Source organism: uncultured Cocleimonas sp., assembly GCF_947495625.1.
In the GTDB taxonomy this organism is placed as follows: Bacteria; Pseudomonadota; Gammaproteobacteria; order Thiotrichales; family Thiotrichaceae; genus Cocleimonas.
On sequence record NZ_CANLZW010000006.1, the window covers coordinates 57,672 to 115,342 of the forward strand.

The window sequence follows — 57,671 nt, forward strand, 5'->3', positions numbered from 1 at the left end:
CCGACGCATTCTTTGCATCTCCAGTTCTATTTGCTCTGGTGCTATCCACTAAACAAGACTGTTGGTGGTTTTCTTTTTTCCAGCGTGTCGTAATAATGTCTACTTTTCTTAACAAAGCGTTGTAAATCATGATCGCTGGAATGGCCACTAACAAACCGCCAGCAGTCGCTTTTAGCGCGAGTGATAAGCCAAGCATAATTGCGCTGGTATCGATCTCTCCACCTTTCCCCAAGTCGTTAAATGTGATCAAAATGCCGAGTACTGTTCCTAACAAGCCGATATAAGGAGCATTTACGCCAATAGAGGAGATGGTGGTAAGACCGCGCGTTAAGGATATCTGTAGATCTTCTTCGATATCGAAGGTATGTGTTTTAACACGGATGTAGTAAATCCAGCGTTCGAGTGCAAACCACACAATGATGACACTCATCAGACCTAGTATTCCAAAAATACCATAATCCAGATTAACTTTAAGAAACTCGATCATTTTCGTAAACCGTAACAAGAAAAACTTGTATTCTAGAAGAGAATGATTATCATTTGCAATACTTTAAAGTAATTTAATTAAATTTTAGCGAAAGTGTGTTGATGAATTCACACGAGTCGATCTGATGAAAAGGTAAGGGGAGTAGTATGCGCGTTTTGTTGATTTTGTTTTTAGTGTTGGGAGCAGGGCACGTTTCTGCGAATAATGAAAATGTCGTGAATATCTACTCATCTAGACAGTCACAACTAATACAACCGGTTTTAAAAGCGTTTACTAAAGATACCGGGATTAAGGTTAATCTGGTTACTGGTAAAGATGATGCTTTGATTGAAAGAATAAGGCGTGAAGGGCCAAATACGCCGGCAGATGTTTTATTAACGGCAGATGCAGGAAGACTGTCACGAGCTAAACAAGCAAAGATTCTTCAGCCTATTAAGTCTTCTATTTTATTTCGTAGTATTCCGGCTAATTTACGCGATCCTGAAAATACCTGGTTTGGTTTGACGTATAGATCACGGGTGATTTTTTATAAAAAAAGTACGATTAATCCCAATCAATTATCAAGCTATGAAGATTTAGCAGATCCTAAATGGAAAGGGCGTATTTGTGTGCGTTCATCAGACAGTATTTACAATCAATCTTTAGTGGCTTCAATGATTGCGGCTAAAGGAATGCCTTTTGCAGAAAAATGGGTGAAGGGACTTGTGAGTAACTTCTCTAGAAAACCACAAGGTGGAGATCGAGATCAGATTAAAGCAGTAGCATCAGGAGTATGTGATATAGCGATTGCGAATACCTATTATTATGCGCAGATGTTATTCGGTGGTGATAAACGTTTAAAAGGTGCAGCAGAACAAGTTGGTATCTTTTGGCCGAACCAGAAAGATCGAGGAGCGCATATCAATATCAGCGGCGCTGCGGTAACGGCAGCCACTAAACATAAAGCCAATGCCATTAAGCTTTTAGAATATATGCTTGAAGATGTGGTTCAAGGTTGGTATTCAACGGTTAATGGAGAATATCCTGTAAAACCTGGCGTCCCGGCAGATTCTCGTTTACAGAAATGGGGAAAATTTAAAACAGACGCTTTGAATTTATCTAGCTTGGGTAGATTTAATGCACAGGCTGTTAAAGCTATGGATATCGGCGGTTGGCGTTGATTCTATATCTGTCACATTTAATTTTTTGAGAATGTTTTTCACTATTTATCATTTTTTTAAAGATCTAAAGTTGACTTGAACCAGAAGTTAAATGATAATCATTATCATTCCCATTCCCATGTACACCCAACGTTTCTAGATATTTTTCATATCAGGCAAGAAATTATTAGGCACACATTTTTACTAATATTTTTAGAGCCTAGTACTTATGAAAAAAACTATGAAAAATGATATCAAAAAACAGACTGCTTTAAGTCTGAGAAACCCTATCATTACTCCGTCAACTAACACCATTATGCTTACTGCAACAGCTGCCGCTGTTTTGATGAGCGCAACTGCGGTAACAGCTGCTGAGAGTATCGACGAATTAGAAGTGATTCAGGTTGAAGAAAAAGATCAGCGTGAAAATCCTTATGAAGAAGTTGGCGCACCTTATAAAGCAAGAATTTCTGGTGATGACCGTCATGTAAAAGACTTGGCTGATACACCACAAAATATTACGGTACTTACGCAAACACAAATCGAAGATTCTGGACTTTCTGACTTAAGAGATATTTTAGAAGCTCAGCCTGGTATCACGCTAGGTACGGGTGAAAACGGTAATGCATTCGGTGACAGATATATTATTCGTGGTCATGAAGCACGTAGTGATGTGTTTGTTGATGGTGTACGTGATCCTGGCATGACAACTCGTGAAAGCTTTGCCACAGAGCAAATTGAAATCACCAAAGGCCCAAGCTCTACGTTTGCGGGTCGTGGTTCAACCGGTGGCGCTATCAACAGCGTAACCAAGCAGGCAAGCACAGAATATAACTTCAATGAGCTTCAGGTAGGTCTTGGTACAGATGCTTATAAACGTATCACCTTAGACAGTAATAAAAAGGTGAATGATGATGTTGCCGTTCGCGCTAATTTATTATATTCAGGTAAAGATATCCCAGATCGTTCGCCTGCAGATAAAGAGCGAACAGGTGTTGCTTTATCTGGTGCTTTCCGTGCGACTAAAAAGCTTAATTTCACCACAGATTTCTATTACCTCAAGGCAGAAGATACGCCTGATATGGGTAGCTATTTAGATTCTGTGACTGGCAAGCCTAATGATGATATCCCCGTTTATGTTCAAGACAGTGATTTCTTAAATTCTGAAGTAAAGACACTGACGTTTGGAACAAGCTATGACTTTAACGCTGATGTACGCCTTAAGAATACCCTGCGTTACGGTGAGACAGACAATGGTTATGTCACAACCAGTGCCCGAGGAACAAGCCGTGCCGATTCTGATCCAGCGGCACCTGGCGCAGACACAATTACACTAAGTTCACATCAGGGTTGGCAGGATGTTGACTATTTAGTGAATCAAACCAATTTGTATATTGATAAAGAGCTAGGCAACACAAAACATCAGTTTGTCGTCGGTTTTGAATATTCAGACATGAATGTAAAAAATGGTACTTATAATCTGACTAACAATGGCGTCAGCAATTGTGTAACCAATGGCAGAGGCGGAGCTTCTGACAGTTATTGTTTAACCAACGCAGATGGTAGTGTTGTTGATAATATTGGTGGATTTTTAGATAGAGACGTTACAAAAGGCTCATACGACACTGATTATTCGGTAGAAACATTGTCACTGTCATTGATGGACACCATTACCTTTAATGACAAATGGTCAATATTCTTAGGCGCTCGTGTTGATGACTTTGATTATCGAAATGATTTGCTAGGTCGTGGCGCAACAGATCCAGATCGCTATTCGTATTCAGATACATTATTCAATGGACACATTGGTGCGGTCTATAATTTTAACGATAAGGGCAATGCTTACTTAACCTTTAGTACCTCTAGTAACATCAATGGTGGTGAGTCAGATACATCAGGTTGTGGTTATGGCGGTGTGTGTAGCTCAATCAACTCTATCAAAAACAGTGAGCCAGAAAACACCCGCAACATAGAGCTGGGCACTAAATGGAATGTGATGGATGACAAATTGTTACTCACAGCCTCAGCATTTGAAATAGCCAAAACGAATGTTATGGAAAGTGCGAGTGAATCTGACTATGACGCAGGTGAGAGCTTATTCAATGATGGTGAAAACCGTGTGACAGGTATTGAGGTATCAGCAGTAGGAAACATCACTGAAAAATTAAGTACGCAATTTGGTGCGGCAGTGATGTATTCAGAAGTGCTGAAATCTGGCGTTAACCCAGACAGTGAAGGCTTGGCATTAGCTAACTTTGCTGAAAAAAGCTTATTTTTACAAGTGGCGCACAAGACAACACCAAAGCTAACCTTGGGTGGTGGCGTTAAATACACAGGTAAAATGATAGCTGGTCAGCCGGATACAGGAACTGACTCATCATACGTAATACCTAGTTCAACAGTTGTTAATGCCTTTGCTCGATACAACATCAACAAGAACATGGGTCTGCGTTTAAATGTGAACAACCTATTTGATGAAGATTACTACACTGCCGGTTACCGTAGTGGCGCTTTGTTGTATAAAGGCGATGCGCGTAATGCAACACTGACTTTCGATTATGAATTTTAATCGCTAGTTTTATTGTTCAAAAAGAGTTTAACCCCGAACAGGGGGCTGGTTTATAACTGGTCTTCTGTTTTTTAGTATGAAGAATAATGAGCGCTTAAACTAACTCGTGAAAACTGATTAAAGTGAAGAAAAAATTAGAATCCATTCCAGCTAATCTAGTAAGCGTTCAAGACTACGAAAGCTTGTTTGCGGACTTTATTCCGCATCCAGTCTATGAATATATTGCAGGTGGCTCGGCGGATGATATTAGCCTTAAGAACAATCGAAATGCCTTCGATAGCATTTTGTTAAACAGGCGTGTACTTGCTGATTTTTCTGCCGCTTCTACACGCACCGAAGTATTGGGCAAAACGGTTAAATACCCTATTATGCTTGCACCGGTAGCGCATCAAAAGTTAGTACATCCTAAAGGCGAAATTGCCACTGCCGAAGCCGCTAATGTTTTAGACCTTGGCTTTATCGGCAGCACTTTATCGTCGGTTCCAATGGAAGATGTCGCTGATGCTTTGCAAGGCGAAAAGTGGTTTCAACTGTACTTTCAGGAGTCCCGAGACGCCACTTTGTCACTAATTCAGCGTGCTGAAAATGCAGGTTATGGTGCCATCGTTGTGACAGTAGATGCCGCAATAAATGGGCTTAGAAATAGGGTGCAGCGTGCGGGGTTTGCTTTACCCGCTGGCATGGAAGCGAATCTGGTTAATTACCAACGTCCACCGCTTATGAGTATTGAAGCAGATCAGAGCATAATCTTAAATGGAATAATGCGGGATGCGCCGACCTGGCAAGATATTCAGTGGATACAAACTCAAACAAGTTTGCCTGTTATCTTAAAGGGCATCACGCATAGTGAAGACGCCAAAATAGCAAAAGAGCTGGGTGTTGCAGGCATTGTGGTTTCTAACCATGGTGGTCGAACGCTTGATAGTGTGCCTGCAGCAATTGATGTGCTTGCCGATATTCGAGCGACGGTTGGAGATGATTTTACGGTGTTATTTGACAGTGGAATTCGACGTGGTTCAGATATTTTCAAAGCATTGGCCTTGGGCGCAGACAGCGTCTTAATTGGTCGACCGCAGTTATATGGCTTATCAATTGCTGGCGCATTGGGTGTGGCACATATTCTTAAGCTGTTAATTGAAGAATTTGAAGTTACCATGGCGTTGATGGGCTGTGCGACTATCGATCAGATTACGCAAGATACTCTTTATTCAAAACAATCTATATAAACTAAACTTAAAAGTCATAAACGATGTTATTACCTATTGCAGAAGTGCTAACTCAGGAAGAAGTGAATCAGTTTCGAGCGCATATCGATAACGCGCCTTGGCAAGATGGCAAATTAAGCGCTGGCAGTCAGGCGTCTTTTGTAAAGTCTAATCAACAACTGGATGACAGTAACGAGATCACCCAATCGTTAAGCAATACGTTATTACATCGTCTGCAAACTCATCCGACCTTTGTTTCTGCAACCCTGCCGTTTAAGTTTTATCCGCCTAAATTTAATCGTTATCAAAACAATGGAAGTTACGGTCTGCATGTTGATAGCTCGATAATGACAACACCGAATCAGGAAACGATTCGTACTGATATTTCAGCCACGCTTTTTCTGACTGACCCCGATGAATACGAAGGCGGAGAGTTGATGATAGAAACGCAATATGGTGCTCAGGAAGTCAAACTGAATGCAGGTGATCTAATTGTTTATCCTTCAACCAGTTTGCACGAAGTGAAACCGGTAACAAAAGGCAGCCGCATAAGCGCTTTTTTATGGGTGCAGAGTTTAGTCAAAAACAGTCAGCAACGTGAGATCTTGTTTGAATTGGATCAGTCTATCCAGGTATTAACAATGGATAGAGGGGCTGATGACACTGAAGTCCGCAGGCTCAGTGGCGTATATCATAACTCGGTTCGGCAATGGTCTGAGTGCTAGCAAATAGCAATCAAAATAAAATAAAGGTCACCCCCCTACTTTAGGGCACTTTTTTGTCAAATCTGCAATCAAGCGGAAATAAAGCGAAAGCTAACGGATTTAGTGCTTACACTTCTTATGCTTATTTTTTGCTTTATATTTAGGTTTTGGCGGCATTTGATCCAACCGATCATGAATAGCGTGATGAATGAAGGATAATTTTGTGCGTACTGGCTCTGTTAATACAAACGGATAGGCGTCATTCATACCCATGCTGCGATTCAATGAATTGAGAATCACCGAAAAATCTATCCAGGTATCTATTATGCTCGTAATGGATGTTTGCGCAGAAAAGAAGTATTCATCCTGAGGTAAATTTAAATCTTCAACCTCTTCGGTATCATCGTTATTTGCTGATGTTGAGCCAGTGATGGAAAAGTTTTTCGCCGTCTCCAGGGTATCCATAATATGCATATAATGTGCCCAGGTTTCCGCCCAATCTTCATAGGGATGCATCGTGGCATATTCGCTAATGAATTCTTTACTCCAGTCTTTTGGCGAGCCTTCCTTATAATGTCTATCCAATGCATCCTGGTAACTCAGTTCATCATCACCAAAATACTGTTTACACAAGGCGTGTTTTTTAGGGAAGCCTGAAATCAATATATTGAAATAGTAATGACCTAGCTCGTGGCGGAAATGCCCTAACAAAGTACGATATTGTTCGCCCATTGCCAGTTTGGTTTGAGATCGCGCAACCTCATTCGCTTCGGCAAGATTGATCGTTATATGGCCACAATCATGGCCGGTGAATACCGCTTCCGAATCTTCTAGTTTAGTCGCAAAGTGATCTTTTACATTGCGGTCAGTGGTAAAGTCAAAACTTAAGCCATTCTCTGGGTCTTCATGAGTATTGTGCAAGGGTAAGCACAGTTCTTTAAGCGTATACAGCGCACGGCGTTTGGCTGTTTCCATCTTTTTCCACAACGGAATGTGCTCAACAACGGTTAAATCCGGTACAGTTTCATTAAAACGACAGGCGAAACATAAAATCTCGTCCTGGTTTTCCTCATCAGGCTCAAAGGTTTCCATATTAACCATGCCATTACATACTTTGTATTCAGTGTTGTTATCACATTTTAGATATCGAACTTCAGGCTCAGCATCTTTGAAGTAAAAGCTCGTTTCCTTATTGAAGTTATAAGGCTCTACTTTCTCAAAATTGCCATCAATTCCAACCGTTCTGTGGCAAGCAATACAACTACTGCTTTCAAAAAATAAAATCTGGTGATCTTTGCAAGTGCAATTAAATGTTTTCATGGTTATTCTTTTTAAATTGAGAGAAGTGGATATGAATCCGGTGGGCTTAATATCTGGTCTATTACTTTAATTCTCAAGTCTTGAATTAGCTTGAATATGTAACAGAAGCAATAAAGATACGGCTAGGAATTCTGTGTGTATTTTATCCTAGTTTCAGTTGATTGAATCATTGTTTGCATTTTTGTTTTTTAAAAACGTAAATAGTATTTATGCAGAGCTAGGTCTAGGTACTTTTTTGAGATTAATCTAGACCAATAAAAAAGCCCATCTTATAAGATGGGCTTTTTAAATATCACGAGAGTGTTTTATGCATTTACATCAACAACGACACGCCCACGTACTTTACCTTCTAATAACTGACCAGCAACATCAATAGCTTCAGACAATGCAATTTTCTTCACAACTTTTTCATAGACTTCTGGTGATAGTATTTCAGCGATCTTATCCCAGGCTTCCTGACGTTTTGCAAGTGGAGCATTTACGCTATCAATGCCCGCAAGCGTCACGCCACGTAAAATAAATGGCATTACGGTTGCGGGTAAATCAAAGCCTCCGGCAAGTCCACAGGCTGCTACTGTTCCACCGTATTTTGTTTGAGCACAAGCATTGGCTAGCGTGTGACTGCCGACAGCATCAACAACACCAGCCCAGCGTTCTTTTTCAAGTGGCTTACCTGGCTCTGATAATTCTGAGCGATTGATGCTCGACTTAGCACCTAGTTCAGTGAGGTAATCCATTTCTTCTGGGCGGCCTGTTGAGGCAACAACATCATAGCCATAAGCAGAAAGAATCGCGATGGCAAAACTACCCACACCACCATTTGCACCGGTTACTAGAATCTCGCCGTCTTCTGGTTTTACGTCATGTTTTTGCAGTGCCATAACACATAGCATTGCCGTATAACCCGCAGTGCCGATTGCCATTGCCTGATATGAGTCTAAACTCTCGGGTTTGGCGATGAGCCATTCGCCTTTTACTTTGGCTTTTTGAGAAAGTCCGCCCCAATGTCCTTCGCCAACACCCCAGCCATTAAGAATGACTTTGTCGCCTGTTTTCCATTTAGGATTTGAGCTTTCAGAGACGGTACCAGCGAAATCGATGCCAGGAACCATTGGGTATTTTCTGACGACAGGTGCTGCGCCAGTAATCGCTAATCCATCTTTGTAGTTGAGCGTTGAGTAATCGATATCAACAATCACATCGCCATCTTCAGGTAGTTGTGATTCGTCGAGAGTTTCTAAACTAGCGCTGATTTTTTTATCTTCGCTTCTGTTTATTAATAGGGCGTTAAAGGACATCTTTGTTCTCCAGTATAAATATTAATTTACTTGTTTGTTTCTTAGCTTCTTTATTTCTTGCTTAGCTACTTAGGCTACGGAAGGAGCTTAAAGAATTGCTGCGAAAACAGCTCCATCGGTTGTTTGTTTTGAGTGAGTTTGGCACGCATGACTGCACCCTCCCAGCAGATCCAGAAGAAATCCGCTAATTGATCGCTATCCGCTGTCTCTGCCAGAGTGCCTTCTGTTTTTGCCAGTTCGAGGCAATCGGCAATCAGTGACTTCCAGTTATTGAATGCCTTATTGAGTTTCTCTCTGAATTGCTCGTGTGATGAACCAAGTTCCAGAGTGAGGTTGCCCACCAGACAGCCACGCTTAAAATCGTAACGTTCAACGCCTTGTATTGCATCTTCGATAAACGCTTGTAGACGTTCTAGTGCAGGAAGTTCTTTATTCAATAAATGCTTTTTGAGTTTATGGATAAAGAATTGAGAGTATTCTTCCAGCACCACATAACCATAAGCTTCTTTGTTTTCAAAGTAGTGATAAAAAGAGCCTTTGGGTACATTCACTTTCTTCAGGATTTGATCTAATCCCGTATTATTAAAGCCTTGTTCGGTGAGCAATTCCATACCGCAACGAATCAATGCTTCACGGGTATCATCAAAACCAAGGCCTCCTTTGGCTGGTCTTCCGCGCTTTTTAGCGTTTATTTTTGAGTCAGATTTAGTAGTCATGCTGTATTTATAGACCGACCGTCTAGTAAAGTCAAATAAGTATTAAAATAAGAGAAAATATGCTGAGCTAAGACTGAGTATGTGATACTTCTGGTTCCGACGATTTTTATCAATGGTTGATAGCATGACAAAACTGAAACTAAGTATTATTGGCTGTGGCAATGTGGCTAAAACATTGGGATACCTGTGGCATCACGCCGTGGTGGTTGAGATTTGTGATGTGGTTAATCAATCTCAACAAAGTGCGCATGACTCGGTGGCATTCATTGGCGCAGGGAATCCGCTGGATTCGCTGTCTGGCTTGCAAGTAGCGGATGTGTTTTTAATCGGCTGTGGCGATGATCAATTAGAACAGTGTATCAATCAGCTCGCAGAAACCGGAGTGGTTAAAGCGGGCAATATTGTCTTCCATTGCAGCGGCTCGAAGCCTGCTTCGATAATTAATTCTGAAAAAAGTGCCTATAAGTGGGGGGGTGTGTTTACAGCAAGTATGCATCCTGTCAAAAGCTTTTCTAGTCCTAAAGAAGCAATTAAAAGCTTTGCAAACACGTATTGTGGGTTTGAAGGGGATGAGCAAGCAGTTAACGTTTTAAAAAAATGGGTAGAAGCTATTAATGGCGTTTGCTTTGATATCGATGCAGGTGAGGGCGGCAAGAATAAACTCATCTATCACGCGGCGAGTGTGATCGCTTGTAATTATCTGGTCGCATTGCAGGAGTTAAGCATCCGCGCATTTGCTCAAAGTGGTGTCGACCGTGATATGGCGATGAAAATTCTCGAGCCGATTGTCAAAGGTACGGCTGATAATATATTTTCGATGGGGACTGCCAATGCTTTGACGGGTCCGATTGCTCGCGGAGATTATCAAGTCGTTACAAAGCAGTTACAGGCTGTCAACGACTGGGATAATTCGGCAGGTGAGATTTATAAATTGCTTGGGAAAATCAGCGCTGATTTATCAGAAAAACAAGGTTCTGCCAGTGAAGAAAACTTGACGAAAATAAGAGGTATTTTAAACGCTAAAAGCTAGTTACCTGGTGCTGAATTTCAGGGTGTGCTTTAAAATGTTCAATTGCATCGTCGATATCATCCAGCATGTTCTGTTTGTCTTTGCCAAGCACGCCTTTTAAAACCAGATGATTCGAAACGTGGTCGCTGCGGAAAATGGATTTTTCTAGCTGCGTATGCTCGATAAATGTGCGCATTTCTTCGCACAGCTCTGCGGTATTTAATGGAGTAAATGTACCGCCAAAACCCGCTTCTACTTTTTCTTTACCGTGGCTGAAAAATAACACCAGCGTTGCAACATAATCTGGCTGAGTCGCGTTGACCAATTCTGCTGACCTAATCGCATGTTGCTTAGAATATTCTTTACCACCCATGCCGTTAATGATCATTACCGATGATTTGATATTCGCCGCTTTGGCTTTGAGTATGGCATCTTTCGTCGATTCGAATGTTTCGCCCTTATTGATCTTTTCAAGCACTTCGTCATCGCCAGATTCAGCGCCGATATAAATTAGTGATAAACCTAGGTCGCGTAACTCCTGGAGTTCTTCGACGGTCTTTCGTTTTAAGTTTCTAGGCAGGCAATATGTGGATACACGAGTCACAGAAGGTAAGTGTTCTTTAATCGCTTCAAGAATGGTTTTAAGACGCCGAACTGATAATGCCATGGCATCACCATCGCCTAGAAAAACACGGCGAACTTGCCCCATCTGTTGTCCACAACGTTTGATTTCTTCTAGTACTTTATCTTCGGCTTTCGGAGCGAACTTCTTTTGTGGGGCTGTGTACATCTCGCAGAATGTACAATTATTCCAACTGCAACCATTTGTTACTTGTAAAATCAGTGAACGCCCTTCGCTGGGTGGGCGAAACACGGGCTCTATGTATTCTACGGGTGGTTGGGTAAACATTCTTAATGCACTTAAAGTCTATTCGACTACTTCTTTTTCCAAAACGGCTTTTCGTAGCAGTAATCAGGAATTTTCGCTTTTATTTGCTCGTGCAATTCAGGTAATTTAGACCAATGAATCCCGTGTTTATAATGATGAGCAGTATGATAACCGAGGTTGCCAGTGAGCCAGTTATATAACTTTGATGTGTTGTTGTAAGATGCAGCGAATTGATCCGTTGTATCCAGTCCACGGTGATGATTGGATGTCGCATAAGCCGTGTAAAACAGGCTGATTACCATTGGGAAAATAAACACAAACAATGCGCTTAATGGGCTGTATATAGTCAGGCCAATAAGTATCGCTACGGTGATACCCGTATAGATCAAAAACTCTTTTTGCATTTTGGGATACTGTTTACCAACCTTGTAACCTCTTGGGTAAGCAGTAAGAGCAACACTTAGGGTGTACTCCAGGCGATTCATTGTCGTGCCGTCTTTTCTTTTCCAGCGACTTTGATCTTTTGTTTGATCAAGAAAATTACGGTGGTGTCCCATATTATGGTGCAAAACCCATAAATTAGTGGTGATGCCTGTATGCAGGGCATAGAAAACTTCTAGAATTCTATTTAGTGCTTTGTGCTTAAAAACCTGAGCGTGCTGATGATGATGATTCCAGGCGCTGATGCAAGCTTTTGGAAGAATCATAATGGCTAGATAGATTGAGAAAAACCAGATACTTTCGGTATTCAGAAAAACAAGAAAATCTAACAAGGTTAATAGAAGAATGATTGTAATGGGTAAACGGTCAGCAGCAAATTTAAACAAAATTATTAGATCTCCTCAAAAATTTCGTGCTTAACATAGCATAATCACCCTATGATTTTCCAATCTTATTAATTTGGCAAGCACTGATTAGATGTTATTAAGCCTGTAAGTTTCTAGGGACTTACTTAACTTATAGAGCGTCATTAGAGTTTACTCTATTATGGGTTACGGTATGCTCTTAAATACTTCCACTCAAACCCTTTTTTCGCCATGTGTAATAAACGGCAAGGTGGAATAACGATAGTGCGTTTTTCATTTCTAAACGCAAGTGTGCCCTTATCGTTAGAGTCGATAATACAGGCAAGTTCGTATTTGAAAGTATGGGTTGCGGCTTTGCCTTTCAATCCATCAAGTAAATTATTTGCCGCTGCTTCTGCCTGTAAGTCCGCCATATGTGCTTGTTTGGGTTTCCAGTCTGGGCCAGGGAAACTACCGGCATCACCAGCAACATAACAATGTTCAAAGCCTTCAATCTGGCAATTCATATTTGATTCAATCAATCCGCCAGGGCTTAACGGCATTTCTGTGTTGGCAGCGAATGAGGGGCCAGTCATGCCAGGCATAAAGATAATGAGATCAGTATCAATTTCACCGCCTTCTGTGGTCACTTTGTTTTCACTGAAGTGTTTCATTTTATGACCAAGGTGTGTTTCGATACCACGCTTTTTCATTTGTGTGAGTATGCCTTTAACCGCACCTTCACCTAAACGTGCGCCGGGCTTTTCAGCAGGGCTAAAAAATACCAGCTTGAATTTATCGCGGCGACCTTCTTGACGTAACTGTGTGTCTAAACCAAATAGCAATTCAAACATGGGACCGCCACGCATTGCAGATGGCTCTTTGGGGTTTCCGCCAAAGCCTAGGGTAATGGTGCCACCATCTAATGCTTTGATTTTATCGCGCATTTTTTCTGCGGCTTCTATGCCTTCGCAAATGGTAATTGCGTGTTCAATGCCCGGTAATTTTTTGATGAAACGACCGCCGCTGGCAATGATAAGGGCGTCATTCTTCACTTCGCCGTTATTGCTATCACTAGCATCTGTGACAACTGTGCGTCCGCCATCTTTGATTGCGGTTACGCTACCAGCATAAAAGTTAACATTTTGTTTTTTTAGAAACGCATCAAGATTTATGCGTAAATCATCACCCGTGCGTTGGCCAGATGGAATCCAGATCAGGCTAGGGTAATAAATAAACTCGGCTTTCGGGGCTACCATCGTAATATTGATATCTTTATCGCTTTTACGGATTTCTCTGATTGCGGTGAGTGCGGCAAAACCAGCACCAATAATGGTAATATCCTGAGCCATGATTTCTTCCAGTTGCTATTATGTAGTGAGGTATTTGCGTGAAACCTCAGCGAATGAGTAATCCAATAAGTATATATTAGTAAATACTAATATTCAATCGATAAGTCACCTCGAACAGAAGGGAAATAGTAATGGAAAATGAGGGAATGACAAGTGAAGTAACAGTAACAAGTTTAATAATTTACCCTGTGAAATCATTGGCTGGTATAGAGTTGCAAGAATCTGAAGTGGATAATATGGGTTTGAAATACGATCGACGCTGGATGCTGGTATCGCCTGAAGGTAAGTTTCTTTCACAACGGACTCTGCCGCAAATGGCATTGATTAAAACCGAAATAGACGATAGCGAACAGAATCCCCGGTTAACCTTGAGCATGGATGGCAAAGATTCTCATATTGTTGCTGCGACTGATGACAGTTCCGAAAAAATGGATGTGGTTATCTGGGGTGATGAGCTTCAAGTACAGAAAGTTGGCCCAGAAAGTGATGCCTGGCTAAGTGATTGTTTGGGCTTAGATTGTCATCTTGTTTATATCGCTGATGATGTGATGCGGCAATGTGATCTCGAATTTGCAGAAGAGGGCGAGCAAACAGGTTTTGCAGATGGATTTCCGATGTTGTTTGTTTCTGAAGAGTCTTTAAATGATTTAAATCAGCGTTTGGATAAAGACGTAGATATGCGTCGTTTTCGTCCTAATGTGGTTATTGCTGGTTGCGATGCTTATGCTGAGGATGAATTAAAAAGTTTCTCGATTGCGGGTGTTTCGATGAAGGGCGTAAAGCCCTGCAGCCGTTGTCCGATGCCAATGGTTGATCCTGATCTTGGGGAGCGAGTAGGGCAAGAACCGATCGCTACTTTATCAAAATATCGTAAATGGAATAATAAAGTGTTCTTCGGGATGAATGTGATTCATCAGCAACAGGGTGTGATTCGTGTAGGTGATAGTTTAGTGTTTTAAACGAATAACTTACTTGTTTGACTTGTCATTTTGGCTCCTAGTGAGCGTTGAATCGAAATATTTTGATGGTGAAACATTATTAAAAGATTATCGACCATTGCACATCGACAATTCCTTGCGGAATCTACGATGGACTTTTCTGGCTCCTGATGAGCCTAGAAAAGCCCCCCCCCTTACTTATAAGCACTTTTTTCTTCAGTCTCTTGCGTCTCGTAGAAGTCGTAAAATTTCTCGAAATTGTAATTCAGCGCTTTTAACTGGCGTGAGAAGTCAGGTACCAGTTTGTAATAAACCCCAATCGCGGAGAGTTTGGCATTGTTGACGGGGGATTTATTAAACCAGTTGTCGAAGCGTGTATCTCCATCCCAACTTTGTTTTAAGCGAGCATATTTTTCGTCGAGTTGGCGATAGATTCGTTGTTTGCCTTTTTCCATAACAGCATCTGCGTATTTGTGTGAATACCACGCTTTTAATTCCTCACTGGTGTCGATCAGCAAATTAAAAAATGCCCAGCGTTTCTTCAGGTGTTGTTCGTATCGTTGGAGTTTATCGGGATGCTTTTCTTTCAACCATAGTCGTGTTCCTTCCTGTCCGACGGCGCTGGCAAATGCTTCATTAAACGCGGAATTATTTTTTCGATAAAGACGTTGGTGTGCTAATTCATGGAATATGACTTCCGCAGTTGAACTGATACTTCTGCTCAGCATCGTGCTCAGAATAGGATCGTCAAAGATACCTAGTGTTGAATAGGCGGGGGATTCGATAATGTGCGTGTCTCGCCCAAGTTTCTTTTGTTTTACGACTTCTTTTTCAGCGGCTTCGGGCGAAAAATAAACCAGATAACTCACACAACCCACAAAAGGAAAGCAGGATTGCACAGGGTGCATCGAGTATTTGGGAGTAGCAATGACATTCCAGCTAACCGCTTTTCTCTTTAGTTCGACATAACTGGTATAACTTTTGTTTTTTGGGAGTTTGAGTCTATCGTATGCAAATTGACGAATTTCTAACACTTCTTTAATTTGCTGTTTTCGTTTATCAGTCACGTTGCTGTCTGCAAGGACTTGTTTAACAGGTTTGCGTTGGCTCATTAAAGCCAAATGGCCTGTCGCACCTTGAACATAGTATTGAGTGGTACTGCAGGCAGTTGAGAATTGTGCGAGAAGCGCGAGAGTAGCGATGAGAAGAATTCTGTTTAAAGCAGCTTTCATCGTCTGGTTCATTAGGGTGTGTTTATTAGACAGAGTTTTCCTCGGTTAAACAATTGAGTTTTTTGATGTTACAGGAAAAAGGTCTGGTTCTGGAAAAATATGCCTAAAAGTAGGGGGGTGATCATTTTAAAGTCACCCCCGTACTTTTAGGCTATTTTTTAGCTGAGTTAGCTAGAAATTAACTAAGTATTAACTAGTTTACAGCTCGTAGCCGCGCTCTTCGTGATCGATGATATCTAAGCCTTGCGTCTCTTCATCCTGATCAACACGTAAGCCATTGGTCATCAAACTGACTATTTTGAATAGTATGTAAGTAACGATGGCAGTGTAGATAAAGGTAGAGGCAACACCAATCGCTTGAACACCAAACTGTTCGCCAATTGTAGTGATACTTTCTTTGCTAAAGCCTTGGCCACTAAAAATACCAAGTTCAGTAGATGCGAAAACAGCCGCCATTAGTGTGCCGATTATTCCACCCACGCCGTGAACCGGGAAAACATCTAGTGAGTCATCAATTTTCCATTTTTGTTTGATTATAATTACCGCGTTGAAACACACGATACCAGCGACAAAACCCATCACTAAAGCGCCAGCGGGACCCACGTATCCAGAAGCTGGTGTAATGGTGCCTAAACCTGCAACCATTCCTGTTACTGTGCCTAAAGCGGTTGGTTTACCGAACTTGATCCACTCGTAAAACATCCAGGTGATTGCACCGGTTGCCGCTGATATATGTGTTACTAGCATTGCCATTGCAGCATCACCATTAGCGGCTAATGCACTGCCACCGTTAAAGCCGAACCAGCCGACCCATAACATGCCAGCGCCGGTAACGGTCATTGTCATATTGTGCGGTGTTGTGGCTGCTTTGCCAAATTGTCTTCTGGGTCCTATCATAATAGCTGCTACCAATGCGGCAACACCTGCTGTGATATGAACCACGGTACCACCAGCAAAATCGAGTAGGCCCATTTGCTGAAGCCATCCACCACCCCAAACCCAATGAGTTACTGGGGCGTAAACTAAAACAATCCACAGTGCAGAAAATAGCAAAACCGCCGAAAACTTAGTGCGTTCTGCAAATCCACCGATGATTAAAGCGGGTGTGATAATGGCGAAGGTCATCTGAAACAATGCGAATAATGACTCAGGAATATCACCAGCTAATGAGCTTTCAGTAATGCCGCTGAATAAGAATTTGCCCATGCCGCCGAAGTATGGATTACCTTCATCGAAAGCAATACTGTAGCCAATCACTAACCAGAGTATGCTGGCAATTCCTGCAATGGCGAAACATTGCATCAGTACCGATAGCACATTTTTCTTGCCGACCAGACCGCCATAAAACAATGCCAGTCCCGGAAGCGTCATAAATAAAACTAGCGCTGTGGAGGTGAGAATCCATGCTGTGTTGGATCCGTTTAATTCGTCAGCCTGAGCTAAAAAAGGAAAACTGAGAAGCAGTAGAGAAAAGAGTTTTAAAAAAGAGTTTATAGATAAAGGAGCGTTTGCGCTTTTTGAATGACAACCCATAGTTAAAGTGCCTCTGGGCCAGTTTCACCCGTTCTGATACGTATTGCTTGTTCTATGCTTTGTACAAAAATTTTACCATCACCAATTTTGCCTGTATTTGCGGCTTTAATGATAGCTTCGATAGCCTGGTCTAATATGTCAGCAGGAACTGCTGTTTCAATTTTAACTTTGGGTAAAAAATCGACAACATATTCAGCACCGCGGTAAAGTTCAGTATGTCCTTTCTGGCGTCCAAAGCCTTTGACTTCTGTTACGGTTAAGCCGTGAATGCCAATTTCTGACAGGGATTCTCGTACATCATCTAATTTAAAGGGTTTGATAATAGCGGTTATCAGTTTCATGGTTTCCTCATTGTTTTGCTTTTTTTAGAGCGCAGAATCATACCCTAAATTTGATTTGAAAGGGAGAGCCGCCAAATTTGAGTAAAGGTTTTTGTTTGCTTGGGTGTGATTTTCGATATAAAAAAGGTAAAATTAAGCTTTAACTCTAGTGTTGATGAGAACATGGCGATTTACGCAATTGGGGATGTGCAAGGCTGTTATGATTCATTACAACGCCTACTAGAAAAAATACAGTTTTCTCCTGAAGACGACCAACTCTGGTTTGTCGGCGATTTAGTTAATCGCGGAACAAAATCATTAAAAACAGTGAGATTCATAAAGGGCTTGGGAGATTCATCGCTAACCGTTCTGGGTAATCACGATATTAGTCTAATCGCTATGCATTATGGCGTTATTCCTAAAAGCCCTAGTCTTAAAAAATTCTTAAAGTCTAAGCACCGCGAAGAATTAATAGAATGGTTAAGGCATCAAAAAGTGTTTCATGTCGATAAAAAGCTGGGTGTTTGCATGGCTCATGCCGGTATCTCACCACAGTGGACGCTAAAAGAAGCCAAAAAATACGCCAAAGAAATTCAAGTGCCATTGCGCGGCGATGATACTAAAGAGTGGCTAAGGCAGGTTTATGGTAATAAGCCCAATCTTTGGAGTGAAGATTTACAATCTTATGAGCGGCATAGGTATATCCTCAATGCATTTATGCGGATGCGCTATTGCAATGTGAAAGATGGTTCGCTGGATTTAAAATTAAATGGTGTACCTAAAATGATGAAACCCGGATCGACAAAACAGGTTCCCTGGTTTTTATGGAAAAATCGAAAACCAATCCCTTTACGTATTATTTTCGGGCATTGGTCAAGTCTAGGTTATTACCATGATGATAATGTTACATCTCTGGATACAGGTTGTGTTTGGGGACGTCAATTAACTGCGGTAAGAATCGATAGCGATGCTTATCCATTGGTTAGTGAAACGTGTGGGAATCTTTCATGAGTGACGAGGATGATTACGAATCTAGTATTGCTCCAGCAGGCAGTTTTAAGCTTAATATAAAAGGGGATGATTATCTGGTTCGGGTAATGAAGCCTGCATCAGCTTCATCTTTGAATGAGCTGCAGATGTCCTTGAAGCGCAATCGGGAAATGCTTAAAGAAAGTTTTGAAGCAATGCACGAAACATGTCGAGATGATTTTTTAAAGCGAGTAGAGCAAAAGCATGTGGATTATTTTTCGCCCACACAAAATGCTTTAGTAGCAAGGGCAAATATAGACTTGCTGATTCCATTGATTAATGTAAAAGGTGGAGTAGCTGCCTACAAAGGTAAACTTGAAGGTCTTCCTATTGAAAAGCATATAGAAAAATTACGCAATAAAGCAGCGAGCGATGTTAGAGAAGAAGAAACGAAATCACGTATTGGTGGCTTCTTTTTGATGATGCTGGTGCTAGCTTTAGTGACGGCAATATTGTTAGTGTTTTTCTAGTCTGAAAATTGGCTTATAAGTAGGGGGGTGTGTTTAGTTTCAGTCTTAGGTTGCGTAAGTAATTTTCATCTTGTTTACAAAAGATTACATAGTTTTAGATTGATTAAATATTAGAGAGTCATTATGCTGATCGTTTTTAAATTTACTTCCTTTCGGGGTTTGTTCTGATGAGTTTTCAGAAAGCTAATAAATCGTTAAAATTCAAGTCGTTTCAGGGTGCTTTATTGAAGCCTTCATTTATATTAAGTGCAGTAGTTATGGGTGCAATGTCTGCGCCTGTAAATGCGGAAACGTTATTGCAGGTGTATCAGCATGCCAAGCAAAATGATGCCCAGCTTAAAGTGAGTGAAATGGGTTTTCTTGCGGCGCTTGAGGCTAAACCACAAGTTTTATCAGGCCTGAAACCGCAATTAACTCTCACTGCTGGTGCGAATTATTCCGCGCAATATACGGGTAAAAGATCCTACGGTGGAGAAGATGCGGGTGGATATGCAAACATCGGTTACGATTTAAATTTAACAAAAGTCATTATCAATAAGCAGTTAGATGCGCAAATCGATCAAGTTGATGCATCAATTCTTCAGTCAAAAGCTTTGCTTGAGTCGGATAGACAAGACCTAATTATCAGAGTGGCAGAAGCCTATTTTGCTTATTTAAATGCTAACGATACATTGGAGTTTAGAAAAGCAGAAAAAAATGCAATTGGTAAGCAGCTGAATCAGGTTAAAGCCTTTTTTGATGCAGGTCGATCAGCAATAACAGACGTTAAAGAAGCACAAGCCTCTTACGACCTATCTGTGGCACAGATTGAAGTTGCTAATCAGCAAATAGATGTTTCAAGAGAGTCGTTAAGAGCAATTACTACCCGTTCTTATAAGCATTTGAATGGTGCTGCTGATAGTGTACCTCTACTCGTTCCCAAGCCTACTAATATTGAAGCTTGGTCAAAAGCAGCGGTTAGCAACAGTAAAGACTTAATCGCCGCAAAATATGCCGTTGAAGTAGCGCAAAAAACCATAGATTATGAAAGAGCGGCAAAAAAAGGAACACTTAACCTGGTTGCTAATCAGGGTGTAAATTCTGTTGCAGGCGAAGATATTTATGATTCTGATAAATTTGATGCCACAGTGGGTGTGCAATACAGCCTTAATCTTCTTGATGGCGGTAATATTTCTTCACGTGTGCGTGAAGCTCGTCATAAATTACATCAGGCCCAACAAACAGTAGAGTTACAAAAACGTTTAGCGACTCAACAATCTCGAGCAGCTTATTTAACAATCGTGTCGGGATTAGCTCAAGTTAAAGCTTTGAAGCAGGCTTTGAATTCATCACAAACTGCTGCTAGTGCTACACAAGCCGGTTTTGAAGCGGGAACACGTACAGCGGTTGATGTGTTACTTGCGTTAAGAAATACCTTCTCTGCAAGACGCGATTATACATCTGCCCGATACGATTTCTTGCTTAATACATTAAAGTTGAAACAAGCTGCGGGAACGTTAACTGAGGCAGATTTAGCGGCTCTTAGTAAGATATTGCTGAAGAAAGCCTAAACAATCTTTAACACCATTTTAAAGTGTTAATAACCTTATTGCTGAAGTTGTCTCTTATTTGCGGCCATTTATCTTTTGAATTTAGACGTTCAAGTGGTAATTGTCCGCTTATCTGAGAGTCACTCTTCAAATATGAAAATATGGTTTAATATCAGGTAGTCAAAAGTTGTTTAAACAACTGCATTAGTAATAGGTACAGAATCATAATTCTGGCTGAGTTTAATAATATTAATAATTATAAAGGCTTAAATTAAAACAAACCGATGACCAATCCTTGGCCTCATTATGGTTTGTGGACTGATTGATATGAAAAACAGATCTAAAATTAGAAATAATTCCGGGTTTACACTTATTGAAATGATTGTAACGGTAACTATTGTGGCAATTTTTGCTTCAATTGCTGTACCTAGTTTTTCTCAATTAATTAAAAGTAATAAAGAGACAACAACGACAAATGAATTTATTTCATCACTAGTTTTAGCTCGTAGTGAGGCGTTGAAGCGAAGCCGAGATATAATTGTTTGCTCAAGTGATGATCAAGTAAATTGTAATGGTGGGACTGATTTTTCTGATGGTTGGATTGTTTATACTGACTGTAACGGGGACGGTTTACCCACGGCAACTGCTGTAGATTGTAATGATGATCTTCTTGAAGAAGAGCAGGAGGTCATTAAAGTGCATAATGGATTTCATAAAATGTTTATAAATAATGCTGCCAATAATATCACTTTTCAATTTTCAGGAAGAATTGCAGCCCCTACTACGTTTAATCTTGGTCATGAATCAGATACAACTGACATTAAAAAACAGGTAATTATTAATCGAGTGGGAAGAATTAGATCTTCGGATTAGCCATAAAAGATTATCTATGTATTGAAACGTAGTTCTTTAGGTAAAACAAAAGATACATTTTCGATAATGCCCTGATCATCTGGCATTATTTCAGCACCAAGCTCTTCAAGTCTCTTATTAACTTGTTCCACTAATATTTCTGGAGCAGATGCTCCAGCCGTTACACCGACTCTCAAAGTTTTATCAGTAAACCAGCTTTCCTTTATATCTTCAGCTCCGTCTATTAAATACGCAGGCGTGCCTTTCTTCTCTGCCAATTCTTTTAAACGATTTGAATTCGAGCTGTTAGGAGATCCAACCACAAGAATAATATCGCTTTTATCTGCCAGTTTCTTTAAGGCATCCTGACGATTTTGTGTCGCATAACAGATGTCATCTTTCTTCGGCCCTTTAATGCTAGGAAAACGGCTTCTAAGTGATTCGATGATTATTGCAGTATCGTCCATGGAAAGTGTAGTTTGAGTAACAAAACCTAAGTTGTCAGGATTATTCACTTTAAGTTTTGCAACTTCATCCGGAGAATCCACACGATATATGTCGCCACCAAAGCTTTTGTTGTATTGACCCATAGTCCCTTCTACTTCTGGGTGACCTTTATGGCCGATAAGTACCGTTTCTCTTCCTTCTTTGCTGTATCGTAAAACTTCCATGTGAACTTTAGTAACTAAAGGACAAGTGGCATCAAAGACATTTAAGCCTCGGGATTTTGCCTTGTCCTGGACTGCTCGAGAAACGCCGTGAGCGCTGAAAATCACTGTGGCATCATCGGGTACTTCATCTAATTCATTGACGAAGATTGCTCCTTTGTCGCGAAGATTACTTACTACAAAACGGTTGTGGACAACTTCATGTCGAACATAAATTGGAGCACCCAGTAGTTCAATGGCACGATCGACTATTTCGATCGCTCTATCAACGCCGGCACAGAAGCCTCGAGGGTTTGCTAAGGTAACTTTCATTGCTTTAGTCTCGTAAAAGTTTCACATAAATAATTTATTGTAACAACTGAAAGGATAGTTTTGTTAAAATTCGTTCTCATGAATTTAAAAACAGCTTATAAATAGGAATAACTATGAAAGTACTACTCATAGGTAGTGGCGGAAGAGAACATGCTCTAGCGTGGAAAATAGCTCAATCAGAACGTGTAGAGAAAGTCATTGTAGCTCCAGGTAATGCGGGTACAGCTTTAGAAGAAAAAGTTGAAAATGTAGATATCGGGGCAGAAGATATAGAGGGTTTATTGGCGTTTGCTCTAGAGAACTCTATTGATTTAACCGTGGTTGGCCCAGAGGCTCCATTGGTGAAAGGAGTGGTGGATCTTTTCTCTGAAAATGGACTTAGATGTTTTGGCCCTACCAAAGGTGCTGCTCAATTAGAGGGTTCTAAGGCCTTTTCTAAAGACTTTTTTGCGCGACATAAAATTCCAACCGCTGCATATGGTAACTTTACTGATGTTGATGAAGCGATTGCCTATATAAAACAGCAAGGTGCTCCAATCGTAGTTAAAGCTGATGGGCTTGCTGCCGGCAAAGGCGTGATATTGGCTGAAACCGAAGATCAGGCAATCGAAGCCGTAAAAGACATGTTGGCAGGAAATGCATTTGGTGATGCGGGTCATCGGGTGGTAGTCGAAGAATTTTTAGTTGGTGAAGAGGCGAGTATTATCGTTATTGCTGATGGTAAGAATTACTTGCCGATGGCTTCTTCGCAAGATCATAAAGCTCGAGATGAAGGTGATCTAGGACCTAATACCGGCGGTATGGGCGCTTACTCTCCTGCGCCAGTTGTTACTGATGAAATAAGTCAAAAAATCATGCGAGATGTAATTGAGCCAACTCTCAAAGGAATGGCTGATGAGGGATATCCATTTACTGGCTTCTTGTATGCTGGTGTGATGATTGATAATCAAGGCAATTCTAAGGTTCTTGAATACAATGTGCGTTTTGGTGACCCGGAAACTCAGCCAGTTATGATGCGCCTGAAATCCAGTATGGTTGATCTGATTGAGGCAGCTTTGGATTCAAAATTGAATACAAAAAGTATTGAATGGGATCAAAGGTCTTCTTTAGGAGTCGTGCTGGCTGCTGGTGGATATCCTGATAGTTACGACAAAGGTGATGTGATTTCTGGAATTCCAGCAGAAACTGAAAACAGTAAAGTTTTTCATGCGGGAACTGTCAATGACGGTTCTCTTAAAACTAATGGTGGTAGAGTGCTTTGTGCTGTGGGCTTGGGGGATACTGTGAGTGAGGCACAGAAAGTAGCATATGAGGTTGTTGATAAAATTAGCTGGGACAATGTATATTTTCGAAGAGATATTGGGCATCGAGCGGTGACGCGCGAACAAAAATCAAGTTGATTTTATTTAGAAAGCTATATTAGAAAGCCAAATTAAAATGCTAGTTAGATAGCTATAAGTGCTCTGTTATATTGGTGTTTTTTAATATCAGGTATCCTAAGTTTTGATTTTTAACTTTTGATCAATGGTTAAATATGGAAAATTCATATGAGTACAATAAATAGGCTTACAGGCATAAGTTTAACTTCTGCGGCGGCAACATTGTTGTTGGCAGCCTGTGGCGGAGAGTCAACCAAATCAGCGAGTAACGATTCTTCTGGAAACGCCGTAAAAGTAGTGCAGGTGAAATGTTCAGGAATTAATTCCTGTAAAGGAACAGCAGCGTGTGTAACTGCCACACACGCTTGTTCTGGTCAAAATGCTTGTAAAGGTCAAGGATGGATCAAAGTCACTAAGGCAGATTGCGAAGCAAAAGGTGGAAAAGTAGTCTCCGGTTGATTTTTTGCATCCAAAAATATCTATATGCGTAAGTTTCCTTTATAGCTTGTATTTTACAGGCTGTCGGCCACCTAATTGAATATTCTAAATAGTGGCCAATTAATCACAAGGAGATAAAGATAAAATGAAAACAGCATCTAAAGTAACAGGATTTACATTGGCTTCAGCAGCGGCAGCATTATTGTTAGCAGGTTGTTCTACAGGTGGTGATAGCGCAAAATCTGCATCAATGTCTAAAGATAAGAAAATGGCTGATGTAAAGTGTGCAGGTATTAATTCTTGTAAGGGTACAAGTGCGTGTGCAACAGCAACGAGTGCATGTAAAGGTCAAAATAGCTGTAAAGGTCAAGGCTGGGTAAAAGCTACTGCTACTGATTGTTCTGCGAAAGGCGGTAAAGTATTAGGTCAGGCTTAATTATAATAATTAGGTAGATTTTTAAAATGCCCGGTCAATTCAGTTGTATCGGGTATTTTTTTGTCTTAAGGTTTAAATATGAAATATCCATCACTAGGTTTTGGCTTAGGTCTTCGCAAAGAGCATTACAATTCGATTCTCGAAACTTCACCTGAGGTTGATTGGTTTGAAGTTCTTACTGAGAACTATTTAGTCGAAGGTGGCAAACCACTCTATTTTCTAGATCAAATTAGTGAACGCTATCCGGTAGTGATGCACGGCGTGTCAATGTCTATTGGTAGTAGCGACCCTATCGATAAGAATTATTTAAGTCAGGTTAAATCATTGGCTGAACGAACTAATGCCCGTTGGATATCTGACCATTTGTGTTTTACAGGTTTAGACGGTGTGAATGCTCATGATTTGCTACCACTTCCATATACTGATGAAACAGTAAAATTTGTTGCTGAAAAAATTTGTCAAGTACAAGATTATTTGGGAAGACGAATACTGATTGAAAATGTATCTAGCTATATTACTTACAAACAATCCGAAGGTATGACTGAGTGGGAATTTGTCTCAGCAGTTGCTGAAGAGTCCGATAGTTTAATGCTTTTGGATATCAATAATATTTTTGTAAGTGCTTTTAATCATGGTTTTGATCCACTGAATTATTTGGATGGCGTTCCGGCTGAGCGCGTTCAACAGCATCATATTGCGGGACACAGTCAATACGATGGCTACATTATAGATACGCACGATAATGATGTGGTAGAAGGAGTATGGGATTTATATGCTGAAGCAGTGAAGCGTTTTGATAACGTATCAACAATGATTGAACGTGATGATAATATCCCGGAATTATCTCATTTAATGAAAGAGTTACAGATAGCGAGAAATATATCTGCAGCAAATAAGAGCGCAACATAATGAGCGAACTCTATCGATTGCAAAAAAGCATGATGTCTTGGCTACTTGAAAAAGATACGGCGATTCAATCTGATGTGGTATCAACAGCCGAAGTTAGCTCTGAAGTTCGTTTAGATATTTATGGTGCTGGATATGGTTATCGTTTGATCGATGCTTTATCTGAAAATTATCCGTCTGTTCATACCTTGATGGGGGATGAAGACTTTTACGCAATGGCTTATGCCTATATGAGTGCACACCCATCACATCACTTCTCATTGCGATATTTTGGTAGTCACTTAGAGGCTTTTTTGGCCAAAGAGTTTTCAGGTACGCCAATATTGTCAGAGATGGCGTGTTTCGAGTGGGCGCAAAGAAAGGCATTTGATAGTGATAATACGCAGCCAATAACTATGCAAGCGCTTCAGGAAATTCCAATGGAAAGCTGGGGTAATCTGCAATTTGAATTTCATCCTTCAGTGTCACGTTTAAATTTTGAATGGAATACCCCCCAACTTTGGGCGGCAATTGATAAACAGGATGACCCTATACCCCCAGAAAAACTGGATTATCCATTAGGATGGGTAGTGTGGAGAAATGAATTGCTTAATTATTATCGGTCATTAGATGTTGATGAAGCCTGGGCTTTAGATTCGGCTATGCAAGCAGGTAGTTTTGAGGGTTTATGTGAAGGCGTTTGTGAGTGGGTAGATGCAGAACATGCGCCAGCAAGAGTTGCAGGTTTCTTATCGCAATGGATAGAAGAAGGGTTAGTAACAGGTATAAGCTACTAAGCTATTCTAAAAAAGCACTTAAAAGTGGGGGGGTGACCTTTTCTTTATTTGGTTGTTGTTTTTACCCATATAATGATTAATTGCCAAAAATAAGCTAATTAATATTGCTCCCAATAAGCCATACTGGTGTGCATCGGTTGCCACAGGTATGCCAATCAGTTCCTCACTAGATGTGCTTCCGCCCTGAAAGAAATCCCAAATAATTTTTCCAAGAATAAGCATAGCTACAGATATTCCTGTAAATATATCTTTTTTCAAAGTCGCATTAACGCCACCTACAAAAAATAAGCCGTAAAGCGCACCAGAGAAGCCATAATAGTTATGTAATTCAGGTGTAAAATAATAGAGACCAAACCCAACTATTAAACAAAGAAAAATAGTGCTGAAAATGAATGTTTTAGCATTGAAGGTGTCTATGAATAACAAGCCTAATATCCAAAGGCCACTTAAATTTAACAAGAGGTGGGGGTAGTTTGAATGGGTAAGGTTGCCGCCGATAACTCTCCACCACTGTCCAGAGTCAATTTCGGATCGGTTAAAAACAAAGTCAGCTTGAAGTAATTGGGCAATAAAAAATAGTACGGTTAAAGAAATTATTGCAATGAATAGCGGTTGTTTCAATTTGATCATTTTTAAACAACCTTGTATAAATTATGGCAAAATGCCGTCACTTTAAAGAATTTGACTATTCGGAAGTACCAAGAGTATAAATTCTTTATGCCTTTGAAGTAAAAGTTTTGACAGGTTTTTGACCGTTTAAGATGGCTTGCTTGACTGAAAAGGTTAATTTATTAGGATATTTCAAAAGATTGTAGGGGAAGTAAATGAAAAGAAGTAGAAACAAAATTCAATCATTATCACGTTCGCAACAGCTAGGTTTTACCTTGCTAGAAGTTATGGTCGTTGTCGTGATAATCGCTGTTATGGCTGCGGCTGTAGGCCCTGCTATATTTGATAACTTAAACAAGGCAAATGTAACAAGAGCCGGAACAGATATTAAAAGTATCTCATCAATGCTTGAGGTTTATAGGGCCGAAAACTATAACTACCCAAGTACAGATCAAGGTTTAGAGGCTCTGGTAAGTAAGCCTTCAGGCGATCCAGAAGCAAAAAACTGGAGACGTTATACAAAGAAGACGCCGATTGATCCATGGGGTAACCCTTATAAATACCTAAGTCCTGGTGCTAAAGGTGATGTTGATATCTATTCATTTGGACCAGATGGTATTCAAAGTGAAGATGATATTGGTAACTGGCAATTGGATAATTAATCCTGATTCAGGCTCAAGATGAAAATCTCCCAAAAGGGTTTTACCTTAATAGAGATAATGGTAGTAATTGTTATTGTTGCAGTTCTTATGGGAGCTGTGACTTTATCATTTCCACCCGTAGGCGATAAATTACTCAAAGAAAATACAGAGCGTTTTAGCGCATTAATTTCTCTTGCCCAAGATGAGTCGATTTTACAATCTGCTGAAATCGCTTTAGAAATTGACGATAAAGGCTATGGCTTCTATAGAAATCAAAATAATAGTTGGGCGGCTTTATCAGAAGCGCCGTTCAAGAAACGCCAACTTCCAGCTGAAATAACGTCGAAGCTATTATTAGATGGGATTTCTACAGATCTGGCAGAACGTGATAGTGATTCTCCGCAAATCGTGTTTTTGTCCAGTGGCGAGATGACACCATTTACTTATCAGCTTTTTTACGAAAAAGAGAGTACTTCAACTATAGAAGTGAGTGCTACAGGTGAAATAAAACAGAGTTTTACCAAAAATGAATAAAAACAACGCCGGTTTTACGTTACTAGAAGTCATGGTTGCGCTATTTATTGTTGCAGTAGCAATGGGTGGGGCGATAAAAGTCATCGAGAATTCAGCGCAAAATACTTCCAGGATGGCGGACAAGACTTTTGCAAATTGGGTGGCTATGAATAAGATCACCGAACTTCGTCTTAATTCTGAATGGCCAAAATTAGGGACAGTAAAAGGTGAATCGGAAATGTCTGATAGAAAGTGGAAGTGGGAGCAAAAGACGATAAAAACCGATGACGACAAGGTAAAGCGTGTAGAACTATCTGTTTGGGGTGAGAAAGATAATGATCAAAATCCATTCGTAACCGTTGTTGGATTTTTAACCCAACCATGAAATCAGCTTCTAAAGGGTTTACGCTTCTCGAGCTTCTGGTAGCCATGAGTATTTTCTCTTTTATGGCAATTACTGCCTATACCGGCTTATCTAATATGCTGACTAGTAATCAGGCTATCACGGAGCAGGAGCAGAAACTAAAAAAAATACAACGCACAATGTTGTTTCTAGAGAAAGACATTCGTCAAATTGTTAGCAGACCAAGAAGAACGGGATATGGTGCAGATGAGGTTTCTCCTGCATTCTCTTATGGTCTAGATACTGATGATTCTAATGGCGTGATTGAATTCACTAAATCAGGCGTAGCAAACCCGCTAGCATTAGCAAAAAGTTCACTTGAGAGAGTGCGCTATGATCTGGAAGATAAAATATTGATAAGGAATAGCTGGGCGTATGTTGATCATATAGACCTTGAGCCAGTTAAAATGACACTTTTGAATGATGTTGAGTCATTCGAATTGAGGTTGCTGGATGCTAATAATCAATGGAAATCTAACTGGAGTGAGAAAAAAATACTGCCTGAGGCTGTTGAAGTAACCCTGGAGCATAAGCATTGGGGCAAAATTGTTAGATTATTTCCAATTCGTTAGCTTTTAACAAAGCGATAAATACCTAAAAATAAAAAAGTAAGTCTTTCTATCCCTTATGGAACAAGATTTGTGCTGGAAATATGCTAATTTAGAAGCTATAGTAAAAATAGCAATTTTTATGAACCTTTTCTCTTGTTTCCTCCAAACCAAGAGACTATTTGCATAAAAGAACTGGCAATAGTCTAATTTATAAACGGCTTTGTCAGATTTGCTTTAACTATCGGGTGGTACTCCTGTAGCTTAGCATCGTGGAATTTTAGGAATTTCAAGAAGCTAAATGCCCAATACAGGAGCCGATGTGGAATTAATAATAGGAAAACTAATAATGTTGAAGTGCAAACATCAAAAAATGCTTGTTGTCAGTCTGTGTTTTTTTATTGCTCCAGTTCTCTTTTTATCCTCGTCGGTTAATGCGGCAGAAATAATTACTGTAAATCGTTCTATTTCAAGTTCCCAAACTGTTTTGGGTAGTACGGTTGTCCCTTATAAAGAGATCACAGTAACGGCTCAAGTACCTGGTAAAATCACATCTTTAGGTGGAGACGTAGGTACCAGTTTCACTAAAGGTGGAGTGCTAGCAAAAATTGACGATGCTCAATTGCTGGCTAAAAGAAATACCTTGTGGGCACAAATTACTTCGGCTCAGGCGGCGCTTAAAAATTCTCAAGCGCAATATCAACGAGAAATAGTATCACCAAGAAGTAAAAGTATTAATGGCATGCCAGGAATGGGAGTGCCATCAATGATGGATATTTTTATGACGCGCCCAATGTACGACATGATGGGCGACTCTAATCAAGGTTATAACCGTTACTCAGATTTGGTAAGCAGTGCCACTGGAGTGTCTCAGGCTGAAAGTCAGGTAATGATGGCTTGGTCTCAATTAAACGAATTAAATACAAAAATTAAAGATACTGTTTCGGTAGCTCCATTCGAAGGCATTATTATGTCCAAGATGGTCGAAGTAGGAGATGCGGTTCAGCCTGGGCAGCCTTTAATGACGTATGGCTTTATTAAATATTTGCGTCTTCAGGCGGATGTTCCCTCAATGCTTGTTTCAGGTTTAGCTAAAGGCATGAGTGTTCCAGTTAGAATTAGTAATACTAACCCAACAGTTGCCAGAGTTTCTCAAATCTACCCAATAGCGGACCCTTCGCGTCATACAGTCGTTGTTAAATTTGATTTGCCTGTTGGTGTTTCAGCATCCCCAGGTATGTATGCTGAAATTTTCCTTCCAGATACTACCCCGGGTGGTAACTCGGTAATTACGATTCCAAAAACGGCGTTAATACCCGGCAGAAGCTTACCTACAGTGTTAGTCGTCGATGAGGAGTCGAAGACATCATCACTGCGTTTAATCAGGGTCGGAGTAGCTCAAAGAGATGGGTTGGTGTCTGTAGTCTCTGGTTTGAAAGTTGGTGAGAGAGTTATTAATAACCCGCCTGCAGGAGCATCTTCAGGGTGGTATCCCAAAGATTCAGCAGTACTTTGATTCATTTATGGTTCAAATATGGTTTGAAATTATTATAAGTCTAAAAATATAACTGAATAAATAAATATGAATGATAACGTAGCTGATCAAGGAACAAAGAAAACAGAAACACCTAAGCATTCTTTAGGCCTTGCTGGAGGTATGGCGAAAGCCTTTATTACTTCCCCGCTTGCGCTATTGTTATTAATAGCATTCCTTGCCTTAGGTATTTTGGGAATGCAAATGACTCCCAGGCAGGAAGACCCTCAAATATCAGTGCCGATGGTTGATATTTTTGTTAGTTATCCGGGGGCAACCTCGTCAGAAGTTGTTAGTCAGGTAGCTAGGCCTCTTGAAGGGATAATGTCAGAAATCACTGGTGTTAAGCATGTGTATTCTGCTTCTTCACGTGGTCAGGCGCTTATAACTGTCCAGTTTAAAGTGGGCGAAAACTTTGAAGCTTCTATCGTAAAATTACACGATAAAATTGAATCCAATAAAAATAAAATGCCACAAGGCATTGCTGGTTTTCTGGTTAAGCCAGTTGGGGTGGATGACGTCCCTGTCGTCTCGATAACACTATGGTCTAATGATGTAGATGATGCATCTTTAAAGCTCGTTGCTCTAGATTTATTACAATCTTTACGTGAAGTGCCGAATGCTAGTCAGAGCTTTATTGTTGATGGGCGAACGGATCAACTTCTGGTTGAAATCTTGCCCGAGCGTCTTGCAACTTATGGTGTGTCGTTAGCGCAGGTTGCAAATACTATAAGAATGGCTAACTCTGAGAGGAATGCCGGATCTGTTGAACCCAATGATAAGTTTGTGCAGGTAGTCACGGGTTCTTTCTTGAAATCTTCTGCTGATATAAAACGTCTGATGGTAGGGGTTATAGATGGTCGCCCTGTTTATGTGCGTGATGTTGCCACAGTAAAAGAAGGCCCAAGTGAAGCCACTAAAATTGTTGGTTACTACACAGGCGCAGCCAGTAACAATGCGGGTAATGAAATTGCACATGGTGCTCCGGCGGTTACTATTGCAATAGCAAAGAAACACGGTGCAAATGGTGTAGAAGTTGCAGAGAATGTAATAGAAAAGCTTGAGTATTTAAAAGGTCGATTAATTCCAGATAATGTACATGTTGCTATTACCAGAAACTATGGTGAATCAGCGAAATCTAAAGTAAATGAATTGCTGTTTAAGCTTGGTGAAGCAACATTGATGGTAACCATTTTGGTTCTATTGTTTCTGGGGTGGAGAGCATCCTTAGTTACCTTTATTATTATCCCGGTAGTAATTACGGTTACTGTTTTAGCTGCGTGGATTTTGGGTCTAACAATAGATCGTGTAAGTTTATTTGCTTTGATCTTTTCTATTGGTATTTTGGTCGATGACGCTATTGTTGTGGTCGAAAATATATATAGGCGGTGGCTGCTATCAGAGAGCTTAGATGTCGATGTGGCTGTTGATGCTGTCCGAGAGGTAGGAAATCCTACAATTCTTGCGACATTCACTGTAATTGCAGCATTGTTACCTATGGGGTTTGTTAGTGGAATGATGGGGCCTTATATGTCACCGATTCCAATACTTGGCTCAGTGGCAATGCTATTTTCACTATTTGCTGCTTTCGCTTTTACTCCCTGGCTAACTAATAAATTTAAGCCAAGCCTTAAAAAACTCAAAGTGATGGAAGAAAAAGAGCACCGTCAGGCGGCTGCTTTAGAAAAATTCTTCCGCAAATTAATAATTCCTCTTATTCAAGACAAAAGAAAAGGAAGGTTACTTTTATTTGGAATAATTGGGGTTTTCTTCCTTTGTACAATTCTCTTTTACACAAAAGGTGTGAAAGTCAAAATGCTGCCTTTGGATAATAAGCCTGAATTTAATATCGTAGTGAATTTTCCGGAAGGCACTGCTTTGCCAGTAACCGCTAATTTAATAGGCAAAATTGCCGAAAAAATGCAAGCGGTAGAAGAAGTCACAGCTGTTCAAACGTATGCTGGAACTGCATCACCTTTCAATTTTAATGGTCTCGTAAGGCACTATTATCTAAGAGACAAGCCTTGGCAAGGTGATGTTCAAATTCAATTAACAAATAAGCATGATCGCGATAGATCCAGTCATGAAATAGCAGAACAAGCAAGAGCAATGCTAACTCCACTGGCTAGAGAGGTTGGTGCAAGAATTCAAGTGGTAGAAATGCCGCCAGGGCCACCAGTTCTTCAATCAGTAGTTGCTGAAATATATGGACCAAGTGCTGAAACGCGTAGGCAGGTTGCTAGAGATATTACTGAAATATTTGAGAAAGCACCAAACTTGGGAGATGTGGATAATTTCCTTGAAGAGCCTCACGATATTTTACGATTCAAAGTGGATGCTGCTAAAGCACAAAGAAATGGAATTTCAGTTGAAGATATTAATGCAACTTTAGAAATGGCTATGGGTGGTTTTGTTCTTGGTGATATCAAAAAAGATGCGCTTATAGATCCAACTCCTATAGTTATGCAAATTCCTTTAGCCGCAAGATCTCAAATAAATAGACTTATACAGTTGCCTGTGAGTAATCGTATGGGCAAAACAATGCCATTGTCTGAACTTGGTCGATTTGTAACTGAGAAGGCTGATCAGCCTATTTATCATAAAGACTTGCGTGCCGTTGAGTTTGTTACTGCTGAGACGGTCGGAGATTTGGCTGCTCCAGTATATGGAATGTTTCAGGTTCAAGATTTACTTGCGCAAGCTAATAATGGAGAAGGTTACAAATCTCCTGACGGTACTTTAGTTACCGGTGGTAGTTGGTTTGGTAGAGAAGATACGGCAGATAAAACGAATTTTGAATGGGGTGGAGAGTGGACAGTCACATTTGAAACATTCCGTGATATGGGTATAGCCTTTATGGCGGCACTCGTTTTGATCTATATGTTGATCGTTGGATTATTTGGAAACTTCATTTTACCAGCCATTGTTATTGCTCCAATTCCTCTGACTCTGATTGGTATTATTCCGGGTCATTGGTTATGGGGAGCAGACTTTACGGCGACCTCAATGATAGGATTTATCGCACTGGCAGGTATTGTGGTTAGAAACTCAATTTTGCTTGTGGATTTTTCCAAAAATGCTGTCATAAACGAAGGTATGAGTGTCGTTGATGCGGTAATACATTCTTGCGAAGCTCGAACGCGTCCAATCGCTATTACTGCATTTGCTTTGATTGGTGGGTCATTAGTTATTATTACAGATCCAATTTTTAAAGGTATGGCCGTATCTTTAGTATTCGGTGGCTTAGTTTCAACACTGTTAACACTTTTAGTTATTCCGTTGGGTTGTATTAGTGCAGGAAAGGCTTTGTGTGTAGCGCCTGATGGTAGTGAAGTTACCCCCCCCGACTTTGACCCGGATTTACGAAGAAATCATTCAAATAATGTTACAAGTGTTTCATCAGGTTACGAAGAGTCATTTTTAGACAAAGTGAAAGATGCTTCGTCAACAATACTAGGTATTGTCCTGACACTAGGCGGATTAATTTTCTCATTAATTAAGAAGTTGTTTTCTTTAATATTTAGTTTGCTGAAGTCAAATAAAAATGAGAGTGATAACAGTTCTTATTCGGCTAAAACAGAGTCTATAAAAACTAATGATTCAGTTGTTGTAGCAAAGAAAAATACTGAAGAGTCAGGTGACGTTCTTAATGACGTTAGTAATCTATCCAAAAAAACGAATAAAACTACTGAAGAAACGCCAAAGCTAAAGGCAGCAACTAAGTCAGAAGCAACAACCAAGCCCAAAGCTACAACCAAGCCAAAAGCTGCAACCAAGCCAAAAGCTGCAACCAAGCCAAAAGCTGCAACCAAGCCAAAAGCTGCAACCAAGCCAAAAGCTGCAACCAAGCCAAAAGCTGCAACCAAGCCAAAAGCTGCAACCAAGCCAAAAGCTGCAACCAGGCCAAAAGCTGCAACCAAGCCAAAAGCTGCAACCAAGCCAAAAGCTGCAACCAAGCCAAAGGCAGCAACCAAGCCAAAGGAAGATAAAGGGCTTACGGAGAATTCAGTTAGTTCCAAAACAAAGCCAAAACGTAGAGGGATACGTTTAAAAAATGATATATAGAATAGGTGTTTATAGATATGAATGATGCTAAAAAAGGAATTACTACTGCAGTCATTGCAACAGTAGTGACCTCTGCGATGATACTGATGAGTGGCGCAGGTGTTGCAGATAATAGTCAGTCTTCAGAAGGTAAAGATGAATCTAAAAGTATTGAAAAGACAACTATAGAAATTGTACAAGAAAATAATGTGACTACTGAAGTCATAACAACTGAGTCATCAATAAACTCTGAATCGGGTAATGTTGCAACTTCAAATAATAAAGATGTATCAATCGTGCGTATACCTCCACCTCCTGGTCCTTTTTCGGAGAAAGAAGCTGAAACCTTGGTTGTGCCAAAAGCTCCAGAGCTATCTGCTCCACCTGAAGCACCTAAGCAGCAATCAGCAGTTGGGGTGTCAGTAGTTCCTGAAGCGCCAAAAAAGGTAGTTGAAGCACCCGTTCAGAAAGAAGCAACGCCAGTAGCTCCCAAACCTATGGTAAAACCTGAAATAAAGTCAGTTGAAACTAACGCACCTGAACTAACAACTCAAATTCCTAAACAGCCATTTGCTCCGGAAGTTCGTAGTTTAAAACCTGAACCAATAAAGTCTCCACAACTACTAAATGACAAATTAATAACGAACCAACAAGTACCAAAGACTCCGGTTGCTCCGCAGGTTAATACTTTGCAAAAACCATCACCAAAGACAAATAGCAATGGTCAACCGATTTGGATGCAGATGCCAAGCGACCCAAATGGTGTGAGATATATGCAGCAATATAGGTATATGCCAATGCCTGTATATCCGAACTATCATTATCCACAAGCTCCACAATATAATGGTGGTTATTATTTAGCACCTAATCCTAATCAATGGATGCAAGGAGGTATGCAGAGGCCTGCGCAACAAAATAGGCAGCAAAATAGACAACAGCATATGCAACAGAAAAATATAGGACAGAATCAATCTGCACCAGATGCAAATGAGCAAAAAGGTTTAAATAAATGATTACGGTAATAGGTAATTTAAAAGGTGGTACAGGTAAAAGTACCGTCGCCTTTAATTTATCTATATGGGTGGCTACAAGAAGAAATGTACATGTTTCTATTTATGACTTAGATCCACAAGCTACTATAACGGATGCTTTAGAAATTAGAACTGAGGATGGCCATATGCCAGCTTTAGAACCGATTCATTTCGTCAGTCAGCTTGGTAGTGAAGGTAAGCATACAGAAGTAATTGTCGATATTGGTATCTCAGATGCTGAGGCGATGAACGCAGCCATTCAACGTGCAGATAGAATAGTTATTCCTGTTGCCCCAAGTCAGGCTGATGTTTGGTCAACACAACGATTTTTAAAATTAATTAGTAATGTCACCAAAAGTGGATCTGGACCAGAAGTAATTGGATTTATGAATCGTTCTGATACGCATGCAGCTGTAAGAGAAACAGATGATGCCTTTGAAGCTTTAAGTAGTTTAAAAGGAATTAAAATGATAGAGCCTCGGCTTTATCAAAGAACTGCATATAGACGCTCATTTAGTGAAGGATTAGCGGTATTTGAAATGGACCCTAAATCTAAAGCTGCGGCAGAAGTAGAAGAATTAGGAGAGCTATTATATTAGTTTATACTAGAATAGTATTTCTAGTATAAAATTGTGTAATAGAAATTCAAAATTTAAGGAGAATAAATAAATGTATATTGTTCGTTGGTTAATGGGTCATCCTATTATTGCAACATGGTTTGTTGGTGCAATAGCAATTCTTTTATCTATCAGTAATAGTGGTGGAGATAAAAAGGACCTGCATGTAGAAGACCATGCTGCAAATCAAGAACAGGTTGTTACTACTGATTCAACTAAATCATTAGATTCTCCTTCTGCTGTAACTTCTGCTTTGATCGAATCAGATGAAAAGGCGGTAACTGCAAAAGAATCGGCAGAAGTCGAGACTGAAGTTGTAGAAATGGTTGAGACTGCGACTGCAGAGCCCGTAAATACCGAGATAACAACAGAGTCATCAGCTACAACCGAGAGTCAAGGTGCGACAGTAAATGACGCGCAAGCAAATTCGGTCGTAGTAGAAGAAGTTGTCACTGAATCAACGGTTGATTCTACAGTTGCCACTAGTCGATCATATCCTGACGGATTAGTTGCTGATACAACAGCTCCTGCGGTTGTAGAAAAAACTGAAGTTGAAGTTACTGAAGCTGCAGCTGCAGAAGAAACTCCAGCAGCCAATGAAGTTGTTACTGGTACAGAAAATCAATCCGATGTTGCTGTAGCAGCAACCGAAGCTGCTTCAACTATCGAAGAGACACCAAAACCTGAAGAAGCACAAGCAGATTCAGAAAGTATTCAAGACCTGGGGCAATCAAGTACTGAAGAAATGCTCTTGATGGCCCGCGAAGCTTATTGGAATAACGGTTTAGAAGAAGCTTCTCAAATATACATGCAATTAATTGAATTAGAGCCAACGGTGATAGAGCATCGTGGTGAGTTAGGCAACGTTTATTGGAGACAAGGTTATCCAAAAAAAGCGGCTGAACTTTATTCTGAGATTGCTATTCCCATGATTGAGCAGGGCAACTCTGAAAGAGTCGCGAATATGATTGGTTTTATAGGCTTGTTTTACCCGGATAGAGCTGCAGAGATACACAAGAGATTGCAAGCTACAATACATTAACGAAACATTAGGAAAATATGGCTAAGAGCGAACTACATAGAGATTACATTCTTGAAATGGAAAATGAGCTTCAAGAATTCGAAATGAAGGCTGAAGCAACTCACAAGCGTATGCAAATGCTTGTGTATCCAGCTATGGTTGCGTTCTTTGTGCTCTCTGCGTTTGGTTTTTTTCTTATCTATTCTTTAACGTCTGACGTAAATCGAATGGCAGATACCATTTCTCATATGAGTGGTTCTCTGGATGACAACATGAGTTCAATTTCTGGTGATATGAGTAATATGTCAGTTAAAATGGATAGCTTAGTCGATTCTACAGATAGCATGTCGGGTAACTTGACGAATATGACTCAGAATACAAATGAAATGGTAACGAGTATTGGTGGGATGAGAACCGCTACTTACGATATGGCAGCTTCTACCAATAATATGCAGCGTGACATGTGGAGTATGAATAAAAATATTTCTACACCATTAAGCTTTATGAATAACTTCCTACCATGGAAAAATAGCCAGAGCATGCCTTTCCCAGGCTCTAGAGCACCATTGCCACAATCTTATTTTGCTTATCCTGCAGAACAACAAACACCAGATTATAGCCAGGATATTCCAATGCCTGCTCCGGTATCGCCTCCGGGTTCTAATTACCAAATGCAGCAAGCGCCCATGCAGCAGCAAGTGCCTAACAATCAAGGTTCAGCCGTAATAAACACTCCCTACCTAACATTACCTGCTATTTCTATGAACTAAGTTTAATCGCTTGGTTTTACCCGTTTTAACCTTTAATACCAGATGTCAAAAGTGACTCGGAAGGAAATTTCATGACACCCGCAAAGAGAATGCAAGACCGCCTTGAGCTTTTGCAGAAGCATCTTGAGACCGAAAATCCAGTATTAGTTTCTGTAGTAGACCGATATAGAAAACTCGATAAGATTTCTCAAAAAATGGGTTTGTTAGGGGCAGATCAGTCATATGCAACTCAGATTTCATGGTGGCCACTGGTTTCAATTTTAGGAACTTTCTCAGCCGGTAAATCAAGTTTCATCAACTCATATTTGGGACTTAATGTTCAAGACTCAGGTAATCAGGCAGTCGATGATAAGTTCACGGTTCTCACTTACAGCAGAGATTCAAAAGTACGCACACTACCCGGAATTGCTTTAGATGGTGATCCTCGTTTCCCTTTTTATCAAATAAGCGAAGACATTGAATCTGTTACTCAGGGCGAAGGCTCACGAATAGATAATTATTTGCAAATGAAGGCAACACCAAGCGAAAAGCTTCGTGGGAAGATTGTTATCGACTCTCCAGGTTTTGACGCGGATGAGCAGCGAAAAGAAACCTTAAAACTGACTGATCATATTATTGATCTTTCAGACTTAGTGTTAGTACTGTTTGATGCAAGACATCCAGAGCCAGGGGCAATGCAAGATACTCTAGAGCATCTTGTGCAAGGTTCACAGAAGCGCAGTGATAACAGCAAATTCCTATTTATCTTAAACCAGATAGATACATCTGCGAATGATGATAATATGGAAGATATTGTTGCTTCATGGCAAAAAGCCTTGGTACAAAGTGGTTTAAATGCGGGTCGTTTTTACGTTATCTTTAATACTGACTTAGCAACTCCGGTTCAAAATGAAGCGGTTTGGGATCGTTATTTAAACAAGCGAAATAACGACTATGCAGAAATATCTAAACGCATGGAAGATATAGATGTAGAAAGAGTCTATCGTATTATCGGCAGTATGGAATCACTCTCGAATCAAATTGAACAACAAGCAGTGCCACAAGTGAAAATGGCAATGCAGCGCTGGAAGAAAAGAGTGTTAATCACTGATATAGTCGTTTTCGTGCCTATAATATTAGGTTTAATCACTCTTTCTGTGATTGCTGGTTATTGGCAAGGAATGGTATTTAATCCCCCATGGTTAGATGCTTTAAAACAAAATAAAATATTAGGAATCGGAGTGTTAGTAGCTGTGGCCGTAATCTTTTATTTGATCCATTTGATGGTTCGCTCAAAGTTAGTAAACGGTGTTGCAAAAAAGCTAAGTACTGATGAGCCTTATGGAAATATCGAAAATGCTTTTAGAAAGAATACGAGTTGGTGGCGTGGTATTTTCAGAAAGAACCCAGTTGGTTGGGGTACAGGCGTACGTAAAAGACTAGATGGTATACGTAGTGATATCGATAAATTCGTACAAACATTGAATGATCGATATACCAGTCCGTCGGGCAAAGAAGACGCTTAAAAACCTTACTTGTCGAGAAAAGGTAAATTTTTAAATAGGAAAAGAGTCATCCAAAAAATTGACGGATGTCTTACTTGAGTTAATTCTAACTTGGAATAAAATAAAAAAGTGCCTATAAGTAGGGGGGTGTATTTAATTTAATACACCCCCCTACTTATAGGCACTTTTTTGCAATTTAACGCAAAAAACTACAAAAATAACCAACACGATATATTAATTAGAAAATTCGGAATCATTATGACTAAATCACAATCTTTGTTTGAGCAGGCTCAACTTACAATCCCTGGTGGAGTTAATTCTCCCGTACGTGCATTTAAAAGCGTTGGTGGTACTCCGTTATTTATAGAAAGAGCAAAAGGCGCTTATTTATATGACGTAGATGGAAACAAATATATCGATTATGTGGGTTCTTGGGGGCCGATGATCGCAGGACACGCACATCCTGAAGTAATCGAAGCGGTTAAGACTGCCAGTGAAAACGGCTTAAGCTTCGGTGCGCCAACAGAAATAGAGGTAACAATTTCGCAGAAAATTTGCGAAATCCTTCCTTCCATAGAAATGTTGCGTATGGTGAGCTCTGGCACTGAGGCAACGATGTCAGCTATTCGATTGGCACGTGGATTCACGGGTCGTGATGATATTGTGAAGTTTGAGGGTGGTTATCATGGGCATGGTGATTCGCTGTTAGTAAAAGCGGGTTCAGGTGCTTTGACATTTGGTGAGCCAAACTCTCCGGGTGTTCCGGCTGATTTGGCAAAGCACACCTTAACGCTGGATTACAATAATCCACAGCAAGTAAAAGACTTGTTTGCAAAAATGGGAGATCAGATCGCCTGTATTATTGTTGAGCCAGTAGCAGGGAATATGAACTGTATTCCACCTTCGGAAGGTTTCCTCGAAACACTCCGTGAAGTGTGTGATGAACACGGGTCCGTATTGATTTTTGATGAAGTCATGACAGGGTTCCGCGTTGCACTGGGTGGTGCACAAGCCCATTATGGTATAAAGCCAGATTTGACTACCTTAGGTAAAATTATTGGTGGTGGCATGCCAGCGGCCGCATTTGGTGGTCGTAAAGATATTATGGAGAAACTTTCTCCATTAGGTCCTGTCTATCAAGCAGGAACTTTATCGGGTAATCCGTTGGCAATGACTGCTGGTTTGAAGACGCTGGAAATCATCTCACGTGATGGTTTTTATCCTGAACTAACAGAGAAAACCGAATTATTCGTTAATGGCATGCTAGAGCGTGCGCAACAGAACAATATTCCATTAAGCAGTAATCAAGTGGGTGGCATGTTTGGTTTATTCTTCAGTGATGAAGATAAAATAGAAAATTTTGCACAAGTATCTAAGTGCAATATCGAGCGATTTAATCGTTTCTTCCATAGCATGTTGGATGAGGGCGTTAATCTTGCTCCTTCTGCTTATGAAGCCGGTTTTATGTCTAATGCGCATACCGTTGAGGACATAAATGCAACATTAGATGCCGCCGAAAAAGTCTTCGCAAATCTTTAATTATTAAAAATAATTACGGATTGTCCGAAACTTTTTGTGGTATTAGCACTCTAAGCCTTTGAGTGCTAAAATAGCATAACAATCTGAGGAAGTTTCAGGGGAAAAGATATGACAAACAATACATTAGTAGTAGGAAACACAGCAGCGACAAGTACAGCGATGACTATGCCGGTCCTTTCAGGAAGTCTCGAGAGTTACATTCAGTCTGTGCGTGAAATTCCGGTTTTAAAGAAGTCTGAAGAGCGCGAACTAGCAGTAAAGCTACGCGACAACGACGATCTTGAAGCAGCTCGCCAACTCATTATGCATAACTTGCGTTTTGTAATTAAAGTTGCGCGCGGTTACAGCGGTTACGGTTTACCTTTAGCTGATTTAGTGCAAGAAGGTAATGTAGGATTAATGAAAGCAGTAAAACGCTTTGATCCGACGGTAAATGTGCGTTTGGTATCTTTTGCAGTTCATTGGATTCGTGCAGAAATTCATGAATTTATTTTAAAGAACTGGAAAATTGTTAAAGTTGCGACAACTAAAGCTCAGCGCAAATTATTCTTTAATCTTAGAAGTAAAAAGAAAAGATTGGCGTGGATGAACGATGCTGAAGTTAAAGATATCGCTAATGATTTAGGCGTTACCAGCAAAGACGTAATGGAAATGGAAAAGCGCATGTCTGGTCAGGATATCGGTTTTGATCTCTCATCTGATGAAGATGAAGATAACACGTACTCTCCTAATCAATACTTACAGTCTGATGTCGTAGACCCTTCAGAAGCTGTCGAAACGGCAGACTGGGAATCTCATACGCAGGGTTTATTCAAAAATGCGATGTCTACTCTAGATGATCGTAGTAAGGATATTCTGGCATCTCGTTGGTTAGTTGATGAGAAAGCGACATTGCAGGATCTAGCAGCAAAATATAATGTTTCTGCTGAGCGTATTCGCCAAATTGAGAGCAACGCGATTGATAAGCTAAAGAGCTCAGTTGCTGCTGCTTAATTCGTATGCTCCAAATGTGAAATCTACCAATAAAAAAGGCCGCTATTTAGCGGCCTTTTTTATGATATTCAGTGAATAGTCAGTAAACTTACATGCCAAAAACTACTGAGAAAAAACTTAACCAGGCAAAAACGATTAGCGCTGTAACAATCAATAGTGGAAAACCGAAGCTAAAATCAAACATGAGAATCTCCTCTCCTTAAAACTAGCCCGATATATTAGGTGATTCTAATGCGCTCTGCAAGTTACATATAGAAATTCATTAAACATGACTTGCTTTGTAAAACACCACTATCCTTTCAGGATTAAGCCTTTATAATTAGCTGCTAAGCTTACGTATTGGGTACACAATTGAGATGAAAGATAAGGCCAGTAAAATTAAATCTACTGATACAAAAAAACCCGACTTTGAAACAGCGATGGGTGATCTTGAAGCATTGGTTTCTAAGATTGAATCTGGAGATCTATCTTTGGAAGAATCATTAAAAGAATTTGAAAAAGGCGTAAAACTAAGTAGGACCTGTCAGGCGGCGCTAAAAGATGCAGAGTATCGTGTGAAAATTCTAAGCGAAGATGGCGAAGAGAACGATTTTGACGATAGCTCTGTTTGAGCTATTTTCTCAAGGTAATTAGAAAATATCATGACTCGCGAAGACTACCAGCAACGTATCGAACAGTTTCTAGAATCAAAACTTGATGCAGGTTTTACTCACAACTCTTCCTCCTCAAAATTAGATGAGGCTATGCGTTACACTGCATTAGGTGGTGGCAAGCGCGTTCGTCCCTTATTGGTCTATGCTACAGGTGAAGCGCTAGGTATTAATGCTGACTTATTGGATTTGCCCGCGGCCGCAATTGAATTAATACACGCTTACTCTCTTGTTCATGATGATTTGCCGAGCATGGATGATGATGCACTTAGGCGCGGTAAACCTACTGCTCATATCGCATTTGATGAGGCAACAGCAATTCTCGCAGGAGATGCTTTGCAAACGATGGCGTTTCAGTTGTTATCCAATCCAATGCAGGAAATCTGCGCAGAAAATCAATTAAAAATACTCAATATCCTCGCAACTGCCTCGGGTGCAGATGGTATGGTAAAAGGACAAGGTATAGATTTAGCCGCTGTAGGAAAGAGCTTGAGCGAAGCTGAATTAGAAACTATGCATAACCATAAAACAGGCGCACTAATTACTGCAAGTGTAGAAATGGCGACGTATTGTATGGAAACAGCAGCAGAAGCAAATAGTGAAATAATAGTAAAACAGAGAAAGAATCTGACAGAGTACTCTAAAGCGATAGGTTTAGCTTTTCAGGTACGAGATGATATTCTTGATATTCAAAGCGATACAGAAACCTTAGGAAAACAACAAGGTGCTGATATTGCAGCAGGAAAACCAACGTATCCGTCAATCATGGGAATGTCGGCGGCTAAAGAAAAATTGTTTAATTTGAACAAAAAAGCGTTAGACTCACTCATAGATTTTGGAGAGGAAGCCGATTCATTAAGAGAGATCGCAAGTTTTATCGTTAAGCGTATTGCTTGACCTAGAGCAGTATTGCTTTGTATATACATAGGTACAATCACAAAGCCCCTGCTATCTAGAAACATTACCAAGGCCATAAATTAAAATACATGTTATTTGACAATATAAATACACCCGCCGAATTAAAGAGTCTGTCAATTGAAGAGTTGCCAGCCTTATGTGATGAGGTGCGCCAGTATTTATTGAAATCAGTATCAGACTCTGGTGGTCACTTAGCTTCCGGTCTTGGTGCGCTTGAATTAACCGTTGCGTTACACTATGTGTATGACACCCCTAATGATCGATTAATCTGGGATGTTGGTCATCAGGCTTATGTGCATAAGCTATTGACTGGCAGAAGAGAAAAACTCAGAACCATAAAGAAAAAAGATGGTTTATGTGGTTTTCCGCGTCGTGAAGAAAGCAAATACGACGATTTTGGCGTAGGTCATTCCAGTACATCTATTAGTGCTGCTTTGGGTATGGCATTAGCGGCAAAACAACAGGGTATTGATCGTCATTCTATCGCTGTGATAGGTGATGGTGCATTGACCGCTGGTTTGGCTTACGAAGCCTTAAATCATGCGGGTGATATTGATACAGAAATGCTAGTCGTATTAAACGACAATGATATGTCTATTTCACCCAATGTAGGTGGCTTAAGTAAATATCTGGCACGATTACTGTCTGGTAGTTTTTATTCAACAATGCGTGAAAACAGTAAGAAGATTCTTGCGAATACTCCAGTTATGAAGCGCTTTGCCAGACGCGCAGAAGAACACACTAAAGGCATGATCATGCCTTCTGCAACGTTATTCGAAGAAATGGGTTTTGTTTATTATGGGCCGGTTGATGGTCACGATGTCATCGAGCTCGTTAAAATTCTGGAAAACATCAAAGATATTAACGAACCTAAATTTCTACACGTAGTGACTCAAAAAGGTAAAGGTTACGAACCTGCAGAGAAAGACCCCATTGAATATCACGCAGTTTCTGTTTTTGATTTGAATGCAGGAGTACAGAAGTCTAATAAGCGGAGTACGCCGACGTACACGCAGGTATTTGGTCGCTGGCTGTGTGATATGGCAGCTAAAGAAGATAAGCTGGTTGGTATAACGCCAGCTATGCGTGAAGGTTCTGGATTAGTAGAATTTTCTAGAGAGTTTCCTGATCGTTATTACGATGTAGCGATTGCAGAGCAACACGCAGTGACACTAGCTGCGGGTATGGCTTGTGATGGTCTAAAACCTGTTGTAGCAATTTACTCTACGTTCTTGCAGCGTGCTTATGATCAATTGATACACGATGTTGCGCTTCAAAATCTACCTGTGGTATTTGCTATAGACCGTGCTGGTTTAGTTGGTGCAGACGGGCCTACCCATTCAGGAAACTATGACCTTTCATATTTGCGCTGTATTCCAAATATGATTGTTATGGCGCCAAGTAACGAAGATGAGTGTCGGCAGATGCTTTATACGGCCTATCAGCAAAATGGCCCAACAGCTGTCCGTTATCCACGTGGTAAAGGAATAGGCGTCGAACCCCAGCAAGAGATGCAGGAATTGCCATTAGGAAAAGGTGAAGTGCTACGCAAAGGTAACAGCATTGCTATCTTGATGTTTGGCTCATTGCTGGAAGAAGCAACTATTGCAGCCAAGGCCTTCGGAGCGACTCTAGTCAATATGCGTTTTGTTAAACCTATCGATGAAGATTTAATCAGGACTTTGTCAGAGTCTCATGAGTTGTTTGTAACACTTGAAGATAATGCGATTAAGGGTGGTGCCGGCAGTGCGGTAAATGAGTTTTTGCATGATCAAGATATTTCAATCCCTGTATTGAATTGTGGTATCCCTGATGAATACATAGAGCATGCGACTCGCGAACAACAGCTCGAAGAAATTGGCCTTGATGGGGCTGGTATCGTTAAGCAGATTGGTGAGTTTAATCAGGGTAAATACTCTGAACATCTTAAAACTGCCTAGGATTAATTCTTTAAAATCCACTTACTTTTAAATACTCTGACTTTGCATAAAATATCATTAAAAGTAGGGGGGTGGCTTCGTTTTGTTTAATCTCTAATTAACTAAGCTCTAATTAATTAAAGAATAAAGTAATGTCTATCTAATCATCCTCCAGGTGATTATCTGAGATTCAAAATCATGATTTATCTAAAATTGCTCTTAGCCATGTTGATATGGGGTGGTACTTTCACTTCAGCGAAAATGTTAGGTAATGAGATGGACCCAATTATTTCAGCGCTGTTTCGTTTTGTACTTGCGTCATCTGCATTATTGTTAATTGTTTTATTTAAACATGGAAAACTTCCTAAGATATCCAAAAAACAATTTTTTGCACTGTTAGGAATGGGAGCAACTGGAATTGCTTCGTATAACCTATTATTTTTCTATGGCTTATTACATGCGGAGGCCAGCAGGGGGAGTTTAATAACAGCATCCAATCCAGTATTAACGGCAATCGCTTCAATATTTTTATTCAAGGAAAAATTAACACCAGTTAGATTAATAGGGCTGGTTTTATGTGTTTTTGGTGCATTCTTAATTATATCTAAAGGTGATTTCAGTATTTTATTTAATAAGGGGATCGGTATTGGTGAACTGGCTTTTATCGGTTGTGCGTTTAGTTGGGCAATATATACCTTGATTGGTCGATTTATTAGCAATGAATTATCTTCATTAGTTGCGATCACTTATGCAAGTTGTTTTGGTACGGTTTTTTTATTGGTCGTCGCTTTGATTTTTAAGCCTTTATCAATCGTATCTGCAGTTAATAATCTTAATTTAACTGTTGGGTTACATCTACTATATCTGGCCATTTTGGCAACTGTTATCGGGTTTGTATGGTTTCAAGAAGGCGTTAAAGTTTTAGGGGCCGCTAGAGCTGCGGTGTTTATTTATTTTATGCCTGTGAGTGCTGTTTTTATTGCTTTCTTTGTTCTGAATGAGCAGTTGTCGTTGGTGTTGCTGACAGGGGCAGGTTTAATAATCTCAGGCATCTATTTAGTAAATAGAAAGCCAGCAAGCTGAATTATTAGTGATTGTTATAAAAAAGAGCCTATAAGTAGGGGGGTGACATTAAGAATATTGCTTTTATTTTTTGCATAAAAAACCACCTTTAAGGTGGTTTTTTGATTAAGTTTTTAGCAATGTTGTTTTAATGGCCAATAATCTGACTTAAGAAAGCTTGTGTTCTTTCATTCTGTGGATTGTCGAAGAACTCATGTGGATTGTTCTGCTCAACGATTTGTCCTGCATCCATGAAGATAACGCGGTCTGCAACTTTCTTAGCAAAGCCCATCTCGTGAGTTACACATAGCATAGTCATGCCTTCTTCCGCGAGTTCTACCATTACATCTAGCACTTCAGAGATCATCTCTGGATCAAGCGCTGAGGTAGGCTCATCAAATAACATGATTTTTGGGTTCATGCATAATGATCTAGCAATGGCTACGCGCTGTTGTTGACCACCCGATAACTGTCCAGGGTATTTAAGTGCCTGGTCAGGAATCTTTACACGTTCTAGATATTCCATTGCAGTTGCTTCGGCTTCTTTCTTAGGGATTTTGCGAACCCATAATGGCGCTAATGTTAGGTTCTCTAAGATGGTTAGGTGAGGGAACAGGTTAAAGTGTTGGAATACCATTCCTACTTCTCTGCGTACCGCTTCGATATTCTTAATATCTTCGTTTAATGCAACACCATCAACCGAAAGGCTGCCTTCCTGAAATTCCTCAAGGCGATTGATACAACGGATCAAGGTAGATTTACCAGAACCTGATGGACCACAAACAACGATTCGCTCGCCCTTGGCTACGTCTAAATCTATATCTTTAAGCACATGGAAAGTGCCATACCATTTGTTCAGACCCTCAATTTGAATAATAGAATCTGCATTCTTTGTTCTTGCTTCAGTTGTTGACGAGTTATTGTCAGACGTTGTCGTAGTAGACATAAAATTTCTCCGAATATCTAATTAGCTTCTTGAGTGGCCAGTATTGAGTTTCTGTTCGATGTGTACGCTGATGCGTGACATTGTGTAACAGAAAACCCAGAACACGAACGCTACAAACACATAACCTTCTATGTGATGACCGCCGAGCCAATTTGAATTTTGCAATGCTGCTTGAATAGTACTTAGTATCTCAAACAATCCGATGATCAATACCAAGGTTGTGTCTTTGAATAGAGCAATAAAGGTATTCACGATATTAGGAATCGAAATCTTTAGAGCTTGTGGTAACACAATCAGGCGCATGGTTTTCCAGTAGCCTAAACCAAGTGAGTTGGCTGCTTCAACCTGTCCTTTTGGAATCGCTTGTAAGCCACCACGAATAACTTCTGCCATATATGCTGATTGGAAAAGTGTAATTGCGATGAAAGCACGCATTAACTTATCTAATTGAACGCCAGCAGGAAAAAATAGAGGTAGCATTACAGAACCCATAAAGAGGATCGTAATTAACGGAACACCACGAAATAACTCAATCGACGAAATACAGACAACTTTCACAAATGGCATTTGAGATTGACGACCAAGTGCCCAAATGATGCCGATAGGTAGTGACATTAAGATGCCAGCAAATGCGAGAAGGATGTTAAGTGAGAACCCGCCCCATTTATCAGTACTTACTGTTTCTAATCCTAGACCGCCATACATTAGCCATATAGAGATTAAAGGGTAAACTAATAGGCTAACCCAGCCTACGCGTCGACGTAAGTGCTGAGGCAGGAAGAATTGCATGACAACAACTGCAACTAATCCGATTAAAGCTAGATTAACTCGCCAGCGAAGTTCCTCAGGGTAAGATCCATAAAGTAACTGACCAGACCATTGTTTAATGAAAATCCAACATGCGCCAGATTTAGTGCATTCGTCTTGTGTTGTTCCAACCCAATTAGCACTAATGAAAGCCCAATCTAATACAGGTGGAATAAATCGAATAATGATGTAAGCAAAAAATACTGTTAATAAAGTATTTACTGGTGATGAAAATAAACTTTCCTTCATCCATGCAATTGGACCAATTGCACTTGAAGGCGGTTTTCTTGCTTCTATTGGTGTAAATGTATTATCCATAGCAATAGCCTCCTAGCGCTCAACGAGTTTAATACGAGCGTTATACCAATTCATAAACATGGATAACGTTAAGTTAATTAATAGATAGACCATCATCGTCATAAATACGATTTCCACAGCCTGTCCAACCTGATTTAGTGTCGAGCCCATAAATACCGCAACTAAATCTGGGTAACCGATTGCCATTGCTAGCGATGAGTTCTTAATCAAGTTTTGGTACTGACTGTTAAGTGGAGGTACGATAACGCGAAGTGCCTGTGGAATTGTTACAAAGCGTAATACCTTCGCATGAGGTAAACCTAGTGCAGCAGCAGCCTCTACTTGACCGTGTGATACGGACTGAACACCCGCACGAACGGCTTCTGCGATAAATGCTGCAGTGTATACAGACAAAGCAACCGTTAAAGCAACAAGTTCAGGGATCAACGTCATACCACCTTTAAAGCCGAAGCCTTCCAGTTTCGGTACTTCAACAGATGCTGGTGAACCCGCAATTAAGAAAGTGAGTAAAGGTAAGCCAATTATCAATCCTAACGTTGCCCAAAGAGTTGGAAAGGGTTGTCCTGTATTTTCTTGACGTTTTCTGGCCCAGCGGCTTAAAAAGAAGGCGCCTGCAATGGCCGCTAATAAGGCGTAAAACACAATGCTAGCACCATCAGACCACACTATCTTCGGAACTGATAAGCCTCGTACATTAACAAATATCGAATCTGCAACAGAGATACTGTCGCGGACGCCCGGTAAAGTTGCTAGTACCGCAAAATACCAAAAGAATATTTGTAGTAAAAGAGGGATGTTACGAAACGTTTCTACAAAAACTGTCGCAACTTTAGCGACTAGCCAGTTAGATGATAAACGAGAAACACCAACCAGGAAGCCCAGCAAGGTCGCAAACACAATACTAATGGCCGAGACCAAAAGAGTATTTAATAACCCGACAAAAAAGGTTCTTCCATATGAGTCAGTGGCTTCAAAAGGTATCAGTGATAATAATATATCAAAGCCTGCAGGCTGGCTCATGAAACCAAAACCTGTACGGATGCCTCTAGCCTCCATATTAGTCATGGTGTTGTTGTAGATGGTGTAGAAAAAATACGCGAGTCCCAAAAATACGATTACCTGAAATATTACTGATCGTACTTCTGCACGATTGTAAAAAGCGGCCTTGGGAGTTGCGGAAGAGTTTTTGGATTTGTTAGTTTGCATATATTTAAACTATCGTTGATTAACTCATTTGTGCGCTCTGAAAGAATTAAGCGAACAGAATTTTAAGGAAAAAATAGCTGGCAAAACTAAGGGGTCAGAAGACCCCTTAATCTAGCATTTGCAATTATCGCATTGCTGGAGAGTAAAGGATTCCGCCTTTGTTCCACTGAGCGTTTAAGCCACGTGAAATTTTAAGTGCTGAGCCCATGCCCACATTACGCTCGAAAGACTCAGAGTAGTTACCAACTTGCTTGATAATCTGATGAGCCCAATCAGCGCTAAGGCCTAGTTTTTCACCTAAATCGCCTTCAGATCCTAAAAGACGTTTTTGACCAGGCTTACCAGATTTAGCCATTTCGTCTGCATTTGCAGATGTAACGCCTTGGAATTCACCTTCGATCATTGCATTAAGTGACCACTTTACGATGTTGAACCATTTGTCATCGCCTTGGCGTACAACAGGTCCTAGTGGCTCTTTAGAGATAACTTCTGGTAATACTACTGCACCTTCAGGATCTTTAAGGCCAATACGTAGAGAGTAAAGTTGTGATTGGTCAGAAACTAAGAAGTCACAACGACCTGATTCAAAACCAGAGCGAGTCTGATCAGAAGTTTCAAAAGTTACAACTTTGTACTTCATGTTGTTTTCACGGAAGTAATCAGCAATTGCTAATTCTGTAGAAGTACCAGCCTGGATACATGCTGCAGCACCATCTAGCTTAAGTGCGCTATCAATACCTAACTTCTTGTTAACCATGAAGCCAGCACCATCATAATAAACTACTCCAGCAAAGTTCAGGCCAAGTGATGTATCACGTGTAGCAGTCCAGGTAGTGTTACGAGATAAGATATCGATCTCGCCAGACTGAAGTGCTGTGAAACGCTCTTTAGCCGTTAATGGCTTGTAGCTAACTTTTGAAGCATCACCTAAAACAGCTGCTGCAACTCCGCGACAAACGTCTACGTCTAGTCCGCTCCAGTTACCTTTTTCATCTTTTTGAGAAAAGCCAGCTAGGCCAGTACTAACGCCACACTTTAGCATTCCTGCTTTTTTAACATCTTCTAGTGTGTCAGCTTGTACATTTGTGCTAAAAATAGCAGCAGTTACAAGACCGAATAAAACGCTTTTTTTCATGGTATACCTCATTAATTGTGTAGGGGGTTAAAATGCCGCGCAAAAATAAAGATTGGAATTGTCATATAGCAATTCCAATACCTAGTATTAATTATTCGCACGAATGCATCTTACACAGAGTAAAGACTATTTTTCAAGCTTTGTCAGGTTTATTTTTATTCTTTATAAAACAGTATATTAGTATGTACTTATGGCGCTTTTGAAGCAGTTCATATAACTAAGTAAAATTACTTAATTTTATTGATATAAAGAGCCTTAAATAATAAAAATTGAACACTTTGTCGATTTGATAGCTCTTAATAGTTGACGCGAGTTGAAGTTTTGTTTTTGACGTTTAAATTACGTATACTCAAACTCTTTCATTTCTTAGGCATTTTTAAAGCCAACTTTCATTCAGGATTTAATGTAATTATGAATAGGACATCCAATGATGAGCAGCCTTCTATTAATACTAAAATAGATAAATTAGAAAATTCAGTAAAAGAATTGTTGGCATATTGTCAAAAACTCTCAGAAGAGAACGATGCCTTTAAGTTTAATAATCAGCAATTAATGCTGGAAAGATCAGAGCTACAGGCTAAAAACGACAAAGTAAGAGGTCAGGTAGAAGCCATGATGGAAAGACTAAAAGCAATGGATAAGGCATCCTAAGTATATAAAGGAAATAGGGGAAGCAATGATGAGCAGAGAAACAATACCCGTAACAGTTAGAATTCAGGAAAAGGAATATAAAATATCTTGCCCAGAAGGCGAACATGAATCTCTATTAATTTCGGCAAGAAGCGTTAATGAAAATATGCAGAAAGTCAGAGAAGGCGGTAAAGCCTTAAGCGCTGATAGAGTTGCGGTAATGGCTGCCATTAATATCGCTCATGATTTAATAAAATCAAATAGAGAGCCGAAAGTTGATGTTGCAGTTTCAGATAGAATCGATGTGCTACAGCAATCAATAGACCGAGTTTTACAATCTTCAAAACTATAATTTATAATCTTATTAGATACACTTAATTATATTAACCAATCTCAAACATCTATCAGGTCTTTGCATGTCTAAGAAAACTAATATTAGAATTTTTTCATTACTTTCAACGTTGCCAGTGCTTTTTGTATCGAGCCAGTTATTAGCAAAACCTTGGTTGGATGCTGGAGATATGAAGCTAAGGCACGAGCTGCAATTGCTATCTGATGCACGTTTATTAGACTCACCATTAACCACATGGCCACTAGCTGCAAAAGATATACATGAGAACCTTAAAGAGCCTGTAAAAGATTCTCCTCTTTTGCCGGCACTGAGAGAGGCTTATGAAAATGTTAAGCAACGATTGAAAGAAGAAGATTACAATTCTAATTTTAAAGTAACAGGCAGTGCTCAATCTAAAGAGTTACTCATTAGAGATTTTTCTGGAGAAGGCAGAGAAAATTATTCTTTGTCATATGATGGTGAATGGGGAAACCCTTTTATTGATCTCCGTTTAAAAGCTACGGTAGCTGACAACACAGATCATCCAGACGATAGTGCTTTTAGGTTGGATGAGTCATATATAGCAAGTGACCTAGGTAATTGGAAAGTTACAGTAGGAAAGCAGTCACGATACTGGGGGCCAGGATGGGATGGATCATTAATTCTATCCAATAATGCCCGACCTATACCTAGTATTTCAATTGAGAATGTTTTATCAAAGCCTGATGCAGATGACTTTTTTCTGTTGAGATGGCTGGGTACTAGTAAGCTACATAATTTTATTGGCATCTTAGAATCAGATCGTGGAATACCAGATACCAAACTAATTGGTACACGCTTTACTTTTCGACCTTATAGGCCTTTAGAAATAGGTTTGCATAGAACAATACAATGGGGTGGAGAGGGACAAGATGAGAGTTTCTCTGATTTCACTAAAACGTTCTTTAGTTTAAGAGTTGATGAGCAAGATGGGGCACTTGGAACTGTAAGAGGAAATCAAATAGCTGGATTGGATTTTAGATGGAAACTACCTGTTGGAGGCACTAGCAAGCACTATTCGGTTTATGGTCAATACATTGGAGAAGATCGTGTAGACGGTTCCATTTTACTTGGTGATGAAATATTTATGCTAGGTGGCTCAGTTGCAGGTTATTCTGAAAAATTGAAAGGCTCATGGAGAGCATATTTAGAAGCGACTGATACTAGTGCGGGTAGTTATAAAGGCAGAGACAGAAATAATATTGTTTATAATCACAGTAGTTATACCGACGGTTATCGCTATCTAGATGTATCAATGGGGCATGGAATTGATTCAGATAGTCAAATGGTAAGTGCGGGTTTAATTCTTAATCAGAATAATGGGAATTTTTGGCGAGGCTGGGTTAAGCACGCAAAATTAAATGAAGATGGCGTGGGAAATAATCCAATAGCACCAAATGGAAAGAAGTGGTCAGCGGTTGGTTTAAGTTTGGAGAAAGAGCTTAATATCGATACTAAAATAAACGTTGGTGTGCAGCTGATATCTGAAAAAGAAAATTTAAGTAAAAGAGAAAATGATGTAGCAGTATCGTTTGGGTTTACTAAATCTTTTTAAAATTTAAATGGCTTAAAAGTTAGAGTGATTCATTTTTAAGCTTTATCTTTTTGAGCTATACGCATCTTCATTATCAAAATTAAAATATCAGTTTATATATCCTAATTTACTCAATCACGTGTGATCAAGTAAATTAGGATATAACCAAAAAAGTAATAGCTACAACAAGATTAATTACTATCAATCTAATCGGATTGATAGTCTCCGTAATAAGAGTGATAGCCATAGCTGCTCTTCTTAGCATCATAGCCATTAAATATAAACCCTTTGGTCTCAATGCCGGTATTGGTTAATCGTTTAACGGCATGCTCTATTTCTTTCATAGAGTGCATATCTTGGCGTACTACCATAAACACTACTCCTGATAAGCTGCCTACGATAGTAGGGTCAGTTACCGCATGGATCGGTGGTGTATCTATTAAAATCAAGTCATAGCGACTTGAAAGTTCTGTGAGCAAGCTTTCAAAGTTTTTGTGCATCAGGAGTTCAGAAGGGTTAGGGGGTGTCTGACCTCTGGTTATTACATCAAAGCTATTTCCATTGCATTTAGACTCATGTATGGCTTCTTCTAATGTACACTTCTCACTGATCAAGTCAGATAAGCCAGGAGTGATAGGAACATTGACTAAATTATGCAAATAGCCTTTTCTCATGTCAGCATCGATTAGTAAAACACGCTGATCGCTTCCTGATATAACAGCAGCTAGGTTGGATGAGATAAAAGACTTTCCAATTCCAGGCGATGGACCTGTAATCATGACTATATTGTTTTTAGCTTCTAGTAATGCAAAATGAAGGCTTGTTCTTAGACTTCTGAGGCTCTCGATCGCAGGATCATTGTTATCTTCATTTGCGAGTAATGATTTTTGTTTTTGTTTCTTTTTCTTCAATCCGCCAGTTAATTTAACTCCTTTTGATAAAGGTATAGTTGCATAAACAGGCAAACCAATTTGTTCTTCTAGTTTCTCAGGATTGTTAACTTTGTGGTATAACGCTTTTTTCAAGAATACGATTAAGATTCCTAGCATGAGACCAAGTAATGAGCCTAGAGCTAAAATTAATGCTTTCTTTGGCTTTACTGGTCTTTCATTAACTGCTGCAGTATCAAGAATATAAACATTACCTACATTACTAGCCTTAGCAATTTGAAACTCTTGAATCTTATTCAATAAATCAACATAGATTGTATTAGCTACTTTATAGTCACCTTCTAGCTTAAGAAGTTGTTGCTGGGTTTCTGGAAGCTCACTAATTTTAGAAAGGGTTTCATTTCGTCTTTTATTTAACTTGGTTTCTTGTGATACAAGAGATGTCAGGGTGGGGTGATTGGAAGTGTATTTTAAGTTTAGCTGATCTCTTCTTAGGGATAATTGTTGGAGCTGAGTGTCGATATCGGCGACTACTTTTAATATCGTCTGAGTTTCCATTGACATATCGGCAGTACGATTATTCGTTCTATATTCTTTTAACGCTGCTTCAGCCGCTTCTGAGCGTTCTTTGACCGGTTTAATTTGCTCATTCAGAAATTTAAGCGCATTGCTCGCTTCTTCAGAACTGCGTGATTTATTTTGCAATAAATAAGAATTAGCAACATTGTTTAAAATATCTAAAATTTGATCTTGATTTTCACCTTCTAGTGCAAGGTTGATAATCCCTGTTTTTTTACCTTGTTCAGATGCCCCTAATTTTTTCTGTAATTCTACAATAGCCTGGTAATTGCTTAATTTTTTAATCGTAAATTCTTTGCCATCGCCAGCATTTAGTTCCTGAATATTAATTTCTAATAAGCCATCAGAAGTAGACTTAAGTTCGTCGACTTTCCCCGTTAAAAGAAGCTTATCATCATGATACAAGCTATATTTTCCACCTTCATGGCTAATTAATGTCAACGTTTCATTAATGTAGCTTTTCCCAACCTCAAGGCGATTTACTTTTATGTTTTCATAGGCCCATGAATAAGTGTTTAGCCATGAAATATTAAACGGTATAAAATTGACGTTATCTTCTTTGACGAAGCGTTTACTTAAATTGCTAAATAATGGGATTTTATTAGGGGTGGCGATAATATCTAGCTTTAAATCACTTACCGCTTTTCCTATAATTTTTCTGGATTTTAGTATTTGTAACTCAGTCCCGGCAGAGGCACTGTCACCACCGAGTCCTGCTATTTCCTCAATTCCTGGTATTCCTGCTTTTTCAGCTTCTATTTGTAATAATGAATCAGCTCTATATATAGGTGCTTTCCCAAAAGCGTAGATACTTGCTAATAATAATGAAGCAAACATCAAAGTAAAAATTAACCACTTTCCATCTAGTAGAGTAGCTAGTAATTCTCTTAGATCTATTTCGTCATCATCAGTATGTTGTTGATTTGTAGTGCTCATTTAATATGTATGTTCTCAGTCATCTTTAAATAGGAATTAATAAACATTCTTAGGTTCAATTCCACAGTTTTTCTTGCCAGGCTTCTAGGCCTTTATTTATTAAACGATAAGATTCCTGGAATGCTTCAAAATCTTTTTTATAGGGATCAGGGATTTGTTCATTGTTTTGCCACTTTCCAATCAAATGGACTTTGCCGCGCGACTCAGGAAATTGAGAGATGATACTTTGAACATGTTTGTCTTCCATAGTCAATATAATGTCAGCGTTCTTTACCAGAACGCTGTTAATTTGTTGTGCTACATGATCAAAATCGATATTGATTTCCGACAGGATTTTCATCGTGCTGGGGTCTGCAGGTTTACCTGACAGAGCCCCCAAGCCAGATGAATATACTTTTAATTCAGGTATGTTGTGTTGCAAAATAGCCTCTGCCATGGGGCTACGGCATATATTACCTATGCATACCATCATTACATTATTAAACATAATTTGTATTATTTCGTAAGGTTTTCAAAGGTATTCAAAATAGTGAGCGAAGGTAGAAGTAAAGCTAGGACTCTGTTCCATCTGATTGAAGGTGTAGCAGTAACATAGACAATATCTCTTGGTCTAATATCAAACTGTTCGGCTAATAGCATTGAATGCACAGATGCTACAGGAAGTTGATAAACCGTTGGTATGGAATCTTTCGATGACTCTTGGCGTATAACAAAAATACCTTTAGGGTTTACTGTATCTTCATTTAAGCTGCCCGCATCGTTAATGGCTTCAGCCAGCGTCATGCCATCTTCGATTTGATATCTGACGGTCCCGGGTTTGTTTATTTCTCCCATGACAAATACTTTTGCCTGTTCAGACTTCAATTCTCTTTCTAGGTCTTTCTTTTGTCTTGCTATGGCTTTTTCTTTTTCTAGTTCGAATTGTAATCGAATAGGATTAAGGATTAATTCTTTATTTATTGCTTGATCTAGTTCTTTTTTCCACTCGTCCAATTCATCAATTTCAACTACATGAAGTCTATCGCCATTACGTAAAATAAAATTCTGTCGATTATCATTAAACTTGAGCATGCGGTTTAAATCGATCGATATTGTGTCACTACGGCGCTGCAAAGAGGCCTGGCCAGTATATTTTCTAGAAATTACCCCTCCACTTCTTGAAATAAGGTCTCTAACCGTTAGAGGTGTGTCAGAAATTGGGAGGGTAATAGGTTTTTGAACAGCGCCTGATATATAAACTTTTTGACTGCGGAAACTGGCGACCCTTACACTAACTTGTGGTTTGGCGATGAACGTTTGTAATTTTTTTTCTAGATCTTTTCTCACGTCTTCTACAGTTTTTCCAGTGGCCTGAATTTTGCCCGCATAAGGAAAGTAAAACTTGCCATCGTTACCTACGTCATGAGTCGCAGGAGAATCACCCGCGGGAATAGTAAGTTCAGGGTGATCCCAAACAGTAATACTTAATATGTCACGATCACCGATGTAGTATTGATAATTTGATTTCACGTCATTTGCAGAAACACCTGCAAAGTTAACCGCACCTTTTGTATTAACAGAAGTAGTGTGATTAACACGGTGAGATCTACTTATCGGTTTTGATGTTTTTTCAGCATCAGAAACATAGCTTTGGTAGCGTTTTTTCTTATTGTTTATATAGTTTTCATAATTAAAAGGTTTTTGGCTTTGAATCATTTTTCTGTCGATAACAACAAGCTTATAATCAACTCCTT

General features: G+C 39.8%; 55 protein-coding genes (3 of these 55 running past the window's edge). 35 read left to right on the forward strand and 20 right to left on the reverse strand.

All coding sequences use genetic code 11. The features are described 5' to 3' along the window. Positions 1-9: the 5' portion of a biopolymer transporter ExbD gene (locus tag Q1A31_RS04910; protein WP_299873190.1), read on the reverse strand. The gene continues 366 nt to the left of window position 1, outside the view; only the first 9 of its 375 coding nucleotides appear in the window; it begins with the start codon at positions 7-9; its stop codon lies beyond the left edge, outside the window. Beyond that, a protein-coding gene (gene exbB, locus Q1A31_RS04915) for a TonB-system energizer ExbB (protein WP_366942974.1) crosses the window boundary here: on the reverse strand, positions 1-487 show its 5' portion. The gene continues 5 nt to the left of window position 1, outside the view; 487 of the gene's 492 nt are visible here — the first part of the coding sequence; it begins with the start codon at positions 485-487; its stop codon lies beyond the left edge, outside the window. The genes Q1A31_RS04910 and exbB overlap by 14 nt, the downstream gene beginning before the upstream one ends. A 146-nt stretch (positions 488-633) precedes the next feature. Here exbB and Q1A31_RS04920 point away from each other — a divergent pair, with 146 nt between their 5' ends. From Q1A31_RS04920 to Q1A31_RS04935, 4 genes are all read left to right on the forward strand, one after another. Further along, the gene (locus Q1A31_RS04920; protein WP_299873193.1) at positions 634-1,647 is read left to right on the forward strand and encodes a Fe(3+) ABC transporter substrate-binding protein; all 1,014 of its coding nucleotides are present in this window, start codon (positions 634-636) and stop codon (positions 1,645-1,647) included. A 220-nt stretch (positions 1,648-1,867) separates the two neighbouring features. Next, positions 1,868-4,195 (forward strand): TonB-dependent siderophore receptor, encoded by a 2,328-nt coding sequence (locus Q1A31_RS04925; RefSeq protein ID WP_299873195.1) that lies wholly within the window; start codon positions 1,868-1,870, stop codon positions 4,193-4,195. Positions 4,196-4,317: 122 nt separating this feature from the next. Continuing rightward, on the forward strand, positions 4,318-5,421 hold the full coding sequence (locus Q1A31_RS04930; RefSeq protein WP_299873198.1) for an alpha-hydroxy acid oxidase: 1,104 nt from the start codon (positions 4,318-4,320) through the stop codon (positions 5,419-5,421). Between the two features lie 23 nt (positions 5,422-5,444). Continuing rightward, positions 5,445-6,125, forward strand: coding sequence for a Fe2+-dependent dioxygenase (locus tag Q1A31_RS04935; RefSeq protein WP_299873201.1), 681 nt, complete (start codon positions 5,445-5,447; stop codon positions 6,123-6,125). Between the two features lie 99 nt (positions 6,126-6,224). Here Q1A31_RS04935 and Q1A31_RS04940 read toward each other — a convergent pair whose 3' ends face one another. The 3 genes from Q1A31_RS04940 to Q1A31_RS04950 form a co-directional block, all read right to left on the reverse strand. Beyond that, entirely contained in the window at positions 6,225-7,424 is a 1,200-nt protein-coding gene (locus tag Q1A31_RS04940; protein ID WP_299873204.1) for a putative zinc-binding metallopeptidase, read from the reverse strand. A gap of 305 nt (positions 7,425-7,729) precedes the next feature. Further along, a complete protein-coding gene (locus Q1A31_RS04945) occupies positions 7,730-8,722 on the reverse strand; it encodes an MDR family oxidoreductase (protein ID WP_299873207.1) in 993 nt (330 codons plus the stop codon). Positions 8,723-8,796: 74 nt separating this feature from the next. Beyond that, positions 8,797-9,438, reverse strand: coding sequence for a TetR/AcrR family transcriptional regulator (locus Q1A31_RS04950; protein WP_299873210.1), 642 nt, complete (start codon positions 9,436-9,438; stop codon positions 8,797-8,799). 124 nt (positions 9,439-9,562) lie between these two features. On the opposite strand from Q1A31_RS04950, the gene Q1A31_RS04955 reads away from it, so the two are divergent. Continuing rightward, positions 9,563-10,468, forward strand: coding sequence for a Rossmann-like and DUF2520 domain-containing protein (locus tag Q1A31_RS04955; RefSeq protein WP_299873213.1), 906 nt, complete (start codon positions 9,563-9,565; stop codon positions 10,466-10,468). Here the strand turns inward: Q1A31_RS04955 and Q1A31_RS04960 are convergent. From Q1A31_RS04960 to Q1A31_RS04970, 3 genes are all read right to left on the reverse strand, one after another. Then, positions 10,458-11,357 (reverse strand): radical SAM protein, encoded by a 900-nt coding sequence (locus tag Q1A31_RS04960; protein WP_299873216.1) that lies wholly within the window; start codon positions 11,355-11,357, stop codon positions 10,458-10,460. The genes Q1A31_RS04955 and Q1A31_RS04960 overlap by 11 nt on opposite strands. Positions 11,358-11,383: 26 nt before the next feature. Next, positions 11,384-12,163, reverse strand: coding sequence for a fatty acid desaturase (locus Q1A31_RS04965; protein ID WP_299873219.1), 780 nt, complete (start codon positions 12,161-12,163; stop codon positions 11,384-11,386). Positions 12,164-12,321: 158 nt separating this feature from the next. Further along, positions 12,322-13,473, reverse strand: coding sequence for an NAD(P)/FAD-dependent oxidoreductase (locus Q1A31_RS04970; protein WP_299873222.1), 1,152 nt, complete (start codon positions 13,471-13,473; stop codon positions 12,322-12,324). A 131-nt stretch (positions 13,474-13,604) separates the two neighbouring features. Between Q1A31_RS04970 and Q1A31_RS04975 the strand changes: the two genes are divergently transcribed. Then, positions 13,605-14,432, forward strand: a complete 828-nt coding sequence (locus tag Q1A31_RS04975) for an MOSC domain-containing protein (protein ID WP_299873225.1) — start codon at positions 13,605-13,607, stop codon at positions 14,430-14,432. Between the two features lie 173 nt (positions 14,433-14,605). On the opposite strand, the gene Q1A31_RS04980 is transcribed toward Q1A31_RS04975, so the two are convergent. From Q1A31_RS04980 to Q1A31_RS04990, 3 genes are all read right to left on the reverse strand, one after another. Then, positions 14,606-15,655: an aminopeptidase gene (locus Q1A31_RS04980; RefSeq protein ID WP_299873228.1), complete on the reverse strand. Its 1,050-nt coding sequence runs from the start codon at positions 15,653-15,655 to the stop codon at positions 14,606-14,608. Positions 15,656-15,841: 186 nt separating this feature from the next. Further along, positions 15,842-17,176 (reverse strand): ammonium transporter, encoded by a 1,335-nt coding sequence (locus Q1A31_RS04985; protein WP_299873231.1) that lies wholly within the window; start codon positions 17,174-17,176, stop codon positions 15,842-15,844. Between the two features lie 2 nt (positions 17,177-17,178). Further along, complete coding sequence (locus tag Q1A31_RS04990) at positions 17,179-17,517, reverse strand: P-II family nitrogen regulator (RefSeq protein WP_299873234.1); 339 nt, start codon at positions 17,515-17,517, stop codon at positions 17,179-17,181. Positions 17,518-17,679: 162 nt separating this feature from the next. On the opposite strand from Q1A31_RS04990, the gene Q1A31_RS04995 reads away from it, so the two are divergent. The 4 genes from Q1A31_RS04995 to Q1A31_RS05010 all read left to right on the forward strand — a co-directional run bounded on the left by Q1A31_RS04995 (position 17,680) and on the right by Q1A31_RS05010 (position 21,397). After that, the gene (locus Q1A31_RS04995) at positions 17,680-18,507 is read left to right on the forward strand and encodes a symmetrical bis(5'-nucleosyl)-tetraphosphatase (protein WP_299873239.1); all 828 of its coding nucleotides are present in this window, start codon (positions 17,680-17,682) and stop codon (positions 18,505-18,507) included. Continuing rightward, positions 18,504-18,995, forward strand: coding sequence for a hypothetical protein (locus tag Q1A31_RS05000; RefSeq protein ID WP_299873242.1), 492 nt, complete (start codon positions 18,504-18,506; stop codon positions 18,993-18,995). The genes Q1A31_RS04995 and Q1A31_RS05000 overlap by 4 nt, the downstream gene beginning before the upstream one ends. 167 nt (positions 18,996-19,162) lie before the next feature. Further along, the gene (locus tag Q1A31_RS05005; RefSeq protein WP_299873244.1) at positions 19,163-20,545 is read left to right on the forward strand and encodes a TolC family outer membrane protein; all 1,383 of its coding nucleotides are present in this window, start codon (positions 19,163-19,165) and stop codon (positions 20,543-20,545) included. A 306-nt stretch (positions 20,546-20,851) separates the two neighbouring features. Continuing rightward, positions 20,852-21,397 (forward strand): GspH/FimT family pseudopilin, encoded by a 546-nt coding sequence (locus tag Q1A31_RS05010; protein ID WP_299873246.1) that lies wholly within the window; start codon positions 20,852-20,854, stop codon positions 21,395-21,397. A 14-nt stretch (positions 21,398-21,411) separates the two neighbouring features. Here the strand turns inward: Q1A31_RS05010 and ispH are convergent, their stop codons facing one another. Beyond that, entirely contained in the window at positions 21,412-22,356 is a 945-nt protein-coding gene (gene ispH / locus Q1A31_RS05015; RefSeq protein ID WP_299873249.1) for a 4-hydroxy-3-methylbut-2-enyl diphosphate reductase, read from the reverse strand. Between the two features lie 113 nt (positions 22,357-22,469). On the opposite strand from ispH, the gene purD reads away from it, so the two are divergent. The 5 genes from purD (at position 22,470) to Q1A31_RS05040 (ending at position 26,291) form a co-directional block, all read left to right on the forward strand. Continuing rightward, positions 22,470-23,756, forward strand: a complete 1,287-nt coding sequence (gene purD, locus Q1A31_RS05020; protein ID WP_299873252.1) for a phosphoribosylamine--glycine ligase — start codon at positions 22,470-22,472, stop codon at positions 23,754-23,756. 147 nt (positions 23,757-23,903) lie between these two features. Continuing rightward, complete coding sequence (locus tag Q1A31_RS05025; RefSeq protein WP_299873255.1) at positions 23,904-24,194, forward strand: hypothetical protein; 291 nt, start codon at positions 23,904-23,906, stop codon at positions 24,192-24,194. A 124-nt stretch (positions 24,195-24,318) separates the two neighbouring features. Further along, entirely contained in the window at positions 24,319-24,609 is a 291-nt protein-coding gene (locus tag Q1A31_RS05030; RefSeq protein WP_299873257.1) for a hypothetical protein, read from the forward strand. A gap of 78 nt (positions 24,610-24,687) precedes the next feature. Then, complete coding sequence (locus Q1A31_RS05035) at positions 24,688-25,518, forward strand: DUF692 domain-containing protein (RefSeq protein WP_299873260.1); 831 nt, start codon at positions 24,688-24,690, stop codon at positions 25,516-25,518. Continuing rightward, positions 25,518-26,291 carry a DUF2063 domain-containing protein gene (locus Q1A31_RS05040; RefSeq protein ID WP_299873263.1) on the forward strand — a complete coding sequence of 258 codons (774 nt, stop codon included), beginning with the start codon at positions 25,518-25,520 and terminating at the stop codon, positions 26,289-26,291. The genes Q1A31_RS05035 and Q1A31_RS05040 overlap by 1 nt, the downstream gene beginning before the upstream one ends. A gap of 18 nt (positions 26,292-26,309) precedes the next feature. Here the strand turns inward: Q1A31_RS05040 and rrtA are convergent, their stop codons facing one another. Further along, a complete protein-coding gene (gene rrtA / locus Q1A31_RS05045) occupies positions 26,310-26,921 on the reverse strand; it encodes a rhombosortase (RefSeq protein ID WP_299873266.1) in 612 nt (203 codons plus the stop codon). Positions 26,922-27,115: 194 nt separating this feature from the next. Between rrtA and gspG the strand changes: the two genes are divergently transcribed. From gspG to Q1A31_RS05130, 17 genes are all read left to right on the forward strand, one after another. Continuing rightward, a complete protein-coding gene (gene gspG, locus Q1A31_RS05050; protein WP_299873269.1) occupies positions 27,116-27,562 on the forward strand; it encodes a type II secretion system major pseudopilin GspG in 447 nt (148 codons plus the stop codon). 18 nt (positions 27,563-27,580) lie between these two features. After that, positions 27,581-28,075 carry a type II secretion system minor pseudopilin GspH gene (gene gspH, locus Q1A31_RS05055; protein WP_299873272.1) on the forward strand — a complete coding sequence of 165 codons (495 nt, stop codon included), beginning with the start codon at positions 27,581-27,583 and terminating at the stop codon, positions 28,073-28,075. After that, positions 28,068-28,439, forward strand: coding sequence for a type II secretion system minor pseudopilin GspI (gene gspI / locus Q1A31_RS05060; RefSeq protein WP_299873275.1), 372 nt, complete (start codon positions 28,068-28,070; stop codon positions 28,437-28,439). Before gspH ends, gspI begins: the two co-directional genes overlap by 8 nt. Continuing rightward, complete coding sequence (gspJ, locus tag Q1A31_RS05065) at positions 28,436-29,029, forward strand: type II secretion system minor pseudopilin GspJ (RefSeq protein WP_299873278.1); 594 nt, start codon at positions 28,436-28,438, stop codon at positions 29,027-29,029. Before gspI ends, gspJ begins: the two co-directional genes overlap by 4 nt. Before the next feature lie 277 nt (positions 29,030-29,306). Beyond that, positions 29,307-30,521: an efflux RND transporter periplasmic adaptor subunit gene (locus Q1A31_RS05070; protein WP_299873280.1), complete on the forward strand. Its 1,215-nt coding sequence runs from the start codon at positions 29,307-29,309 to the stop codon at positions 30,519-30,521. A 66-nt stretch (positions 30,522-30,587) separates the two neighbouring features. Further along, positions 30,588-34,604 carry an efflux RND transporter permease subunit gene (locus tag Q1A31_RS05075; RefSeq protein WP_299873282.1) on the forward strand — a complete coding sequence of 1,339 codons (4,017 nt, stop codon included), beginning with the start codon at positions 30,588-30,590 and terminating at the stop codon, positions 34,602-34,604. Positions 34,605-34,621: 17 nt separating this feature from the next. After that, the gene (locus Q1A31_RS05080) at positions 34,622-35,596 is read left to right on the forward strand and encodes a hypothetical protein (protein WP_299873284.1); all 975 of its coding nucleotides are present in this window, start codon (positions 34,622-34,624) and stop codon (positions 35,594-35,596) included. Beyond that, entirely contained in the window at positions 35,593-36,213 is a 621-nt protein-coding gene (locus Q1A31_RS05085) for an AAA family ATPase (RefSeq protein ID WP_299873287.1), read from the forward strand. Before Q1A31_RS05080 ends, Q1A31_RS05085 begins: the two co-directional genes overlap by 4 nt. 70 nt (positions 36,214-36,283) lie before the next feature. Next, complete coding sequence (locus Q1A31_RS05090; RefSeq protein ID WP_299873289.1) at positions 36,284-37,273, forward strand: lipopolysaccharide assembly protein LapB; 990 nt, start codon at positions 36,284-36,286, stop codon at positions 37,271-37,273. 17 nt (positions 37,274-37,290) lie between these two features. Then, entirely contained in the window at positions 37,291-38,022 is a 732-nt protein-coding gene (locus Q1A31_RS05095; RefSeq protein ID WP_299873291.1) for a hypothetical protein, read from the forward strand. Positions 38,023-38,093: 71 nt separating this feature from the next. Further along, a complete protein-coding gene (locus tag Q1A31_RS05100; RefSeq protein ID WP_299873293.1) occupies positions 38,094-39,527 on the forward strand; it encodes a dynamin family protein in 1,434 nt (477 codons plus the stop codon). Positions 39,528-39,764: 237 nt separating this feature from the next. Continuing rightward, positions 39,765-41,045 carry a glutamate-1-semialdehyde 2,1-aminomutase gene (gene hemL / locus Q1A31_RS05105; protein WP_299873295.1) on the forward strand — a complete coding sequence of 427 codons (1,281 nt, stop codon included), beginning with the start codon at positions 39,765-39,767 and terminating at the stop codon, positions 41,043-41,045. Between the two features lie 159 nt (positions 41,046-41,204). Further along, positions 41,205-42,038 carry an RNA polymerase sigma factor RpoH gene (rpoH, locus tag Q1A31_RS05110; RefSeq protein WP_299873406.1) on the forward strand — a complete coding sequence of 278 codons (834 nt, stop codon included), beginning with the start codon at positions 41,205-41,207 and terminating at the stop codon, positions 42,036-42,038. A 356-nt stretch (positions 42,039-42,394) separates the two neighbouring features. Continuing rightward, positions 42,395-42,649 carry an exodeoxyribonuclease VII small subunit gene (locus Q1A31_RS05115; protein WP_299873297.1) on the forward strand — a complete coding sequence of 85 codons (255 nt, stop codon included), beginning with the start codon at positions 42,395-42,397 and terminating at the stop codon, positions 42,647-42,649. Positions 42,650-42,679: 30 nt separating this feature from the next. Continuing rightward, positions 42,680-43,585, forward strand: coding sequence for a polyprenyl synthetase family protein (locus Q1A31_RS05120; protein ID WP_299873299.1), 906 nt, complete (start codon positions 42,680-42,682; stop codon positions 43,583-43,585). 89 nt (positions 43,586-43,674) lie between these two features. After that, complete coding sequence (dxs, locus tag Q1A31_RS05125; RefSeq protein WP_299873302.1) at positions 43,675-45,546, forward strand: 1-deoxy-D-xylulose-5-phosphate synthase; 1,872 nt, start codon at positions 43,675-43,677, stop codon at positions 45,544-45,546. A 177-nt stretch (positions 45,547-45,723) separates the two neighbouring features. Further along, a complete protein-coding gene (locus tag Q1A31_RS05130; protein ID WP_299873304.1) occupies positions 45,724-46,608 on the forward strand; it encodes a DMT family transporter in 885 nt (294 codons plus the stop codon). A 127-nt stretch (positions 46,609-46,735) separates the two neighbouring features. Here Q1A31_RS05130 and Q1A31_RS05135 read toward each other — a convergent pair whose 3' ends face one another. The 4 genes from Q1A31_RS05135 to Q1A31_RS05150 all read right to left on the reverse strand — a co-directional run bounded on the left by Q1A31_RS05135 (position 46,736) and on the right by Q1A31_RS05150 (position 50,999). After that, entirely contained in the window at positions 46,736-47,464 is a 729-nt protein-coding gene (locus Q1A31_RS05135) for an amino acid ABC transporter ATP-binding protein (RefSeq protein WP_299873407.1), read from the reverse strand. Between the two features lie 90 nt (positions 47,465-47,554). Beyond that, positions 47,555-48,658, reverse strand: a complete 1,104-nt coding sequence (locus Q1A31_RS05140) for an amino acid ABC transporter permease (protein WP_299873306.1) — start codon at positions 48,656-48,658, stop codon at positions 47,555-47,557. 12 nt (positions 48,659-48,670) lie between these two features. Then, positions 48,671-49,864 carry an amino acid ABC transporter permease gene (locus Q1A31_RS05145; RefSeq protein ID WP_299873309.1) on the reverse strand — a complete coding sequence of 398 codons (1,194 nt, stop codon included), beginning with the start codon at positions 49,862-49,864 and terminating at the stop codon, positions 48,671-48,673. Between the two features lie 124 nt (positions 49,865-49,988). Beyond that, positions 49,989-50,999: an amino acid ABC transporter substrate-binding protein gene (locus tag Q1A31_RS05150; RefSeq protein WP_299873311.1), complete on the reverse strand. Its 1,011-nt coding sequence runs from the start codon at positions 50,997-50,999 to the stop codon at positions 49,989-49,991. Positions 51,000-51,410: 411 nt separating this feature from the next. Between Q1A31_RS05150 and zapB the strand changes: the two genes are divergently transcribed. From zapB to Q1A31_RS05165, 3 genes are all read left to right on the forward strand, one after another. Beyond that, complete coding sequence (gene zapB, locus Q1A31_RS05155; RefSeq protein ID WP_299873316.1) at positions 51,411-51,650, forward strand: cell division protein ZapB; 240 nt, start codon at positions 51,411-51,413, stop codon at positions 51,648-51,650. 25 nt (positions 51,651-51,675) lie between these two features. After that, positions 51,676-51,981 (forward strand): cell division protein ZapA, encoded by a 306-nt coding sequence (locus tag Q1A31_RS05160; RefSeq protein ID WP_299873318.1) that lies wholly within the window; start codon positions 51,676-51,678, stop codon positions 51,979-51,981. A gap of 64 nt (positions 51,982-52,045) precedes the next feature. Continuing rightward, positions 52,046-53,554, forward strand: a complete 1,509-nt coding sequence (locus tag Q1A31_RS05165) for a capsule assembly Wzi family protein (protein ID WP_299873321.1) — start codon at positions 52,046-52,048, stop codon at positions 53,552-53,554. Between the two features lie 185 nt (positions 53,555-53,739). Here Q1A31_RS05165 and Q1A31_RS05170 read toward each other — a convergent pair whose 3' ends face one another. The 3 genes in view from Q1A31_RS05170 to Q1A31_RS05180 are tightly spaced (at most 55 nt apart) and all read right to left on the reverse strand, a layout consistent with a single transcriptional unit that may run on beyond the window. Then, on the reverse strand, positions 53,740-55,938 hold the full coding sequence (locus tag Q1A31_RS05170) for a polysaccharide biosynthesis tyrosine autokinase (protein ID WP_299873323.1): 2,199 nt from the start codon (positions 55,936-55,938) through the stop codon (positions 53,740-53,742). 55 nt (positions 55,939-55,993) lie between these two features. Next, positions 55,994-56,425 carry a low molecular weight protein-tyrosine-phosphatase gene (locus tag Q1A31_RS05175; protein ID WP_366942976.1) on the reverse strand — a complete coding sequence of 144 codons (432 nt, stop codon included), beginning with the start codon at positions 56,423-56,425 and terminating at the stop codon, positions 55,994-55,996. An 8-nt stretch (positions 56,426-56,433) separates the two neighbouring features. After that, positions 56,434-57,671: the 3' portion of a polysaccharide biosynthesis/export family protein gene (locus Q1A31_RS05180; RefSeq protein ID WP_299873326.1), read on the reverse strand. The gene runs 124 nt beyond the window's last position; only the last 1,238 of its 1,362 coding nucleotides appear in the window; its start codon lies beyond the right edge, outside the window; it ends in the stop codon at positions 56,434-56,436.

What these genes read in the sequence shown, in the direction of transcription:
- Q1A31_RS04920 (WP_299873193.1), top strand. Translation starts at nt 634, where the DNA reads ATGCGCGTTTTGTTGATTTTGTTTTTAGTGTTGGGAGCAGGGCACGTT.
- Q1A31_RS04925 (WP_299873195.1), top strand. Translation starts at nt 1,868, where the DNA reads ATGAAAAATGATATCAAAAAACAGACTGCTTTAAGTCTGAGAAACCCT.
- Q1A31_RS04935 (WP_299873201.1), top strand. Translation starts at nt 5,445, where the DNA reads ATGTTATTACCTATTGCAGAAGTGCTAACTCAGGAAGAAGTGAATCAG.
- Q1A31_RS04940 (WP_299873204.1), bottom strand. Translation starts at nt 7,424, where the DNA reads ATGAAAACATTTAATTGCACTTGCAAAGATCACCAGATTTTATTTTTT.
- Q1A31_RS04945 (WP_299873207.1), bottom strand. Translation starts at nt 8,722, where the DNA reads ATGTCCTTTAACGCCCTATTAATAAACAGAAGCGAAGATAAAAAAATC.
- Q1A31_RS04950 (WP_299873210.1), bottom strand. Translation starts at nt 9,438, where the DNA reads ATGACTACTAAATCTGACTCAAAAATAAACGCTAAAAAGCGCGGAAGA.
- Q1A31_RS04955 (WP_299873213.1), top strand. Translation starts at nt 9,563, where the DNA reads ATGACAAAACTGAAACTAAGTATTATTGGCTGTGGCAATGTGGCTAAA.
- Q1A31_RS04960 (WP_299873216.1), bottom strand. Translation starts at nt 11,357, where the DNA reads ATGTTTACCCAACCACCCGTAGAATACATAGAGCCCGTGTTTCGCCCA.
- Q1A31_RS04970 (WP_299873222.1), bottom strand. Translation starts at nt 13,473, where the DNA reads ATGGCTCAGGATATTACCATTATTGGTGCTGGTTTTGCCGCACTCACC.
- Q1A31_RS04975 (WP_299873225.1), top strand. Translation starts at nt 13,605, where the DNA reads ATGGAAAATGAGGGAATGACAAGTGAAGTAACAGTAACAAGTTTAATA.
- Q1A31_RS04980 (WP_299873228.1), bottom strand. Translation starts at nt 15,655, where the DNA reads ATGAACCAGACGATGAAAGCTGCTTTAAACAGAATTCTTCTCATCGCT.
- Q1A31_RS04985 (WP_299873231.1), bottom strand. Translation starts at nt 17,176, where the DNA reads ATGGGTTGTCATTCAAAAAGCGCAAACGCTCCTTTATCTATAAACTCT.
- Q1A31_RS04990 (WP_299873234.1), bottom strand. Translation starts at nt 17,517, where the DNA reads ATGAAACTGATAACCGCTATTATCAAACCCTTTAAATTAGATGATGTA.
- Q1A31_RS04995 (WP_299873239.1), top strand. Translation starts at nt 17,680, where the DNA reads ATGGCGATTTACGCAATTGGGGATGTGCAAGGCTGTTATGATTCATTA.
- Q1A31_RS05000 (WP_299873242.1), top strand. Translation starts at nt 18,504, where the DNA reads ATGAGTGACGAGGATGATTACGAATCTAGTATTGCTCCAGCAGGCAGT.
- Q1A31_RS05005 (WP_299873244.1), top strand. Translation starts at nt 19,163, where the DNA reads ATGAGTTTTCAGAAAGCTAATAAATCGTTAAAATTCAAGTCGTTTCAG.
- Q1A31_RS05010 (WP_299873246.1), top strand. Translation starts at nt 20,852, where the DNA reads ATGAAAAACAGATCTAAAATTAGAAATAATTCCGGGTTTACACTTATT.
- ispH (WP_299873249.1), bottom strand. Translation starts at nt 22,356, where the DNA reads ATGAAAGTTACCTTAGCAAACCCTCGAGGCTTCTGTGCCGGCGTTGAT.
- purD (WP_299873252.1), top strand. Translation starts at nt 22,470, where the DNA reads ATGAAAGTACTACTCATAGGTAGTGGCGGAAGAGAACATGCTCTAGCG.
- Q1A31_RS05025 (WP_299873255.1), top strand. Translation starts at nt 23,904, where the DNA reads ATGAGTACAATAAATAGGCTTACAGGCATAAGTTTAACTTCTGCGGCG.
- Q1A31_RS05030 (WP_299873257.1), top strand. Translation starts at nt 24,319, where the DNA reads ATGAAAACAGCATCTAAAGTAACAGGATTTACATTGGCTTCAGCAGCG.
- Q1A31_RS05035 (WP_299873260.1), top strand. Translation starts at nt 24,688, where the DNA reads ATGAAATATCCATCACTAGGTTTTGGCTTAGGTCTTCGCAAAGAGCAT.
- Q1A31_RS05040 (WP_299873263.1), top strand. Translation starts at nt 25,518, where the DNA reads ATGAGCGAACTCTATCGATTGCAAAAAAGCATGATGTCTTGGCTACTT.
- rrtA (WP_299873266.1), bottom strand. Translation starts at nt 26,921, where the DNA reads ATGATCAAATTGAAACAACCGCTATTCATTGCAATAATTTCTTTAACC.
- gspG (WP_299873269.1), top strand. Translation starts at nt 27,116, where the DNA reads ATGAAAAGAAGTAGAAACAAAATTCAATCATTATCACGTTCGCAACAG.
- gspH (WP_299873272.1), top strand. Translation starts at nt 27,581, where the DNA reads ATGAAAATCTCCCAAAAGGGTTTTACCTTAATAGAGATAATGGTAGTA.
- gspI (WP_299873275.1), top strand. Translation starts at nt 28,068, where the DNA reads ATGAATAAAAACAACGCCGGTTTTACGTTACTAGAAGTCATGGTTGCG.
- gspJ (WP_299873278.1), top strand. Translation starts at nt 28,436, where the DNA reads ATGAAATCAGCTTCTAAAGGGTTTACGCTTCTCGAGCTTCTGGTAGCC.
- Q1A31_RS05070 (WP_299873280.1), top strand. Translation starts at nt 29,307, where the DNA reads ATGCCCAATACAGGAGCCGATGTGGAATTAATAATAGGAAAACTAATA.
- Q1A31_RS05075 (WP_299873282.1), top strand. Translation starts at nt 30,588, where the DNA reads ATGAATGATAACGTAGCTGATCAAGGAACAAAGAAAACAGAAACACCT.
- Q1A31_RS05080 (WP_299873284.1), top strand. Translation starts at nt 34,622, where the DNA reads ATGAATGATGCTAAAAAAGGAATTACTACTGCAGTCATTGCAACAGTA.
- Q1A31_RS05085 (WP_299873287.1), top strand. Translation starts at nt 35,593, where the DNA reads ATGATTACGGTAATAGGTAATTTAAAAGGTGGTACAGGTAAAAGTACC.
- Q1A31_RS05090 (WP_299873289.1), top strand. Translation starts at nt 36,284, where the DNA reads ATGTATATTGTTCGTTGGTTAATGGGTCATCCTATTATTGCAACATGG.
- Q1A31_RS05095 (WP_299873291.1), top strand. Translation starts at nt 37,291, where the DNA reads ATGGCTAAGAGCGAACTACATAGAGATTACATTCTTGAAATGGAAAAT.
- Q1A31_RS05100 (WP_299873293.1), top strand. Translation starts at nt 38,094, where the DNA reads ATGACACCCGCAAAGAGAATGCAAGACCGCCTTGAGCTTTTGCAGAAG.
- hemL (WP_299873295.1), top strand. Translation starts at nt 39,765, where the DNA reads ATGACTAAATCACAATCTTTGTTTGAGCAGGCTCAACTTACAATCCCT.
- rpoH (WP_299873406.1), top strand. Translation starts at nt 41,205, where the DNA reads ATGACTATGCCGGTCCTTTCAGGAAGTCTCGAGAGTTACATTCAGTCT.
- Q1A31_RS05115 (WP_299873297.1), top strand. Translation starts at nt 42,395, where the DNA reads ATGAAAGATAAGGCCAGTAAAATTAAATCTACTGATACAAAAAAACCC.
- Q1A31_RS05120 (WP_299873299.1), top strand. Translation starts at nt 42,680, where the DNA reads ATGACTCGCGAAGACTACCAGCAACGTATCGAACAGTTTCTAGAATCA.
- dxs (WP_299873302.1), top strand. Translation starts at nt 43,675, where the DNA reads ATGTTATTTGACAATATAAATACACCCGCCGAATTAAAGAGTCTGTCA.
- Q1A31_RS05130 (WP_299873304.1), top strand. Translation starts at nt 45,724, where the DNA reads ATGATTTATCTAAAATTGCTCTTAGCCATGTTGATATGGGGTGGTACT.
- Q1A31_RS05140 (WP_299873306.1), bottom strand. Translation starts at nt 48,658, where the DNA reads ATGGATAATACATTTACACCAATAGAAGCAAGAAAACCGCCTTCAAGT.
- Q1A31_RS05145 (WP_299873309.1), bottom strand. Translation starts at nt 49,864, where the DNA reads ATGCAAACTAACAAATCCAAAAACTCTTCCGCAACTCCCAAGGCCGCT.
- Q1A31_RS05150 (WP_299873311.1), bottom strand. Translation starts at nt 50,999, where the DNA reads ATGAAAAAAAGCGTTTTATTCGGTCTTGTAACTGCTGCTATTTTTAGC.
- zapB (WP_299873316.1), top strand. Translation starts at nt 51,411, where the DNA reads ATGAATAGGACATCCAATGATGAGCAGCCTTCTATTAATACTAAAATA.
- Q1A31_RS05160 (WP_299873318.1), top strand. Translation starts at nt 51,676, where the DNA reads ATGATGAGCAGAGAAACAATACCCGTAACAGTTAGAATTCAGGAAAAG.
- Q1A31_RS05165 (WP_299873321.1), top strand. Translation starts at nt 52,046, where the DNA reads ATGTCTAAGAAAACTAATATTAGAATTTTTTCATTACTTTCAACGTTG.
- Q1A31_RS05170 (WP_299873323.1), bottom strand. Translation starts at nt 55,938, where the DNA reads ATGAGCACTACAAATCAACAACATACTGATGATGACGAAATAGATCTA.
- Q1A31_RS05175 (WP_366942976.1), bottom strand. Translation starts at nt 56,425, where the DNA reads ATGTTTAATAATGTAATGATGGTATGCATAGGTAATATATGCCGTAGC.